Annotated in this window: 56 protein-coding genes (2 of these 56 cut by a window edge); 27 read left to right on the top strand and 29 right to left on the bottom strand. The window is 55.9% G+C overall.

Annotation, left to right across the window (positions count from 1 at the left end):
* The 3 genes from pgi to edd all read right to left on the bottom strand — a co-directional run.
* Positions 1–680 carry the start of a glucose-6-phosphate isomerase gene (gene pgi, locus IEW12_RS18065; protein ID WP_188567449.1) on the bottom strand. Its footprint begins 955 nt before the window's first position, so 680 of the gene's 1,635 nt are visible here — the first part of the coding sequence; the start codon lies at positions 678–680; its stop codon lies beyond the left edge, outside the window.
* Positions 681–710: 30 nt separating this feature from the next.
* Positions 711–1,358, bottom strand: a complete 648-nt coding sequence (eda, locus tag IEW12_RS18060) for a bifunctional 4-hydroxy-2-oxoglutarate aldolase/2-dehydro-3-deoxy-phosphogluconate aldolase (protein WP_188567448.1) — start codon at positions 1,356–1,358, stop codon at positions 711–713.
* Positions 1,359–1,467: 109 nt separating this feature from the next.
* On the bottom strand, positions 1,468–3,309 hold the full coding sequence (gene edd, locus IEW12_RS18055) for a phosphogluconate dehydratase (RefSeq protein WP_188567447.1): 1,842 nt from the start codon (positions 3,307–3,309) through the stop codon (positions 1,468–1,470).
* A 274-nt stretch (positions 3,310–3,583) separates the two neighbouring features.
* On the opposite strand from edd, the gene zwf reads away from it, so the two are divergent.
* Genes zwf through IEW12_RS18040 form a run of 3 tightly spaced genes read left to right on the top strand, consistent with a single transcriptional unit; the run spans position 3,584 to position 6,682 of the window.
* A complete protein-coding gene (gene zwf, locus IEW12_RS18050; RefSeq protein ID WP_188567446.1) occupies positions 3,584–5,044 on the top strand; it encodes a glucose-6-phosphate dehydrogenase in 1,461 nt (486 codons plus the stop codon).
* 4 nt (positions 5,045–5,048) lie between these two features.
* The gene (locus tag IEW12_RS18045) at positions 5,049–5,741 is read left to right on the top strand and encodes a 6-phosphogluconolactonase (protein ID WP_188567445.1); all 693 of its coding nucleotides are present in this window, start codon (positions 5,049–5,051) and stop codon (positions 5,739–5,741) included.
* Positions 5,738–6,682 carry an SIS domain-containing protein gene (locus IEW12_RS18040; RefSeq protein ID WP_188567444.1) on the top strand — a complete coding sequence of 315 codons (945 nt, stop codon included), beginning with the start codon at positions 5,738–5,740 and terminating at the stop codon, positions 6,680–6,682. The genes IEW12_RS18045 and IEW12_RS18040 overlap by 4 nt, the downstream gene beginning before the upstream one ends.
* A 91-nt stretch (positions 6,683–6,773) precedes the next feature.
* Here the strand turns inward: IEW12_RS18040 and IEW12_RS18035 are convergent, their stop codons facing one another.
* The 3 genes from IEW12_RS18035 to IEW12_RS18025 all read right to left on the bottom strand — a co-directional run bounded on the left by IEW12_RS18035 (position 6,774) and on the right by IEW12_RS18025 (position 10,363).
* Positions 6,774–7,916: a metallophosphoesterase gene (locus IEW12_RS18035; RefSeq protein ID WP_188567443.1), complete on the bottom strand. Its 1,143-nt coding sequence runs from the start codon at positions 7,914–7,916 to the stop codon at positions 6,774–6,776.
* Positions 7,917–8,158: 242 nt separating this feature from the next.
* Positions 8,159–9,316, bottom strand: a complete 1,158-nt coding sequence (locus tag IEW12_RS18030; protein WP_188567442.1) for a patatin-like phospholipase family protein — start codon at positions 9,314–9,316, stop codon at positions 8,159–8,161.
* Between the two features lie 105 nt (positions 9,317–9,421).
* Positions 9,422–10,363 carry a LysR family transcriptional regulator gene (locus IEW12_RS18025; protein WP_188567441.1) on the bottom strand — a complete coding sequence of 314 codons (942 nt, stop codon included), beginning with the start codon at positions 10,361–10,363 and terminating at the stop codon, positions 9,422–9,424.
* Between the two features lie 107 nt (positions 10,364–10,470).
* Here IEW12_RS18025 and IEW12_RS18020 point away from each other — a divergent pair, with 107 nt between their 5' ends.
* Positions 10,471–11,373, top strand: a complete 903-nt coding sequence (locus IEW12_RS18020) for a pirin family protein (protein ID WP_229751194.1) — start codon at positions 10,471–10,473, stop codon at positions 11,371–11,373.
* A 67-nt stretch (positions 11,374–11,440) separates the two neighbouring features.
* The gene (locus tag IEW12_RS18015; RefSeq protein WP_188567440.1) at positions 11,441–12,454 is read left to right on the top strand and encodes a DedA family protein/thiosulfate sulfurtransferase GlpE; all 1,014 of its coding nucleotides are present in this window, start codon (positions 11,441–11,443) and stop codon (positions 12,452–12,454) included.
* On the opposite strand, the gene ribA is transcribed toward IEW12_RS18015, so the two are convergent.
* The 12 genes from ribA to IEW12_RS17955 all read right to left on the bottom strand — a co-directional run bounded on the left by ribA (position 12,435) and on the right by IEW12_RS17955 (position 22,020).
* On the bottom strand, positions 12,435–13,121 hold the full coding sequence (gene ribA, locus IEW12_RS18010; RefSeq protein ID WP_188567439.1) for a GTP cyclohydrolase II: 687 nt from the start codon (positions 13,119–13,121) through the stop codon (positions 12,435–12,437). The genes IEW12_RS18015 and ribA overlap by 20 nt on opposite strands.
* 294 nt (positions 13,122–13,415) lie before the next feature.
* Positions 13,416–13,838: a VOC family protein gene (locus IEW12_RS18005; RefSeq protein ID WP_188567438.1), complete on the bottom strand. Its 423-nt coding sequence runs from the start codon at positions 13,836–13,838 to the stop codon at positions 13,416–13,418.
* Between the two features lie 44 nt (positions 13,839–13,882).
* Positions 13,883–14,674: a sulfite exporter TauE/SafE family protein gene (locus IEW12_RS18000; RefSeq protein WP_188567437.1), complete on the bottom strand. Its 792-nt coding sequence runs from the start codon at positions 14,672–14,674 to the stop codon at positions 13,883–13,885.
* 62 nt (positions 14,675–14,736) lie between these two features.
* Complete coding sequence (locus tag IEW12_RS17995) at positions 14,737–15,330, bottom strand: malonic semialdehyde reductase (RefSeq protein ID WP_188567436.1); 594 nt, start codon at positions 15,328–15,330, stop codon at positions 14,737–14,739.
* 54 nt (positions 15,331–15,384) lie between these two features.
* Entirely contained in the window at positions 15,385–15,783 is a 399-nt protein-coding gene (locus IEW12_RS17990) for a RidA family protein (protein WP_229751193.1), read from the bottom strand.
* A 13-nt stretch (positions 15,784–15,796) separates the two neighbouring features.
* Positions 15,797–16,711: a dihydrodipicolinate synthase family protein gene (locus tag IEW12_RS17985; protein WP_188567434.1), complete on the bottom strand. Its 915-nt coding sequence runs from the start codon at positions 16,709–16,711 to the stop codon at positions 15,797–15,799.
* 29 nt (positions 16,712–16,740) lie between these two features.
* On the bottom strand, positions 16,741–17,766 hold the full coding sequence (locus IEW12_RS17980) for an alpha/beta fold hydrolase (protein ID WP_188567433.1): 1,026 nt from the start codon (positions 17,764–17,766) through the stop codon (positions 16,741–16,743).
* Complete coding sequence (locus IEW12_RS17975; protein ID WP_371874556.1) at positions 17,766–18,566, bottom strand: ABC transporter ATP-binding protein; 801 nt, start codon at positions 18,564–18,566, stop codon at positions 17,766–17,768. Before IEW12_RS17975 ends, IEW12_RS17980 begins: the two co-directional genes overlap by 1 nt.
* Positions 18,567–18,642: 76 nt before the next feature.
* Positions 18,643–19,389 carry an ABC transporter permease gene (locus IEW12_RS17970; protein ID WP_229751191.1) on the bottom strand — a complete coding sequence of 249 codons (747 nt, stop codon included), beginning with the start codon at positions 19,387–19,389 and terminating at the stop codon, positions 18,643–18,645.
* 16 nt (positions 19,390–19,405) lie between these two features.
* Complete coding sequence (locus IEW12_RS17965; protein WP_188567431.1) at positions 19,406–19,948, bottom strand: VOC family protein; 543 nt, start codon at positions 19,946–19,948, stop codon at positions 19,406–19,408.
* A 19-nt stretch (positions 19,949–19,967) separates the two neighbouring features.
* The gene (locus IEW12_RS17960; protein WP_188567580.1) at positions 19,968–20,963 is read right to left on the bottom strand and encodes an ABC transporter substrate-binding protein; all 996 of its coding nucleotides are present in this window, start codon (positions 20,961–20,963) and stop codon (positions 19,968–19,970) included.
* Between the two features lie 118 nt (positions 20,964–21,081).
* Positions 21,082–22,020 (bottom strand): fumarylacetoacetate hydrolase family protein, encoded by a 939-nt coding sequence (locus IEW12_RS17955; protein WP_229751190.1) that lies wholly within the window; start codon positions 22,018–22,020, stop codon positions 21,082–21,084.
* A 138-nt stretch (positions 22,021–22,158) separates the two neighbouring features.
* On the opposite strand from IEW12_RS17955, the gene IEW12_RS17950 reads away from it, so the two are divergent.
* Positions 22,159–23,145, top strand: a complete 987-nt coding sequence (locus tag IEW12_RS17950) for a 2-hydroxyacid dehydrogenase (RefSeq protein WP_188567430.1) — start codon at positions 22,159–22,161, stop codon at positions 23,143–23,145.
* A gap of 93 nt (positions 23,146–23,238) precedes the next feature.
* Here IEW12_RS17950 and IEW12_RS17945 read toward each other — a convergent pair whose 3' ends face one another.
* On the bottom strand, positions 23,239–23,727 hold the full coding sequence (locus IEW12_RS17945; protein ID WP_188567429.1) for a VOC family protein: 489 nt from the start codon (positions 23,725–23,727) through the stop codon (positions 23,239–23,241).
* Positions 23,728–24,008: 281 nt separating this feature from the next.
* On the opposite strand from IEW12_RS17945, the gene IEW12_RS17940 reads away from it, so the two are divergent.
* From IEW12_RS17940 to IEW12_RS17885, 12 genes are all read left to right on the top strand, one after another.
* Entirely contained in the window at positions 24,009–24,662 is a 654-nt protein-coding gene (locus IEW12_RS17940; RefSeq protein ID WP_188567428.1) for a GntR family transcriptional regulator, read from the top strand.
* Positions 24,663–24,714: 52 nt separating this feature from the next.
* On the top strand, positions 24,715–25,677 hold the full coding sequence (locus IEW12_RS17935) for a LysR substrate-binding domain-containing protein (RefSeq protein WP_308789143.1): 963 nt from the start codon (positions 24,715–24,717) through the stop codon (positions 25,675–25,677).
* A 144-nt stretch (positions 25,678–25,821) separates the two neighbouring features.
* Complete coding sequence (locus IEW12_RS17930) at positions 25,822–27,291, top strand: 2-hydroxymuconic semialdehyde dehydrogenase (protein WP_188567427.1); 1,470 nt, start codon at positions 25,822–25,824, stop codon at positions 27,289–27,291.
* A gap of 10 nt (positions 27,292–27,301) precedes the next feature.
* Positions 27,302–27,724, top strand: coding sequence for a RidA family protein (locus IEW12_RS17925; protein WP_229751189.1), 423 nt, complete (start codon positions 27,302–27,304; stop codon positions 27,722–27,724).
* Between the two features lie 26 nt (positions 27,725–27,750).
* The gene (locus IEW12_RS17920; protein ID WP_188567426.1) at positions 27,751–28,536 is read left to right on the top strand and encodes a 2-keto-4-pentenoate hydratase; all 786 of its coding nucleotides are present in this window, start codon (positions 27,751–27,753) and stop codon (positions 28,534–28,536) included.
* A gap of 47 nt (positions 28,537–28,583) precedes the next feature.
* Positions 28,584–29,549, top strand: coding sequence for an acetaldehyde dehydrogenase (acetylating) (locus tag IEW12_RS17915; protein ID WP_188567425.1), 966 nt, complete (start codon positions 28,584–28,586; stop codon positions 29,547–29,549).
* A 16-nt stretch (positions 29,550–29,565) separates the two neighbouring features.
* A complete protein-coding gene (dmpG, locus tag IEW12_RS17910) occupies positions 29,566–30,621 on the top strand; it encodes a 4-hydroxy-2-oxovalerate aldolase (RefSeq protein WP_188567424.1) in 1,056 nt (351 codons plus the stop codon).
* Positions 30,618–31,436, top strand: a complete 819-nt coding sequence (locus tag IEW12_RS17905; protein ID WP_229751188.1) for a 2-keto-4-pentenoate hydratase — start codon at positions 30,618–30,620, stop codon at positions 31,434–31,436. The genes dmpG and IEW12_RS17905 overlap by 4 nt, the downstream gene beginning before the upstream one ends.
* On the top strand, positions 31,433–31,867 hold the full coding sequence (locus IEW12_RS17900) for a RidA family protein (protein WP_188567423.1): 435 nt from the start codon (positions 31,433–31,435) through the stop codon (positions 31,865–31,867). Before IEW12_RS17905 ends, IEW12_RS17900 begins: the two co-directional genes overlap by 4 nt.
* Before the next feature lie 10 nt (positions 31,868–31,877).
* Positions 31,878–32,444, top strand: a complete 567-nt coding sequence (locus IEW12_RS17895; RefSeq protein WP_188567422.1) for a 3-hydroxyanthranilate 3,4-dioxygenase — start codon at positions 31,878–31,880, stop codon at positions 32,442–32,444.
* Complete coding sequence (locus IEW12_RS17890; protein WP_229751187.1) at positions 32,444–33,451, top strand: amidohydrolase family protein; 1,008 nt, start codon at positions 32,444–32,446, stop codon at positions 33,449–33,451. Before IEW12_RS17895 ends, IEW12_RS17890 begins: the two co-directional genes overlap by 1 nt.
* 133 nt (positions 33,452–33,584) lie before the next feature.
* Positions 33,585–34,964 (top strand): amino acid permease, encoded by a 1,380-nt coding sequence (locus tag IEW12_RS17885; protein ID WP_188567421.1) that lies wholly within the window; start codon positions 33,585–33,587, stop codon positions 34,962–34,964.
* 155 nt (positions 34,965–35,119) lie between these two features.
* On the opposite strand, the gene IEW12_RS17880 is transcribed toward IEW12_RS17885, so the two are convergent.
* From IEW12_RS17880 to kynU, 4 genes are all read right to left on the bottom strand, one after another.
* Positions 35,120–35,464: a c-type cytochrome gene (locus tag IEW12_RS17880; protein ID WP_188567420.1), complete on the bottom strand. Its 345-nt coding sequence runs from the start codon at positions 35,462–35,464 to the stop codon at positions 35,120–35,122.
* A 204-nt stretch (positions 35,465–35,668) separates the two neighbouring features.
* On the bottom strand, positions 35,669–37,375 hold the full coding sequence (locus tag IEW12_RS17875; RefSeq protein WP_188567419.1) for an LVIVD repeat-containing protein: 1,707 nt from the start codon (positions 37,373–37,375) through the stop codon (positions 35,669–35,671).
* Between the two features lie 108 nt (positions 37,376–37,483).
* Entirely contained in the window at positions 37,484–38,518 is a 1,035-nt protein-coding gene (locus IEW12_RS17870) for a porin (RefSeq protein ID WP_188567418.1), read from the bottom strand.
* Between the two features lie 174 nt (positions 38,519–38,692).
* A complete protein-coding gene (gene kynU / locus IEW12_RS17865) occupies positions 38,693–39,931 on the bottom strand; it encodes a kynureninase (RefSeq protein WP_188567417.1) in 1,239 nt (412 codons plus the stop codon).
* A 415-nt stretch (positions 39,932–40,346) separates the two neighbouring features.
* On the opposite strand from kynU, the gene IEW12_RS17860 reads away from it, so the two are divergent.
* Positions 40,347–41,396: a porin gene (locus IEW12_RS17860; RefSeq protein ID WP_188567416.1), complete on the top strand. Its 1,050-nt coding sequence runs from the start codon at positions 40,347–40,349 to the stop codon at positions 41,394–41,396.
* Between the two features lie 129 nt (positions 41,397–41,525).
* Here IEW12_RS17860 and IEW12_RS17855 read toward each other — a convergent pair whose 3' ends face one another.
* Positions 41,526–42,527, bottom strand: coding sequence for a class 1 fructose-bisphosphatase (locus tag IEW12_RS17855; RefSeq protein ID WP_188567415.1), 1,002 nt, complete (start codon positions 42,525–42,527; stop codon positions 41,526–41,528).
* Positions 42,528–42,554: 27 nt separating this feature from the next.
* Positions 42,555–45,233 carry an aminopeptidase N gene (pepN, locus tag IEW12_RS17850; protein ID WP_188567414.1) on the bottom strand — a complete coding sequence of 893 codons (2,679 nt, stop codon included), beginning with the start codon at positions 45,231–45,233 and terminating at the stop codon, positions 42,555–42,557.
* 479 nt (positions 45,234–45,712) lie between these two features.
* Here pepN and IEW12_RS17845 point away from each other — a divergent pair, with 479 nt between their 5' ends.
* Complete coding sequence (locus IEW12_RS17845) at positions 45,713–46,357, top strand: DUF4136 domain-containing protein (RefSeq protein ID WP_188567413.1); 645 nt, start codon at positions 45,713–45,715, stop codon at positions 46,355–46,357.
* Between the two features lie 77 nt (positions 46,358–46,434).
* Here the strand turns inward: IEW12_RS17845 and IEW12_RS17840 are convergent, their stop codons facing one another.
* From IEW12_RS17840 to IEW12_RS17825, 4 genes are all read right to left on the bottom strand, one after another.
* Positions 46,435–48,615, bottom strand: a complete 2,181-nt coding sequence (locus IEW12_RS17840; RefSeq protein WP_188567412.1) for a DUF1631 family protein — start codon at positions 48,613–48,615, stop codon at positions 46,435–46,437.
* A gap of 241 nt (positions 48,616–48,856) precedes the next feature.
* On the bottom strand, positions 48,857–49,831 hold the full coding sequence (locus IEW12_RS17835) for a quinone oxidoreductase family protein (protein WP_188567574.1): 975 nt from the start codon (positions 49,829–49,831) through the stop codon (positions 48,857–48,859).
* A 68-nt stretch (positions 49,832–49,899) separates the two neighbouring features.
* A complete protein-coding gene (locus tag IEW12_RS17830; RefSeq protein ID WP_188567411.1) occupies positions 49,900–50,679 on the bottom strand; it encodes an SDR family oxidoreductase in 780 nt (259 codons plus the stop codon).
* A gap of 78 nt (positions 50,680–50,757) precedes the next feature.
* Entirely contained in the window at positions 50,758–51,672 is a 915-nt protein-coding gene (locus IEW12_RS17825) for a DMT family transporter (RefSeq protein WP_188567410.1), read from the bottom strand.
* Between the two features lie 272 nt (positions 51,673–51,944).
* Between IEW12_RS17825 and IEW12_RS17820 the strand changes: the two genes are divergently transcribed.
* The 7 genes from IEW12_RS17820 to IEW12_RS17790 all read left to right on the top strand — a co-directional run.
* The gene (locus tag IEW12_RS17820; RefSeq protein ID WP_188567409.1) at positions 51,945–52,673 is read left to right on the top strand and encodes a YebC/PmpR family DNA-binding transcriptional regulator; all 729 of its coding nucleotides are present in this window, start codon (positions 51,945–51,947) and stop codon (positions 52,671–52,673) included.
* A gap of 89 nt (positions 52,674–52,762) precedes the next feature.
* Positions 52,763–54,034 carry a phosphoribosylamine--glycine ligase gene (purD, locus tag IEW12_RS17815; protein ID WP_188567408.1) on the top strand — a complete coding sequence of 424 codons (1,272 nt, stop codon included), beginning with the start codon at positions 52,763–52,765 and terminating at the stop codon, positions 54,032–54,034.
* Positions 54,035–54,056: 22 nt separating this feature from the next.
* Positions 54,057–54,956, top strand: coding sequence for an oxygen-dependent coproporphyrinogen oxidase (hemF, locus tag IEW12_RS17810; protein WP_188567407.1), 900 nt, complete (start codon positions 54,057–54,059; stop codon positions 54,954–54,956).
* Positions 54,947–55,648 carry a nicotinate (nicotinamide) nucleotide adenylyltransferase gene (gene nadD / locus IEW12_RS17805; protein WP_188567406.1) on the top strand — a complete coding sequence of 234 codons (702 nt, stop codon included), beginning with the start codon at positions 54,947–54,949 and terminating at the stop codon, positions 55,646–55,648. Before hemF ends, nadD begins: the two co-directional genes overlap by 10 nt.
* On the top strand, positions 55,649–56,377 hold the full coding sequence (gene rsfS / locus IEW12_RS17800) for a ribosome silencing factor (RefSeq protein WP_188567405.1): 729 nt from the start codon (positions 55,649–55,651) through the stop codon (positions 56,375–56,377). It begins immediately after the preceding gene.
* 60 nt (positions 56,378–56,437) lie between these two features.
* The gene (rlmH, locus tag IEW12_RS17795; RefSeq protein ID WP_188567404.1) at positions 56,438–56,908 is read left to right on the top strand and encodes a 23S rRNA (pseudouridine(1915)-N(3))-methyltransferase RlmH; all 471 of its coding nucleotides are present in this window, start codon (positions 56,438–56,440) and stop codon (positions 56,906–56,908) included.
* A 191-nt stretch (positions 56,909–57,099) separates the two neighbouring features.
* Positions 57,100–57,131: the beginning of a Maf family protein gene (locus tag IEW12_RS17790; protein WP_188567403.1), read on the top strand. 589 nt of this gene lie beyond the right edge of the window; 32 of the gene's 621 nt are visible here — the first part of the coding sequence; the start codon lies at positions 57,100–57,102; its stop codon lies beyond the right edge, outside the window.

The raw sequence follows: 57,131 nt of genomic DNA, 5'->3' as shown, positions 1-57,131 counted from the left end.
CCGTGCGACAGCATCCATTCGCGCGCGGTCCTGGCATTGGTCAGGGTTTCCATTGTCGAGAAAGTCTTGGAGGCGACGACAAACAGGGTCGTCTCCGGATCCGCATTCTTCAGCGCATCGGCGACATGCCTGCCATCCACGTTCGACACAAAATGCAGCGACAGGTTTTTTTGCGACCACGGCGCCAGCGCGATGCAGGCCATTTGCGGCCCCAGGTCGGAGCCGCCTATGCCGATATTGACGATGGTACGGATTGCCTTGCCGGAATAACCCAGCCAGCGGCCCTCGCGTACCGCATCGCTGAAACTGCGCATCTGCGCCAGCACCTGGTGCACGCTGGCTGCAATATTCTCGCCTTTCAGGTTGAACGACTCTCCCTTGGGCAAGCGCAGCACGGTATGCAGTACCGCGCGGTTTTCAGTATGGTTGATTGCTTCGCCGGCCAGCATCGCATCTCGCCGCGCTTCCACCTGCTGCTGCCTAGCCAAGGCCAGCAGGTTCAGCTTGGCGGTGGTATCTATCCTCTGCTTGGAGTAATCCAGCAAGATGCCGCAGGCAGAGGCGGAAAAATGCGTAAAGCGCTGAGGATCTGCACGAAACAGTTCCTTCAAGCTCGGAGTATTGGTCGCGCGTTGCTGCAGCAACCCCCACAAGGGGCTGTGTGAAACAGAATTAGCCATGATAAGTCTGAGTGAATTCGCTAGAGGGAATTAATGCGCTGCTGCAGCGGCCTGCGCCGCCAGTTTGCCGATTGCCGCCCAGTCGTTGGCATTGATCAGCGATGCAGGGCACATCCAGGAGCCGCCTACGCACAGGATATTGCTCTGCTGCAGCAACTGCGGCGTCGCTTCAACGGTCACGCCACCGGTCAGGCAAAAGCGCACATCAGGGAAAGGCCCGCCCAGGGCCTTGGCCATCTTGGTCGCACCCAGTAAATCGGACGGAAACAGCTTGACCACATCAAATCCATGCTCCAGCGCCAGCATCAAATCGCTGGCACCACCTACACCCGGAAAATACGGCAGGCTGGACGCGGCCGCTGCGGCGGCCAGCACCGGCGTAATGCCGGGACTGATGCCGAAGGTTGCGCCCGCTTCCTGCACCGCGTCGAGTTGCGCAGGCGTCAGGATAGTGCCCGCACCAACCGTCACGCCCGGACAAGCCTTGACCACTTCACGCAAGACCGTCATTGCATCCGGCGTACGCAGCGTAATCTCTATCGCAGGCAAGCCATTCTCAGCCAGGGTATTGACGCAACGGATAGCCTGGTCCACATCATTGGTCACCAGGATGGGCAGTACGCGGAGTTGTTCCAGTTGCTTGATGATGTCTTGCTTGCTCAGTTTGATTGCGCTCATGATCGGTCTCGGTGTGTGATTTTGCTTATTTGGTAGTACTTATTTGGTGGTAGTTGCGCTTACTGCGTTTACTTATCAGGGCTACTAGCTTCCCCGCACTTGCTCGCTTCTAGTTGACGAACAGCGTAGAAGCACCCTGCTCCGGCGTAGTCACTACGCGGCGCTGGGCGACAAACAGGTCACGGCCATAACCGTGGCTCGAATCTTCCGTCACGCGGCGCAATGGACGTGCATCCCATTCCGCTTCGCTGACCAGCGCCCGCAGCTCGCCGGTATGCACATTCAGCTCAACGATATCGCCGTCCTGCACCTTGGCGATATGGCCGCCCTGCGCTGCCTCAGGGCTCACGTGCAATGCAGCCGGAACCTTGCCGGACGCGCCGGACATGCGGCCGTCCGTCACCAGTGCGACCTTGTAGCCGGCCGACATCAGGCTACCTAGAACCGGCGTGAAGTGATGCAGCTCCGGCATGCCGTTCGCTTGCGGCCCCTGGAAAATTACGACTGCAACAAAGTCCATATTCAATTGGCCTGCTTTGTAAGCACCGACCAGCGCATCCTGAGAGTCAAACACTTTGGCTGGCGCGCGTATGATCCACGCATCTTCCGGCACTGCAGAAGCCTTGACGATCGCGCGGCCTATATTGCCATCCAGCAGGCGCAAGCCGCCGGTGGGCGCGAAAGGTTCACTAACGTTGCGGACTACCTCGCGATTGGTGGAGATGTCCGGCAACGGCTGCCATTTCACTTTGTTTTCATCCGTCAGCACCGGTTGCGACACGTGCGAGGCCAGGCCTTCGGTTCCGTACACGGTTTTTACGTCGGCATGCATCAATCCTGCGGACAGCAGCTCGCGAATGACGAAAGTAGGACCGCCTGCGTCTTCGAATGCATTCACATCGGCGGTGCCATTAGGATAAACCCGGGTCAACAAAGGAATCACCGACGACAGCTCATCAAAGTCCTGCCAGTCGATCAGGATGCCTGCAGCGCGCGCCACTGATATCCAGTGGATGGTGTGATTGGTGGAACCGCCGGTCGCCAGCAGCGCGATGACCGCATTGACAATCGCTTTTTCATTGACGACATAACCGATAGGCGTGTAATTGCTACCTTGCTCGGTCAGTTGCAAGACGCGCTCTACTGCAGCATCCGTCAATACGGAACGCAGCGGATCGTTCGGGTGTACAAAAGCGGAACCCGGCAAATGCAGGCCCATTGCTTCAAGCAACATCTGGTTGCTGTTGGCAGTGCCGTAAAAGGTACAGGTGCCTGCGCTATGGTAGGCAGCGTTTTCAGCGGCCAGCAATTCATCCTTGGTCGCCTTGCCTTGCGCATAGCGTTCACGTACTGCAGCCTTGTCCTTGTTGGACAAGCCGGAACCCATGGGGCCAGCCGGAATGAAGATGGTCGGCAGATGGCCAAACGCCAGCGCGCCTATCAGCAGGCCCGGCACAATCTTGTCGCAAATACCGAGGCACAATGCAGCGTCGAAAGAATCATGAGACAGCGCTACCGCAGTTGCCTGTGCGATCACGTCGCGCGAAAACAGCGACAACTCCATGCCGGGACGGCCCTGGGTGACGCCATCGCACATTGCCGGCACGCCGCCGGCGACCTGGGCCGTGGCACCGAAGCGCATCGCCGTCTGGCGAATTTGCTCAGGATAAGATTCATAAGGCTGGTGTGCCGACAACATGTCATTATAGGCAGTGACTATGCCGATATTGGGCCGTTTGGCTTCGTTCAACCAGATCTTGGCGCCGGGTTGCGCGGCGGCATGAGCATGCGCCTGGTTGGCGCAAGACAGGTTGCTGCGGCGCGGGCCGCGGCTGCGCATTTGCTCCAGCCGGGCGAGATAGTCGCCACGCAAAGTCTTGCTGCGCTCGGCAATGCGTTTGGTTACACGGTCAATGACGGGATTAAGCTTGGGCTGTTCGGCGATGCTCATTTGGACTCACTTTCATGCGGTGGAAACCTCCGGTTCTGTGAAAGCGGCCGGGACAGTTCACTATTCAGATGATAGAAAGATAGCACATTATCAGAAATTTCTGTAACAAACTTTCAGTTAATACCATTTACGAGGAAAATTTACCAAAAACAACTACAAATATCGTAATGAAACTACATTTTTGAAGATATTCTGTCATAATCACAATAAGGCATTTTTTGACAAGCAGCCCTCTCAGGCTTTACGACCACAGACAATTACATTCGGAGTCAGCATGACCACATTCGTACTGTTCGGCGGCACTGGCGATCTCGCCAAACGCAAGATCATCCCTGCACTGTTTAGCGCATTCGTCAATGGTCGGCTGGACAAGAATTTCATGTTCATCGGTGCCGCGCGGGAAGCGCTGGCAGATGAAGATTTTCGTCAGCGTGTCTCTGCCAGTATAGAGAGCTATTGTGCCAAGGATTGCGGCAGCACACCGGAGCAGTTGCAAGCTTTCCTGGCGAAAACACATTATGCAAAGATAGACGCGCGTGAAGCGGCCGATTTCCAGGGCTTGAAAGAAAAGCTGCATACCTCGGAATCCAATGCCACGCTGTTTTACCTGGCCACCGGTCCGGACCTGTTTGAACCCATCGTGCAGCAATTGTCCGTACATGACCTGGTCAGCGGCAATGCGCGCGTCGTGGTGGAAAAGCCGCTGGGACGCGATGCACAGTCGGCACGCGACATCAATGCAGCCCTGCGTAAATACCTTAAAGAAAACCAGATCTACCGTATCGACCATTACCTGGGCAAGGAAATGGTGCAGAACCTGCTGGCGCTACGCTTTGCCAACTCCTTCCTGGAACCGTTGTGGAATCGCAAGTGGATACAGGATGTGCAGATCTCCATTTCCGAGCAAGTCGGCGTGGAATCGCGGGGCGACTTTTACGACCATACCGGCGCGCTGCGCGATATGGTGCAAAACCATCTGCTGCAATTGCTGTCCATCGTCGCGATGGAGCCGCCAGTCAATGCCGGCGCCGATTCCATCCGTGATGAAAAAGTGAAAGTCTTGCGCGCATTGCACAAGTTCACACCTGACGAAGTCAGCAAGAAAACCGTACGCGGCCAGTATCGCGCAGGCGCGGTTGACGGCAAGCCTGTGATTTCCTATCAGGCTGAACCGGGCGTGCCGACTGCATCGCGGACCGAGACCTTTGTCGCGATACGCGCTGAAATCGACAACTGGCGCTGGGCAGGTGTGCCTTTCTTCCTGCGTACCGGCAAGCGCATGGCAACACGCAGCGCTGAGATCACGATCAACTTCAAGCCTATCCCCTACTCCATCTTTGGCGCTTCACAACGCAACCTGCGCTCTAACCGTCTGGTTATTTCGCTGCAGCCGGAAGAGAGCGTGGAATTATTCCTGAAAGCCAAGGAGCCGGGTGAAGGCATACGCCTGTCCGATGTTGCACTCAATCTGGATTTTGCAGAAGCTTCCAGCTCGCGCCGCGTGGAATCCTATGAAAGGCTGTTGCTGGATGCGATGCATGGCGACCTGACCCTGTTCGTGCGTGATGACGAATTGACCGCCGCCTGGGATTGGATAGATCCCATCATGAGCGCCTGGCAATCCGATACCGAAGGCCTGAAATCCTATATCGCCGGCAGCTGGGGCCCTGCAGCGGCCAGCTATCTGCTGGCGCAGAGCGGCTCCAGCTGGGGCGAAGAATTTGTCGAGGGCTGACACTATGCTGCGTATGCATGAATATCCGGATTTCGCTACGCTCAGCGATGCACTGTCCGCGCAATGGATGGCGATCATCCAGGCAAAAGAAAACAGCAGCTTTGCGCTGGCAGGCGGCACCACGCCGGCCCCGGTGTATCGCCAACTCGACAGTTTGCTGTCAGCTTCTACCGCAGGCGGCAAGATCAAGCTGGTTGCCACCGATGAGCGCTGGGTTGCCGACGCCGATCCGCAAAGCAATGAGGGCCTGTTCAGGCAATGCCTGGAGAAATCCAACCATGTATCCAGCCAGGAAGCGCAACGCTGGCAACTGGTATCCTTGAAAACACCGGATGCGATGCCTGCCGATGCAATTCCAGCAGTGGGCAAACGGCTGGCCGAGCAATTGCCGGCAGCCTTTGACGCGATCCTGCTCGGCATGGGCGCTGATGGCCACGTTGCCTCGCTGTTTCCCGGCTCGCCGCATTTGCTGGTGAATAATCCGGATAGCCTGTGCGTGCCGGCGACGAACCCGCAATCCGGACAGACCCGTATTTCCCTGTCCCTGTCGCGCCTGGTCAATACCGAGCGCATCTGGCTGGTCATTACCGGCCGTGAAAAGCGCCTGGTTCTGGACAATGCAGGGGCTGACAGCCTGCCCATCAGCGCGCTGTTGCGCGAAGCGACTTGTCCCGTTGATGTCTTCTGGAGTCCATGATGAGACATAAAAGCCACCACGCCGGCCAGGAACATGGCATGCATGAACCCTTGTCTGGCCTGCCGCAAGGCAAAGTATCTCCGCCGGAAAAAGGCCTGCTGGCACGCATACGCACGGCCAGCACTGCGCTAAGCCGCGCGGAACGCCAGGTGGCGGAATATTTGCTGCAGAAACCGCACGACAGCCTGGAAATGTCGATACGCGTATTGGCGCAGGCTTGCGATGTCAGCGAACCTACGGTCGCCCGCTTCTCGCAATCCATGGGCTTTGACGGCTTCAAGAGTTTCAAGCTGGCCTTCGCAAAGAGCCTGGCAACCGGCATTCCCTACCTGCATCTGGACGTGAACCAGGCAGACCAGGTGCGCGATGTATTGCCGAAGGTGTTTGACCGTACCATCGCAGCGCTGATGGAAGCACGCAATTCGGCCAACACGGCCAGTTTTGAGGCTGCCGTCAGCCTGCTGTCACGCGCGCGCCGCATAGAATGCTACGGCCTAGGTTATTCCGGCGCACTGGCAATCGACGCACAACTTAAATTTTTCCGCTTCGGCATTCCGACCACAGTCTTCTGCGATGCCCATTTACAGGCACAATCGGCGACGCTGCTGAACAGCGATTGCGTGGTCGTCGCGTTCTCGCGTACCGGCCGCACGCGCGACATGATACGCAGCGTGCAACTGGCCAAAAATGCGGGAGCGAAGGTATTGGTACTCTGTGCTAGCGGCGGCCCGCTGGCGGAACTGGCCGACGTACATATCAGCGTGGATGTGGAGGAAGACCCGGACATCTATACACCGATGACCTCACGCCTGGCGCACCTTACTTATATCGATGCGCTGGCAGTGGCAGTAACGCTGATGCGCGGTCCTGCGGCAATCGACATGCTGGAAAGAGCCAAGGCCAGCATCAGCGAAAAACGCCTGGACAGCAAGGTCGAATAAAACTAGACACAAAACGGTACACATTCATCCGCCAAACTGCGGATGAATGTGGTCTACAAAAGCTGGCACTTCCCCGCAAACCCCATCACGGTCAAGCCCGGGACAGGCGTATCCGCGTAATCTCAGACGGCGCTCCCAGGCGCTTCGGCGGGCCCCAGTAACCAGTACCTCGGCTGGTATACACCCATAAATTCTTGATCTTGTGCAGGCCGGCAGTAAAAGGCTGCTGGAAACGGACGAAGAAGTTCCAGGGGAAGAACTGTCCCCCGTGGGTGTGACCCGACAACTGCAAATCGTAATCCTGCTCTGCCGCCTTGAATGAACTGCGCGGCTGATGCGCCAGCAATAATTTAAGCGGAGCATCTTGCGGCGCGCCACGCAATGCCGCCACAGGATCGCTGGCGTGCTCTGCATAAAAATGGCCTGCAGTATAGTCGGTTACACCGGCAATCACGACGGTATGGCCTTCATGCTGCAATGTCACGTGCTCATTCAGCAATACCGTCAATCCCAGGCGCCGCAACTCGGCGATCCACGGCAAGGCGCCGGAATAGTATTCATGGTTGCCGGTGACAAAGTAGGTACCGTGCCGCGAATGCAGGCGCTTCAAAGGTGAGGTATGGGATTTCAATTCCGCCACCCGGCCATCCACGAGGTCGCCGGTTACGGCAATGATGTCGGGGTTCAGGCTATTTACTTTGTCAACGATTGCCGACAGATAGCGGCGCTTGATGGTGGCACCGACATGGATGTCGCTGATCTGTGCAATGGTAAAACCGACCAGCTCGGCAGGCAGGTCGGTAATCGGCACAGTCACATCAACGACGGCAGCGCGGCGACGCGCATTGAACCAGCCAACAATCGTAAATAACAGGGCTCCAGCCAGTACCGCCAGCGCTGATCCTTCATTCATATCCTGGTAATAGTGAGCCGGAACTATAAATGAAAGCGGCAATAGCAGCAGATCGCGCAACAGCGTCAGCACAAAAACTGAAGAGAACAGGCCCATCACGATCAAGCCAGCCCAGGCCAGCCGGTCCGAGACTGCCTTATTCTTCATCATCGGCGCCAATAAGCCCATGGGCAGCAGCGCAGTAGACAATAGCAGCACCAGCCATGCGCCCAGCAAGGCCAATCCCTCAAGGTTCAGTGCAGAAAACAGGCTGAAACCGAGGAAGGCATGGGCTGCCGCAATAATGGCAAACAAGGTAAAGAGCTTGGAGCGTGAAGGCATGTGTTCCTAATAAAATGGCAAGAAACTCCGGCTGATGCCGCAAGTATGAGGGCGCATGATGGACTGAATGCACAGGCGCGCCGGTGTATCACCTCCAGATCGCAAGCGCTTCTGCTGCTTCGACAATCCATATATGCCGCTGAGGGTAAAAATTTCAAGCGGTGCCCTGTCTCTGTAAATGCTACAGAAAAATTGCCATTAAGTATGCAAATGAGAAACTTTCTTACAATTAGCTTTCCCTATCATGCCTGGATTTCATGAATCATCACTCCCTCTATAGGATCGACTTCCGCAGTCCATGGGCGGGATGCAATCATGCTGCGCGTTTCGTCCAGCCCTGCCTGCCGGCGCGTGCGTATGCCGCGGGAGGTAAAGTCTAGGTCCTTGGTATGGTCCTCGCCATCCAGTACCGGGGCGTTCAGTTTGATGACGTGCATGGTCGTGCCGCAACCCCAGGCCGACAATTCCCTGCATTCGGGATCATCCCTGAGTTCTGGGGGCAGCTTCAGCGTCAGCTCCCGGATCACATGGCGCAAACGGTGGATCTGCCGTTGCCGCTCTATATGGCCGGATCTGCTGGCGTACTGGATATCTTTCAGCTTGCCCATCACCTGCGTCAGAGTACTTGCTTCCGGCCCGCGCGGATTCCAGACCTGTACTGAAAAAATCACGCTGTCGCGGCGCGGCTTGTCGTCCAGCACCGCCTCTATCGGCGTATTCGAATACAGGCCGCCGTCCCAGTAAGGCTCGCCATCCACGCGTACCGCAGGAAAGGCAGGCGGCAAGGCACCGGAAGCCATTATGTGCTCAACATTTATCTTCTCATCACGGCTATCGAAATAACGCATTTCACCGCTCAGCGCGCTGACGGCACCGACCGTCAGGCGGGTATGCCTTTCGTTGATATAGTCGAAATCGACCAGCGCCTCCAGGGTTTTCCTGAGCGGCGCGGTCGAGTAATACGCCGCCTGCTCTATACCTGTATTGCCATTCAGGCCGAACCAGGACGAGGGGTTCGGCGAAAAAAAGCCCGGTATCCCTTGTGCCATCGTCAACATATTGATCAGCGCATTGCTACCGCCGGGAAAATGACGGCTATGATGCTGCGTTGTTTGCCAGAATTCGTTCAGGCGCAGCAGCCGCTGCTCCGGCGGATTGCCGGCAATGATTGCGCCATTGATTGCCCCTATTGACGTGCCTATCACCCAGTCCGGCTCTATGCCGGCCTCATGCAGGGCTTCGTAGACTCCCAACTGATAGGCTCCCAATGCACCTCCGCCCTGCAAGACCAGTACTGTCTGGCCAGGCAAAGCGATCCCGGCAGAGGTGCCGGCAGAGGCCGCGGCTGATGCAGGCTTGCGCTGCCGCTGATCGGCGGTATTCTTGGTGCCTGCGGCCATAAGCCCTCCATTCTTGTTGCGATTTGTACCCGGATACACAGTAAGCGACGTCATCATCCTACACCAAGCCCGCCATGCCCCGCATCCCCCGATGCAGGGCATGATTCAAGACGCCATCGCTGCACCAGGAATCCGCAGGCACTCGCTGGCAACTGTCTCGCGGATGATCTGTGCCAGCCGCTGCGCTGCCGGGCCGGCATAGTCGGGATCGGCCAAGATCAGATACAAGGTACCGAAGCGCTGCCCGCCATCAGCCAAAGGCAAAACCTTTAAACGCCCCGTTGCCAGTTCATCCCGGATTTTTTCCTCGGGAAACCAGGCGAAACCGTAGCCCCTGCAAATTGCATCTATCGCGGTCGCGCTATGGCTGACTGTCCAGCGCTGGCTGGCATCCAGGCTGAGTATGCTGCTGGCGCGGCGGCTGTCGGTTTCGCGTATCACCAGTTGCCTGTAATCACGCAAATCCTGCAAATTCAATTCTCGTCCCAACCTGTGCAACGGATGATCCGGGCTGGCGACCGGCATTGCCCTGAACTGCATCAGCGGAGCGCCCAGGAATCCCGGTGGTATCTGTGCAGAAATCGCCAGGTCGGCCTGCCCCTGCAATAGCGCTTCACTGGTGCCGGCCAATACCGATTCGATCAATTCTATCCGCGTATGCGGGCTCTCCAAACCGAACTGCTGCAGGCAATCCAGCAATAGCCAGGTAGGAAAAATCATTTCTGCAGAGATCCGTATCTCTGCCTCCCAGCCGGCGGACAGGCGCCGCGCTGCGCGTTCCAGCGCACCGGCCTCGTCCAGCAGGTTCTTGGCACGCCGGTAGAGCAATTGCCCAGTGCTGGTCAGCATCGCCTTGCGGCCTTGAATTTCAAAGGCCCGAACATCAAGTAGCGATTCCAGCTTCTGTACCGCGTAAGTAACGGAGGATTGACTTTTGTGCAAGAGCTCGGCCGCCTGCGCATAACCGCCGGTCTCCACGACCGCTGTCAGCGCGCGCCATTGCTCCAAAGTGATGTGAGGGTGAAGTGAGGAAGATTCGTCCGACATAGGCATCAATATATCGATTAATTAGATAAATATGATCTGAATATTGATCTTTTTTATCGAACAAGTAAATGTTTTAATGTCTCCATCATTAGCCAAAGGAGCAGCAAGTGAACACATCAATCGAAACAGGTACAGAGACAACAACAGAAACACGCACTCGCGAACTGCAAAGGATCATCGCGTCGGTGAGCACCTCGGACGGCGCCGGTGTGAAGCTGGCTCGCAGCCTGGGCAATGCACAAGGTGCGCGGCTGGACCCTTTCCTGATGTTGGATGAATTTTCGTCCGACAATCCGGATGACTACAATGCAGGCTTCCCGAACCACCCTCATCGCGGCTTTGAAACGGTGACCTATATTCTTGACGGCCATATGCGTCATGAAGACCATCTGGGCAACCAGGGAGACTTGCAAAGCGGCGGCGTACAGTGGATGACGGCCGGCCGCGGCATCATCCATTCGGAAATGCCGCAGCAGTTGCAGGGCCGCATGCGTGGATTCCAGTTATGGATCAACCTGCCTGCAGCAGAAAAAATGAAGCCTGCGGGCTACCGCGACATCCCCGCAGCAGAAATTCCCGTGGCAGAGCTGGCTGGCGGCGGCAGGGTCAAGGTGATTGCAGGTAAACTGGACATGGACCAGCTGTCCTTGGAGGGCGCCATCACCGGGCTGACCACAGATCCGCTGTATCTGGATGTTATTTTGCCTGCCGGCATGGTTTTTTCGCATATAGTCAAGCGCGACTACCACGCTTTTGTGTATCCTTATGAAGGTAAGCTGAAGATAGGCAGTGCAGATGCGCCACGCCACCTGAAAACCCATCAGGCAGGGATTTTGTCCGACGGCGAACGCATTACTGTGACGGCAGACGGCGAAGAAGCCCGCTTCCTGGTATTGGCAGGTCGCCCATTGCGCGAACCTATCGTCCAGTACGGTCCATTTGTGATGAACACGCGGGAAGAAATTGAACAAGCCATTCACGATTATCAACATGGCGTTCTGACTGCATAAACCTGGGTACGCTGCCGGATGTCCTGTCCGGCAGCGTACCCTTTAGACATAGACAGGAAATTTATCCATGATGCACACGCTGATTCATTGGGCAATCGAATACGGTTTGTTGATCGTATTCTTCAATGTCCTGCTGATGCAGCTTGGATTGCCCCTGCCCACCGTTCCTACGCTCATCGTATCGGGCACACTGGCCGCGGACGGCCATTTTTCCGTTGTTGCACTGTTCTGCGTCACTATCCTGGCCAGCCTGATAGGCGATGTAGTCTGGTATGGCATAGGGCGTTTTTACGGCTTGCGCGTGATGCGCCTGCTGTGCCGCTTATCCTTGTCACCGGATTCCTGCGTACGGCAGACTGAGCTGCGCTTTGAACGCTGGGGCCTGTCTACGCTGGTGATCGCCAAGTTTGTGCCCGGCCTGTCGCTGATCGTCGCCCCGATGTCCGGTGCGCTGCGCCTCAGCCTGCCGGCATTCGTGATGTTCGACACCATAGGCATAGGCCTGTGGGCCACTGCGGCAATCGGCACCGGCCTGCTTTTCCATCCGGATATAGAACTGCTCAGTGCTCAATTGGTGGACATGGGCAATACGGCGATCATGGTTGCAGTAACACTGCTGGCCGCCTACCTGCTGCTGAAATGGATGAAACGCCGCCGCTTCAATAGTGCGATGCGCATGGAACGCATAGATATCAGTGAATTGCAAACCCTGATCAAGGATGGCAGACCGCCGGTGATTGTCGATGTGCGCGGTGCCAGCGTCCGTGCCATTGAGGCGCAGACAATTCCGGGAGCATTAGCCGTGGCGATAGAGGACTGGCAGCACCTGATTCCGCATCTGCACGTAGACAGGGAAATCGTCGTGTATTGCTCCTGCCCAAATGAGGCATCCGCCGCTGTGCTGGCCAAACGACTGGTAGACAAGGGATATCATCGCGCACGCCCGCTACTGGGCGGTATTGATGCATGGGTAGAGGCTGGGCATCCAACCAGCCTGATGGGCCCGGAATCGGTAATCCTGCCGGGCAGCAGCTCTCAATCCGTCAATGTCAGCCCGGCGATTATAATTCGGGCTGAATAAGGTGGCCTAGCTTGGTCGCCTTGGTGCTCAGGTAGCGTTCGTTGTAGGGATTGCGCTTGATGATCAGCGGCACATGTTCTGTGATCGTCACATTGATTTTACCCATCGCATCGATCTTGCGCGGATTATTGGTCATCAGCTTCAGCGCAGTGACGCCTAGGTGCTTCAGCATAGGCTCGCACATCGTGTAGCTGCGCAAGTCCGCCGCAAAACCCAGCCTTTGATTGGCTTCCACCGTATCGGCACCGCCGTCTTGCAGGTGGTAGGCGCGTATCTTGTTCAGCAAGCCTATGCCCCGCCCTTCCTGGCGCAGATACATCAGCAAGCCCCTTCCTTCCTTGGCGATCTTTTGCAGCGCCAGTTCCAGCTGTGGTCCGCAATCGCAACGCTGGCTACCCAGTGCGTCGCCGGTCAGGCATTCGGAGTGGATGCGAGCCAGCACAGGCTCGCCATTCCCCACATCGCCCAGTGTCAGCGCCAGATGTTCCTTGCCGGTAGACGGCTCAAAAAAAGCGTGTAGTTGGAAAGTCGCCCAGTTGGTCGGCAATTTGCAGGAATCAACGTATTCCAGCGGAGAATTCGCCGAGGCTGCTAGTGCTGCTTGTGCTATTTGTGGGGCGGCTAATGCGCCATCTTGGGCTGAGCCGTGATTTTCGATGCTGGACATGGTAGTTCTCGCGGATTCTTATGGAGGCAAATTCAATGCGAATTTTTCTTCTTGTACTTATTGCACGCATCCGTTTTGCCGGATGTTCGTTTCATAGATACAGAGGAGTATAAACGAGAGCCAGCTTTCCTACCTGCGGGAAGCAGAAAAGCCGGCAAGTACCAGATTTGAGGGCTAGCCCCTGAAAAACAAGAAAAAAGTGAAAAATCCCGTGAAAACAGTAATTTTCATGGGATTTTCTACGTAAAACGGTATTTTTTAGATCTTTTACTCGAAATCCGAGCGGTTGAACACCTACTTGGCGAACACCTTGTTAATCTCCGCAAAACCCTTGAATTCCAGCGCATTTCCAGACGGGTCGCAAAAGAACATCGTGGATTGCTCGCCCGGCTCGCCTTTGAAACGTACATGCGGCTGGACGATAAAAGGAATATTTGCCGCACTTACGCGGTCCGCCAGCGCCTGCCAGGAAGACATGTCCAGGATCACGCCATAATGCGGAATGGGCACATTGTCGCCATCCACCATGCCGGCCTGGGCTGCCACTTGCAGATCGGCTTTCAGATGCATGGATAACTGATGTCCCAGGCAATCAAAGTCAACCCAGCGCTCGGTACTGCGCCCCTCGGTGAAACCGAGGATGCCGCCGTAAAATTTCCTGGCTTCATCCAGATCCCGCACAAAGAAGGCCAGATGGAAGGGATGTAAAGCTTGCATACAATTCCTTTAACTTGAATTTAAACTCGAATTTAGTAAGAGCCTCAGAATAGCGAGGCTAACATTTTGCTGCCGACCACGATCAGCATCAACGCAAATATTTTTTTCAGTCTTGAAACCGGCAAGGCATGTGCCATGTTCGCGCCTATAGGTGCGGTCACTACGCTGGCGATTGCTATCCCGGCCAAAGCCGGCAGATAGACAAATCCCAGGCTATTCGCCGGCAAGCCGGACACATGCAAGCCGTTGGCGATAAAGCCGATAGCGCCGGTAAAGGCAATCGGAAAACCCAAAGCCGCCGAGGTGCCGATTACCGTATGCAGGGGCATATTGCACCAGGTCATGAATGGCACGGATAATGTCCCTCCGCCTATGCCGACAAAACTGGAGAATATGCCTATCGCACCGCCGGAAGCCAGCATGCCGGGCCCGGCCGGCAATTGCCTGCTGGGCTTGGGTTTGATATTCATCAGCATTTGCACCGCGACAAAGTAAGCAAAGGCAATGAAGATCATCTTCAACAGCCGCGTGGACATCATTGAGGTCAACCACACGCCGACCAAGGTGCCGATGACGATGCCCGGCGTGATCTGCCTGACCACGGCCCAGTTCACAGCGCCGCGCCTATGATGCGAGCGCAGGCTCGCCAGGGAAGTGAACAGGATGGAAGCCATCGAGGTACCCAGCGCAAAATGCAGCACATATTCCGGCGGAAAATGCTGGGCCGCGAAGATAAAGGTCAGCACCGGCACGATGACGGTGCCGCCGCCAACTCCGAGCAGGCCTGCCAATATCCCGGCAAAGGCGCCGAGAGCCAGGTAGTAAATGATTTCCATGATGTATCCGTGGGTGAGTAATTAGTGATGCTTTGTTGCGTTGATGCCTGCGCGCAGCCTATCTATAACAGGCTGCAAGCCTGTTCGAAACTCAGACGCGGACTGCGCGGGAAAATCTTGCCGTAGTCGCCAAAGCCGACATTGCACAGAAAATTTACTTTCAGCTTTCCATCGGGGAAAAACTCGCGATTGACCGCAGCCCCATCAAAGCCGGAAATTGGCCCGCAATCCAGTCCCAGTGCGCGCGCTGCCAGCATGAAGTATGCCCCCTGCAAACTGCCGTTGCGAAACGCTGTCGACTCCGCCAGATCCGGATTGGCGACGAACAGGGATGCAATGCCGGGATTATGCGGAAACAATTGCGGCAGGCTGTCGTGAAAGCCCAGGTCATAGGCAATGATCGCCACCACCGGCGCGCTCATCACCTTGTCTATATTGCCAGCGCTAATTGCCGGCCGTAGCCGTCGTTTGGCCTCTTCACTACGCAGGAAGACGAAGCGGGCCGGCGAAGAGTTGACGCTGGTAGGTCCCATTTTCATCAAGTCATAAACCTGGGCCAGCAAGTCGTCGCCGACGGGCCGCTCCAGCCAGCCGTTGTGCGAACGGGCGCGGCGAAACAGCAGGTCCAGTCCATCTTCAGTCAGTGTTTTCAACATATGCTTCATTCATCAAACAATATCGGATAGCCACGCGGGCCTTCATGCAAAATTTCATACAGGCTTATAAGCTGTAGCCGTCAGTTCCACTACCATGTGCGCATGCGGCAACTGCTGTACGCCGACGGTCGTGCGGGTGGCTCTCCCATCAAAAAATTCCGAATACACGGCGTTGTAGGCATCAAACTGCTGCATGTCGGTCAGGTAGCTGGTGATGGCGACGCAATCGCCCAGGCTGGCGCCGACCTGTTGCAAGGCAGCCTGTATTTTTTGTATCACGACGCGGGTCTGGACCTGCATGTCGCACGCTACGCTGCCATCCGGCAAGCGAGTAACGCCGGCAATACTTCCGTCAGCCTGGCGCGCACTCATGCCTGAGAGGTAGATGAAATCACCCGCACGGCAAAAGCTGGGATATTTACCCAGCGGCTGAATAGTCTGAACAGCTTGCATGTCAGTCTCCATCTCAGGCCTCCAGCAAGCTGGGCATGCTGAAACCGGCGGCGTCCAGTTCAGTGATCAGCGCCGATTTTTTATCCGCGCCCAGCGCACTCAATGGTGGCCGTATAATCTGCCAGCCTGGCCTGTCGCCGTAATAGCTGATGGCAAACTTGAGCGCCGCGATCATCGGATAGGTCTGGAATATCTTGCGCACCACGTCCAGTTTTTGTTGCTGGACCAACGCATCTTCCGCCTGCCAGTTCGCGCACAAGCGGCTGATTGCAGCCGGATTCACATTGATGGTCGCAGAGATGCAGCCTGACGCGCCCAGCGGCATCGCGCGCGTGAGGAAGCTTTCAGAGGCAGGGAAGATAGAAAAATCAGGGAAATTTTTCAGCATGTCTTCCATATTTTGCCAATCCCCGGAACTATCCTTGATGCCGACTACTTGCTGCGGATAGCGCTTGATCAGCCTTTCTATCAATCCCAGGCTGACAGGCACGCCCGAGAATGCGGGGATGTGATACAGGTAGACGCGCAGATCCTGCAAAGCGACCCGCTCTATCACTTCCGAGTAATAACTGAACAAACCGTCTTCGGTGATCCCCTTGTAGTAAAAAGGAGGGACCATCAATACGCCTGCGCAGCCATGCACGGTCGCATGCCGGCTCAGCTCCACCGTATCCTGGATAGTGCAGCAACCCGTTCCCGGCAGCATGCGGCCGGCGTCTATGCCGTGCTGCGCCAACTGGTCTAGCAAACCCATGCGCTCTGTCAAAGTCAGCGAATTGGCTTCGCTATTGGTCCCGAACACCGCCAGTCCTGCGCCTTGCTGCAATAGCCACTGGCAATGCCGCAGGTATAGCCCAAAATTGGGGCTGAGGTCTGCATTGAAAGGGGTCACTACGGGCGCAAAAACGCCTGTCAATTTATTCGACATAATTTTCCTCCGCTTCAGGATGGTTGGGGTCAGCTAGGGGCGAGTGGCCTGGTGCTGGTGACAAAGTCGATCAATGCGGGTCCGAGGCTCTGGTCCGCGGTGTCCAGGTGCGCAACAATGGAAGTGTGGTTGTGCCGGGGTATCTGCAAAAAACGATGGCTGAATTTCACCGCACCCGGCGCATTGGCCGCATCGACGATACGATGAAAAAATTCGGCGCCATAGGCATCCAGATAAGGATTTTCAAATTCCGCAATCACGACCATGGCCGGGGTATTCATCCTCGCGGCATGGGTCACTGGGGACATCTGCTCGTAAAGAGAACTGTCTTCACCCCAGTAAGCCCGCACGCCCGCTGCATTAGGGTTTCCTGGCAACACATCAGCACGCAGCCTGGCGCTGATCAGTATCAGGCCGGAGATGCCTGAACTAGCTGCCGCTTCGGCCTTTCCAGCGCCGCTTTCATGCGGCACCGGATTAAGTACCGGATCAAGCACGTAAGCCGCCGCGTGCGCGCCGCCTGCGGAATGGCCCACCAACACAATGTGAGCCGGATTGCCGCCATAGGCAGCGATGTGCTGGCGTATCCATGCGACTGCATCCGCCACATCCTGGGCGCCGCCAGGATAGGCCGCCTCCGGCGCCAACCGGTATTCCAGGTTGATCGCAACAAAACCATGACGCGCAAAATAACGCGGTACATTGCCGTAGATTTCCGCATTGCTATTCATATTGCCGCGCAAGAATGCGCCGCCATGTACGAACACCACGACCGGCAGGCTCGCGCTAACACTGGCCCTGGCATCGATTGCCGCAGCCGGTTGATAAATATCCAGCCTGTTGCGTGCATGCGGACCATAGCTGAGATCGGATGTAATCCGGATGGCGGCCCTGCTCGCCGCTGCCAGTACCGGTGTGTAGATATCAACCACTGCCTGCCGGTTGGCGTTGATGTCTGCCGCCCAGCGCGGCCCCATTTCCGCCAGCAGCACTTTATCCCTGGCCGGCAGACCGGCGAAGGCCTGGCCTGGTTCAGACCCGGTAGCATGCCTCATCAGTACACTCCCATGATCTGGCTGATCTGCGCGATATATTCGCCGTAGCGCGGATTGCCCTTGATGCTTTCGGGCCGGCGTGGGCGAGGCAAGTCGATCGCAATATCATGCGTGATCCGGCCAGGACGGGCCGACATCACCAGTACCCGGTCCGACAAAAACACCGCTTCCTGTATGCTGTGCGTGACCAGCAAGACAGTTTGCATGCGCTCTTGCCAGATGCGCAGCAACTCCACATTCAGCAAGTCGCGTGTCAGCGCATCCAGTGCGCCGAAGGGCTCGTCCATCAGCAGTATGCTGGGATCCAGTGCCAGTATCTGGCCTATTGATGCACGTTGCCGCATGCCGCCTGACAGTTGATGCGGATGATTATTTTCAAAACCCGACAAGCCCAGCATGCGTGTCAGTTCCCTGACCTTGGGCGCGATGCATTCCTTGGGTATCTTGCGCAACTGCGCGCCCAGCATCATATTCTGCTCTACCGTGAGCCACGGCAGCATATTGCTGGTCTGGAAGACCACGCCAATCTCCGGAATCGGCCGAGTGATCGCCTTGTTATTGACCTGCACCACCCCTTCGCTATGCGGAACCAGGCCGGCAACGATACGCAGCAAGGTGCTTTTCCCGCAGCCGCTGGGGCCGAGTATGGATACAAATTCACGTTCGCGAATAGACAGCGAAACATCCTCCAACGCATTCACCGCATGCTTGCCGGGGAAACGCTTGACCACATCGGCCACGCGTATCACCTCCTTCAAAGGCGACTCTTTCGCTGCATTGGCGGCAGTGGCCATCACCATCGCTGCCGCCGCTTGCTGATTGACCATCATCTTCACATTCATGCTGCACTCCATACACTCTGTAACATCAGCATCTTCATACAGATTTCCCTCTCCACCATACTGCGCGCGACAAGACCTCGACTATCCAGTACAGGATACTGGCCAGGAAGGTGATCACCAGGATGGCCGCAAACATCAGGTCGGTCTGCGCGTTGGCGGTGGCCAGCGTCATCAGGTGGCCCAGGCCGTTTTCCGAACCGATGAATTCACCGACGATCGCACCAATGACAGCGAGCGGCATTGCGATCTTGATTCCATCCACAAAGCTGGGCAATGCGGACGGCAATTGCAAACGGATGAAGGTATCCCAGCGCGACGCGCCCAAGGCACGGAAGTGCTCATCCAGATTAGCCGCGATCCCGGACAAGCCGCCCAGCGATGCAATCACCAGTGGAAAGAAGGCGAACAGGAAAGTGGAAGCAATCTTGGATGCAAAACCGTAGCCGAACCAGACTATCATCAGCGGTGCCAGTGCAATCTTGGGCATACTCTGCAAAGCAGTGATGAAAGGGTACAGCGTACGCTTGGCAAAATCACTAAAGTGGATTGCCACCCCCAGCACCACACCGCCCAGTACCGCAGCAGTAAACCCGACCAGTACTTCCAGCAGCGTCACCCAGGTCTCGCTAAGTATAAGCTCGCGCTCCTGCCATCCTGCGCTGATCACCTTGCTCAGCGGCGGCATCAGATAACTGCGTATGCCCAACAGCGCCACGCCGTATTCCCATAGCAGCGCAAACAGGCCCCAAAATACAATTGCTTCTATCCAGCGTCTCATCATGTCGCTCCGGCAGCCATCAGCTCTTCTTGGTTTTTGCATCAATAACCGCCTGCGGAGGCGGTACCACGAAATGCTTGAAGCGGTACTGGTCGAAGGAGTCGATATTTCTTTCCCACACCTTGGCTTCATGCGGCGCGCCTTCAGGAATCTGCGTCATTTCGCAATACACTTCGACGTTATTGCCATCGGGATCCTTGAAGACCAGGAACAGGTTTTCCCCCGGCCCGTGCTTGCCTATGCCACGCACAATTTCCACCCCGTGCGATTTCAATACTTCTACCGTGCGTTCTATCTCCGCCCTATCCTCCACCAGATAAGAGAAATGCTCTACACCCGGACGGCTATAGCGCGGCAAATCATTGATGTCGGGTGAGTCCTTGGGGATCTGCGATAGCGCCAGATCATGATGATCCGCACCGGAGCGCAGGAATACCATCTGGTCATCGATCCAGTCGGATACCTGCAAACCCATGACTTCGGTATAAAATTTGACGGATTTCTGGATGTCGCGCACGACCAGAACCAGATGCCCCAGCTTCTTGGGCCTTAACTTTTCCATGCCTGTCTCCCAGCAATTTTTATTCAACAAAACGATTGGTATAGATGTCCGTCGCTTTTACGCTGTCGGTCACATTGAATGCTTTTTTCACGAAGCCGACCGTGTATTGCATGCGGTCCACCCGCATCCAGCCGGTCTTCTTGCCCGTCGACTCAGGGTCCACCATCAACTGGCTGGTTTCCTGTATCTGTTGCAGCAATACTTTCTTGTCTATCAGTTTTTGCTGCTTTGCGACCAGTTCCACCGCTTCCTGCGGATTTTTGCTCTGGAACTCATAGCCGCGATAAGTCGCCTGCACAAAACGCTTTACCAGATCGGGATTGGAGGCAATCAGCTTCTCGGTTGTAACGATGCCGTTGCCGTACAGATTGAGGTTGTAGTCGCGGTAGCGCAGAGCGCCGATTTTCATGCCGTTTTTTTGTGCCAGTTGCTCCAGCACCGGCTTGTTCGCCCCCTCCCAGCACTCGGCAAGATCGATGCCACCATCCAGGAAAGTGGTATTGATGACGGCCGGGTCCAGCCGCAATAATTTGACATGGTCAACCGGCAGCTTGTTGACCTGCAACCACGCCGGTACCAGGTTCTGCAACGGAGAAGAGGCGCCGCCGCCTATCGACAAGCCCTTCAGGTCCGTGATGCTTTTGATCGTCCGGCCCGGCTTCTCCAGAAAGCAGAGGGCAGCCGGCCAGCGGGTGTTGATCGCGCCCACCATCACGGTCTTGCCGCCCTGCGCGCGATTCAGCATGATGCTGATCGGGTCGCCGTAGCCGAATTCGAACAGGCCCTGGTCAATTTCATTGACGGTGCGCTGACCGCCATAACCGCGGGTAGTGCTGACATCCAGCCCGGCTTCGCTGTAGTAACCCTTGGCCATCGCGACCAGCACGCCGCTGGTGCTGCCCTGCGGCAGCCATGCCAGGTTGAAACGCACCTTGTCGGCAGCAGATGCCGAGAAACTGCCCATCATCAAGGACAGTGCGAATACGCCCGCACACAGTTTTTTACCGCTACGCATACTCTTCAATTTGTCTCTCTCCAAAACTCGTCACTCAAGGTTTGCTGGTATCTGGATAAAACGGGCAGCCTGTTATTGTTTGCTTTTTTGCCAGCCGCCCCGGCTGCGCCGTTCATGCTTACGCGGCGACCACCCAATTCCTGATACTGCCTATTTTTTCTATCGTCGCCGTCATCTGGTCGCCGTGTTTCAGGTAAACCCCACGCCCCATGCCTACCCCGGTAGGCGTACCGGTGGCGATCAGGTCGCCTGGTCGCAGCGTCAGAATGCCGGACAGGTAGGCGATCTGCTCGGCGATATTGAATATCATCCCCTCTGCCGTGTCATCCTGCATCATCTCGCCATTGACTTCCAGCTGCATGCGCAAAGCTTGCGGATGGGAGATACAGTCGCGCGGCACCAGCCAGGGTCCCATAGGGCCAAACGTGTCATGGCTTTTGCCGCGGAACCAGTCGTGCTTGAAAGGATAATCGCTACGGCGGTTCAGATCCCTGGCGCTGATATCGTTGAATACAGTGTATCCGGCGATGTAGGCGTAAGCATCTTCCACCGAAACATTGCGGCAGGCCTTGCCTATCACCACGCCCAGCTCAACCTCCCAATCCAGCTTCTCGGTGTCGCGCGGCATCACTACACTGGTATCGGTGGCGGTGACACTGGTTTCTGCTTTCATGAAGCAATAAGGCGCACTTTCTTCCCTCGGAGCCAGTTCAGTCCCCATCTCCCGAGCATGCTCATAATAATTGGAAGCGGCGCCAAAAATCCGTCCCGGCACATAAGGCACGCACAGGCGATAGTTTGCAGGATCCAGCGCGTCTATTTCTCCCTTTACCAGCAGCGCGGGCACTGCCTCTGCCAGCTTCTTAAAGCCGGCGGCACTACGTTCCCACTGCTGTATTGCCGTTGCCAGGCCGCTTTCCAGCTCCAAACCTGTGGCCAAATCTGGTCTAGCCTGTAGTAAAGCGTGCAAATCATACATGGCATCGCCAACAGCCAAGGCCGTTTTTTCACCGGGCGTGCCCTGTTTATTTTCGTAAGTTGCAATTGCGTGCCACATTGAAGCTGTCTCCTCTTTCATGAACTTTCATACATTTAAATCATTAATGAATACAATAAATCTTATATGTATACATTGCAAGCGAATTGTGCAAAAATTTTCTTCATCCAATGCACAGAAATAGTAAGGAATATTCTTATGACAAACGCCCTCCCCCCCGGTAATTCCAGCGGAACACCCAGCCCGCTCATCCTGTTACTGATCAGCATGCAGCAGCCATTTATCGCAGATCTGCAACAGCACTACTCTCTGAAAATGACGTTGCCAGCGGAGTTGAGCCACTTGCCGGCTAGTGAGTTGCCGCAGATACAGGCCGTGGTGACGAATGGAAGTACCGGCCTGACGGCGGAGCAAATGGAAATACTGCCCGGCTTGAAGCTGGTATGCAGCTATGGCGCCGGATATGAAAATATTGATGTGGCAGCAGCCACGCAACGCGGCATCGCAGTTACCCACGCACCGGGGGTCAATAACGCAAGCGTCGCCGACCATGCACTCGCGCTGACGCTGGCGATCTCGCGCGGCCTGCCACAATTGGATCGCGCACTGAAGGCCGGCGGCTGGCTACAAAACCGGCAGCCGCGCCCTACCGTTAATGGCAAGCGGCTGGGCTTGCTGGGAATGGGAAATATAGGGGAGTTGATCGCCAAGCGTGCCGCAGGTTTTGATATGCAGATTGCCTACCATACCCGCCGCCCCAGGCCGGAGTTGGTATATCGCTACGTGCCCAGCGTCAATGAACTGGCCGCCGACAGCGATTACCTGATCCTCGCCTGCCCCGGCGGCGCGGCGACCCGCCATCTGATCAACCACGAGGCGCTGGAACACCTGGGCCCGCAAGGCTTCCTGGTCAATGTCGCCCGTGGCAGCGTGGTTGATACCTGCGCGCTGATGGAGGCCTTGCGAGCAAAGCGCATTGCCGGCGCGGCGCTGGACGTCATAGAAGATGAGCCGGAACTACCGCCTGGAGTGGAACAACTGGATAACCTGATACTGACGCCGCATGTTTCCGGCCGCTCGCCGGAGGCGCAACTGGCACAGCATACGGCGCTGCTGAAAAACCTGGCTGCCTGCTTTGCCGGCCAGCCGCTGCATGACCAGCTACTGCCAGCATTGAAGGCTTGAGCGGAGCCAAAGTAGCGAAGGGGGTGCTGCGCCAGCAATCTTACCGGCAAGTACTCACTGACACAGCAAGGCGAACCTATACCCCTTAGCCCCTTACTTGATGCCGCTGCGGTCGGCGACCAGATCAGGATTGCGGAACGCGGGTCCATCCGCAGCAGCAACGACATTCTTTGCCGCCCCGCCCCATCCATGATCGGTCAGGTCAATGATGACACCGTCGGGATCGCGATATTTGACTTCATAGAAGATATTGCCTTTGACCGGCACTTCCCCCATGTAATAGGTGCCGCCGGCTGCCTCGGCATCGGCGCGGGCCGCAACAATATCGTCCACCCATACGCCGATGTGATGCAGGCCGACAAAGTCCTTGCCACGATCCTCACCCGCCGCCTGGTCGCTTTTATAGTTCAGCAACGCGATCGACATGACGCCATCGCTCAGGTAGACGCCGCGAGCCAGCGAAGAATCGGTCTCGCCGACCTTTTTGAAGCCGAAAGCCTTCTGATAAAACTCGGCGCTCTTCCAGGGATCAGGCACCGATATCGCGATATGACGCAGCTTGTTGCCAGATTTGTTATCCATGTCCTTGCTCATGTTATCTACTCCATTCCAGGTTGATCAATCCACAGTCAAAAACCATTCTACTGAAGCTGAAATTATATGTATACATTTAATTTTATTTAAATACTTAAATTTAAATTAGAATTTATATATAGCCATAATATTGCTGGCATCCTTTATATGCGCATTGTCTGCAGGTAAAATGCTTGGCAATAAAAAGACGGACAGAGGTACCTAGGGAAGCCTCTTGATAGAAGTAAATAAACCAGACAAACCAAACAAAAAAAGAAAAGAGTAAGTCGATGGAAACAATTTCGATGAAGATTTATCGCATCCTGGCGGATGAGATCATCAACGGCACGCTGGCCCCCGGCCAGAGCCTGGAGGAAATCGCGCTGTCAGAGCGCTTCCAGGTATCGCGTACGCCCATACGCCAATCGCTGCGCGAACTGGCAGCCCGCGGCCTGATCGAATTACGCCCCAGGAAAGGGGGCATCGTCATCAGCATCAGCCTGGATGAACTGGCGGATATGTTGGAAGCGATGTGCGAACTGGAAGCATTGTGCTGCCGCATCTGCGCCGAGCGCATGAGTGCAGTACAGAAGAAGCAATTGGAGCTCATCCATGTACAAAGCCAGGAGTGCATAGAAAAAGGCGACGAGGAAGGCTACCTGGAATTGAACAAGAAATTTCATCATCTGATCAGCGTGGGTGCTCACAACAAGTGCCTGACCGATACGATGGACAATCTGCGCAAGCGCCTGACACAATTCCGCGCAGCGCAAGCCGGCGTCGAGAGACGGCTGACGGTATCGCATGACGAACATGATGCGATCATGGCAGCCATCCTGGCATCGGATGCGGAAAAGTCCTATATCGCGATGCGTAATCACGCGACCCGCCTGAGCATCCACGTGCTGGAAGTCATCAAGGAACGCCAGGCAGTTACAGAATAAATTCTGGGCTTGTTCTGAGCTTATTCTGAACTTACCTACACAGGAGCAGGTTTTGGATCCACAACGCAGCAATATCCCACTGGTCGACGTGATGCTACGCCGGCTCAAACTGAAGCCGCTGCTGATCTTTGACCGTGTGCTGGCATCCAGCTCCATCGCGCGCGCGGCCAAGGAACTGAATCTGACCCAGCCCGCGGTAACCAAGGCCATACAGGAACTGGAGACAGACCTGGGCGTGGAGCTGTTTGAGCGCACCAACCGCGGCGTCACACCGACTTGCTATGGCACGCTACTGGGCGGGCACGTCAAATCCGTCATTGCCGAATTGCGCCACCTGACTGATGAACTGAACTCCTTTCGCTCCGGTGAATCCGGCCATGTCATCGTCGGCACGCTGATTTCAGCATCGGCCAGGCTGCTGCCGCGGGCAATCGCCAAGCTGAAGCAGGATCGGCCCGGCGTGCTGGTCACCGTGCGCGAGGGGCCCACCGATAGGCTGTTTCCGGCGCTGGCCACCGGTGAGCTGGACCTGGTCGTCGGCCGGCTGCCGGAGGCGGATCTGCCGCTGGCTCGCATGTTCAGCTTTGAACACACCTACCTGTATGAAGAAGCGCTATGCGCTGTGGTATGGAACCAGCATCCCTTGACCTTGCAAAAAAAAATCCCGCTGCGGGATTTGCTGGACTGGCCGTGGATATTGCCGCTGATGGAGTCGCCCGCGCGCCTGACCGCAGAAAAACTGTTTCTCGATTCCGGCCTGGGCATGCCGGCCAACATCGTGGAATCGCTGTCCCTGCTGACTAATATAGGACTGCTGCAGTCCATGCAGGCCATCACGCTGATGCCGCGCACGGTAGCGCAGCATTTTGCGCAGATGAATTTGCTGAGCGTGCTGGAATTGGGGGATATCGGCCAGTTCGGCAAGATAGGTTACTCGGTACGCGCAGAAAAGGCGACCACGCCGGCAGCGGCGCACTTCATACAGTGCCTGAAACTGGCGGCGGCAGAGCTCTGATTCCAAATTTCGCCTGACACTCCCGATATAAATAACCGGAATACCAAAGACCTGGTTTTTCATTATATTTTATTTCAAGTCTTTCCTATACTCGCTTAAAAGCTATTCGCCGCAATAGCACAGCGAGATAACAGGAGACTTGATTTGAAATCCGATACACCGGTGCTGCTGCGCCATTTCATCAATGGCGAGTTCGTTTCCAGCGCCTCCACTTTCGACAATATCTGCCCGGTTGACGGCAGCCTGATCGCCAAGGTATGCGAGGCGGATCAGGCGACTGTCGATGCCGCCGTCACGGCTGCGCGCAAGGCCCTGGACGGCCCATGGGGCCAAATGAGCGTACCGCAGCGCGCGCAGTTATTGCACAAGGTGGCTGACGGCATACAGGCGCGCTTTGAAGAATTCGTCGCCGCTGAGGTTGCCGACACCGGCCGCCCTGTGCATCAGGCACGCAGCCTGGATATCGCCCGCGGCATTGCCAACTTTCGCAGCTTTGCTGACCTGGCATCCACCGCCAATACCGACGCCTATGAGATGCCCACGGCCGACGGCCTGGGGGCATTGAATTACACGGTGCGCAAACCCGTAGGCGTGGTCGGCATCATTTCGCCGTGGAACCTGCCGCTGTTGCTGTTCACGTGGAAGGTTGCGCCGGCCCTGGCCTGTGGCAATACCGTCATCGCCAAGCCATCGGAAGAATCGCCTTCCTCGGCAAGCTTGCTGGCCGAGGTAATGCGCGACGCCGGTGTGCCGCCTGGCGTCTTCAACCTGATTCACGGCCACGGCGTTAATTCGGCAGGAGAATTCCTGACCAGGCATGCCGGCATCGACGCGCTGACCTTCACCGGCGAATCCCGTACCGGCAGCGCGATCATGAAGGCCGTTGCCGATGGCGTAAAAGAAGTATCGTTCGAACTGGGCGGCAAGAATGCTGCAGTTGTGTTTGAAGATGCCGATTTCGACGCCGCCGTTGCCGGCGTGATGCGCTCTTCTTTTACCAATTCCGGCCAGGTCTGCCTGTGCTCTGAACGGGTATATGTGCACAGGTCGCTGTTCGACAAATTTGTCGCGGCGATCAAACAGAAAACCGAAGCGCTGAAAATAGATTTCCCCGATGCCGAAGGCGTAGACATGGGGCCGTTGATCTCGCACGGCCACCGTGACAAGGTCTTGTCCTATTACCGCCTGGCGTTAGAAGAAGGTGCGACAGTGGTAAGCGGCGGAGGCGTTCCGCATTTTGGCGACGCCCGCGATCAGGGTGCCTATGTGCAGCCTACGGTATGGACGGGTTTGAGCGACGACGCACGCTGCACTACGGAAGAAATCTTTGGACCGGTTTGCCATATCGCGCCGTTTGACGATGAAGAAGAAATCATAAGGCGCGTGAATGACAGCAAGTATGGCCTGGCCTGCGCACTGTGGACTACCAATCTGTCGCGCGCGCACCGCGTAGCGCGCCGCATCCATGTGGGTCTGGTATGGGTCAATACCTGGTACCTGCGCGATCTGCGCACGCCTTTTGGCGGCGTCAAGCTATCGGGCCTGGGGCGTGAGGGTGGCCGCTATTCGCTGGATTTTTATTCCGACGTTGCCAACATCTGCGTCAAATTGTAGGAGGATTGCGATGAGCACATCTACCGAGTCCTCCATCCGCACAGCGATGCAATCGCCGCACATTCCCGCGCCGCGCTTTCGTTACAGTCCCTGCGTGCGCATCGGTTTCAACTACCAGGTCTCCGGCATGGTCGCGTTGGACCCCGCCAGCGGAAAGCTGGAAACCGGGGGCCCGGGTGCCGAAACTACCCGCATCCTGTCCAACCTGCAACTGGCGCTGCCCGACTACGGCCTCAGTCTGGATGAACTGCTGATCGCGCGCATCTATACCACCCGCATGGATGCCTTTTCCGAGATCAATGCCGCATGGGAAACCATATTCAACGACGGGCTCGTGCCGCCGGCACGCACGTCGGTCGGTGTCAGCGCATTGCCGCTGGGAGCCAGCGTTGAAATCGAATTTTCCTTTGTCAAATCTTCGGTATCTGTTTAGCAACAGTTTTTTAAGGATTCCAGCACATGAGTACAAAGATAGAACAAGCAGCAGAACTGCTATGGAATGCCCACCAACATCGTGAAGCCTGCCAACCGGTACGTGAACTGATAGGTATCAGAGATATCGCCGCCGCTTATGAAGTACAAAAAATCAACACGGCACGCTGGCTGGCGCAAGGCCGCCGCCTGGTAGGCCGCAAGATAGGATTGACTTCCAAGGTAGTGCAGAAACAGCTGGGCGTAGATCAACCGGATTTCGGCATGCTGTTTGCCGATATGTGCATCGCCGACGGCGAAGAAATCGCAGTGGGCAGTGTCATGCAAGCCAAGGTGGAAGCGGAGATAGCGCTGGTCATAGAAAAACCCCTCACCCACGGCAAGCACACGGTGGCCGACATCATCAACGCCACCGCCTACGCACTGCCGGCAATAGAAATCGTCGGCAGCCGCATTGCCAACTGGGACATACGCCTGACAGACACCATTGCCGACAATGCCTCCAGCGGCCTGTTCGTCCTCGGCTCGCGCCCGGTGAAACTGGATGCCTTTGATGTCATAGGTTGCGGCATGCTAATGGAACGCCGTGGCGACCAGGTGTCTATCGGTGCCGGAGCGGCCTGCCTGGGCAATCCCTTGCACGCAGCCGTCTGGCTGGCCGACATGATGGCGAAAGTAGGCAGTCCCTTGCAGCCGGGCGACATCGTCATGACAGGCGCACTGGGGCCTATGGTCGTTGCCGCTGCCGGCGACGTGTTTGAAGCCCGCATCGAGGGGCTGGGCAGCGTACGGGCAGCATTCTCGCCCAGCTAGCAGGCAGAAAAACGCTAGCGGTCAAATTTACCTCTTCTGGAGTTTCAATGAATCACAAGGATCAGCATCATCCCGTCGCCGGTGAGCAATGGCAGGTGGCCATCATAGGCTCAGGCAATATAGGTACCGATCTGATGATCAAAGTCTTACGCAATGGCAGACATCTGAAGATGGGGGCCATGGTAGGCATAGACGCGCAGTCGGATGGCCTGGCCCGTGCGGCCAGGCTAGGCGTGGCAACCACGCACGAAGGAATACAGGGCCTGGTGGCCTTGCCCAACTTCGGCGATATCAAACTGGTCTTTGATGCCACGTCCGCCGGTGCGCATGCCGAACACAATCGCGTACTGCAACAGCACGGCATACAAGTCATCGACCTGACGCCGGCTGCGATTGGCCCGTATGTCATACCGGTGGTGAACCTGGAGCAGCATCTGGGCAGCCCGAATATCAATATGGTGACGTGCGGCGGCCAGGCCACCATACCCATAGTGTGCGCCGTGTCCATGGTGAGCAAGGTGCTGTATGCAGAAATCGTTGCGTCGATTTCCAGTAAATCCGCCGGCCCCGGCACACGCGCCAATATTGATGAATTCACCGAGACAACCTCGCAGGCCATCATCAGCGTAGGCGGCGCCGCGCAAGGCAAGGCGATCATTGTACTCAATCCGGCCGAGCCGCCGCTGATGATGCGCGACACTGTCTTTTGCCTGGCCGACTCCAGTGCCAGCGAAGACGAAGTGCACGCCTCCATCCTGGCGATGGTAGAACGGGTCAAGGCCTATGTGCCGGGGTATCGCCTGAAACAGGATGTGCAGTTTGACCGCATCCCGGCGGACCAGCCTATCAACATACCCGGCCTGGGCAAGGTATCCGGCCTCAAGGTATCGGTATTCCTGGAAGTGGAAGGCGCTGCGCACTATCTGCCTTCCTACGCCGGCAACCTCGACATCATGACTTCTGCGGCGCTGGCAACGGCAGAACAGATTGCCGCCAGCAAGCTGGCAGCCTAAGGAAATTGGAAACACTATGACGAATAAGCAGATACTTCCACATCAGGACAAGAAAATCTATGTGTCCGATGTGACCTTGCGCGACGGCATGCATGCGATCCGCCATCAATATTCGCTGGAGCAGGCGGTCGCCATCGCCAAAGCACTGGATGCTGCGAAAGTGGACAGCATAGAAGTCGCACATGGCGACGGCTTGCGCGGCTCCAGCTTCAACTATGGTTTCGGAGCGCACACCGACCTGGAGTGGATAGAGGCTGTCGCCGATGTCCTGCAGCACGCGCGCATCGCCACCCTGCTGCTGCCCGGCATAGGAACAGTGCATGACCTGGATGCCGCCTACAAGGCCGGTGCGCGTACCGTACGTATTGCCACCCACTGCACCGAGGCCGATATCTCAAAACAGCACATCGAGCATGCGCGCAAATTGGGCATGGATACAGTCGGCTTCCTGATGATGTCGCATATGACGACGCCGCAGCATCTGGCTCAGCAGGCCAAGCTGATGGAGAACTACGGCGCAGAATGTGTCTATGTGGTTGACTCTGGCGGTGCACTATCGATGAATGATGTGCAACAGCGCTTCCAGGCATTCAAGGATGTGCTGAAGCCGGAAACCCAGACCGGCATGCACGCACATCATAATCTGTCGCTCGGCGTTGCCAACTCCATTGTCGCGCTGGAAAACGGCTGTGACCGCGTGGACGCGTCGCTCGCGGGCATGGGGGCAGGTGCAGGCAACGCGCCGCTGGAAGTATTTATCGCCGCGGTCGACAGGCTGGGGTGGAAACATGGCACTGACCTGTTCACCCTGATGAATGCGGCCGACGATCTGGTGCGCCCTTTGCAAGACAGGCCGGTACGTGTGGACAGGGAGACTCTGGCACTGGGCTATGCCGGCGTGTATTCCAGCTTCCTGCGCCATGCGGAAGCTGCAGCAAAAAGGTACAACATCGCGGCAGTGGACATTCTGGTGGAATTGGGCCGCAGGCGCATGGTGGGCGGCCAGGAAGACATGATCGTCGACGTCGCCCTGGACCTGGTCAAGCAAAGAACGACTACGGAGGCCGCATGAGCAAGAGTGAAGCGACAAGTGTGGAAGTCTCAAGAATGCTAGTGTTTAACATTGCAGCACTGGCCAGGACCCTGGACGACGCTGCCGCCAGCCATACAGAAATAGATCCGCTGACGCCGCAATATGCCTTCAATCTGGCGCAGGCCTATGATATCCAGCGGGCCTCTGTAGCACTACGCCATGAACGCGGTGAAAAGCCCGTGGGCCTGAAACTGGGCTTTACCAGCCGTGCCAAGATGGTGCAAATGGGCGTCGATAGCCTGATCTGGGGTTTATTGACCGATGCCATGCTGTATGAAGAAGCGGCAGTTATCAGCCTGGATGACTTTATCCATCCGCGTGTCGAACCGGAAGTCTGCTTCCTGACCGGACGTGACATCGACCGCCCGCTGACTTTGCTGGAAGCAGCAAAGTTCCTGGAAGGCGCAGCGCCGGCGATGGAGATTATCGACTCCCGCTACCGCAACTTTAAGTTCACGCTGGAAGATGTGGTGGCAGATAATTGCTCTTCTGCCGGCGTCATCGTCGGCGCTTTCAGCAAGGATGTATGCGAGCTTGCCAACCGCGGCGTTGTCGTTCGTTTTAACGGCAGGCCGGTGTTGATGGGCAGTACAGGGGCCATACTCGGCAATCCCCTGCGCAGCGTGGTCCAGGCTTCGCAGCTTGCGCACCAGGCGGGCATGGTGATCCCCGCCGGTTCGCTGATCATGGCGGGAGCTGCTACTGCCGCAGAAGCCCTGATACCAGGCGCGCATATCAGCACAGAAATCGGCGGCCTGGGCAGGGTGGAATTTTCAACGGGAGCGAGAGCATGAATGCAACGGCAACTACCCAGGCGCATCTGGTTGAAGGCAAGGCTCAGCCCCGCGGCAAATTTCCGCACCTGAAGCGTGCAGGCGACTTCCTGTTTGTGTCCGGAACCAGCTCGCGCCGCCCGGACAATAGCCTGGCAGGCGTAGAAGTGGACAACATGGGTACGACCAGGCTCGACATACGCGAGCAAACCACCGCCGTCATTGAAAATCTACGCGATATCCTGCAAAGCGCGGGCGCCGATCTGGGCGATATTGTGGAAATCAGCAGTTTTCTGGTTAACATGAATGATTTCGGCGGCTATAACGAAGTGTACGGCAGCTATTTTGATTACGATGGACCTACCCGCACCACGGTAGCCGTGCATCAACTGCCACACCCGCATCTGTTAATTGAGATCAAGGCCATCGCCTACAAACCTAGAAAAGAGTGAGGTAGACATCATGTTCATATTTGGCATGCCCTTTAATTTCCAGCGCTGGCTGGATGAGCACGCGCACCTGTTGCAGCCGCCGGTCGGCAACCAGCAGATCTGGCAGGATGCCGATTTCATCGTTACCGTCGTAGGCGGGCCTAATCTGCGTACGGACTACCACGACGATCCCTTTGAAGAATTCTTCTACCAGTTCAAAGGCAATGCGCATCTGAATGTGATGAACGACGGCAAAGTCGAACGGGTCGAATTGAAGGAGGGTGACATTTTCCTGTTGCCGCCGCATGTACGCCACTCGCCGCAACGCCCGGAGGCAGGCAGCATGTGCCTGGTCATAGAACGCCAGCGCCCCGCAGGGACGATGGATGGCTTCGAATGGTATTGCCTGAACTGCCATCACCTGGTGCACAGGGTGGATATCCAGCTGAAGAGCATAGTCAGCGATCTTCCGCCCTTGTTCGAGCGCTTCTACGGCAACCCTGCGCTGCGCGTCTGCCCGCAGTGCAAAACCGTACATCCTGGCAAGCACGCGCATGGCGCGGCTACCGAGCTCAACCACAATAAGGAAAATCCATAGTGAGCGCACAGAATACCTCCGTAGTCGATATCCATTCGCATTTTTTCCCGCCGATTACGCAACAGGAAGCAGCGGCTCTGGATGCCAGCGCCGCACCCTGGCTGCACATCCAGGACAATGAGCACGGCATGATCATGACAGGCGACAAGCCCTTCCGCCCGGTTTATTCGGCGCTGTGGGACTCATCCCGCCGTATCGAAGAAATGGACAAGTCCGGCGTGGATATCCAGTTAATGTGTGCAACCCCGGTCATGTTCGGTTACCGCTACGCGATAGAGCAGGCGCTGCCGTGGGCGGCCCGCATGAACGACTATGCGGTAGAACTTTGTTCGCACAATCCGCGGCGCCTGAAGGCCCTGGCCCAGGTCCCCCTGCAAGACATTGATGCGGCCTGCCGCGAAGCCAGCCGCGCCAAGTCGATAGGACACGTCGGCGTGCAGATAGGTAATCACCTGGGCGACCGCGACCTGGACGATGAAGGATTACTCAGCTTTCTGACGCATTGCGCCCATGAAGGAATCCCCATCCTGGTTCATCCATGGGACATGATGGGTGGCGACAGCAGGATGAAAAAATGGATGTTGCCATGGCTGGTGGCGATGCCGGCGGAAACCCAGTTAGGCATACTTTCCCTGATCATGTCCGGCGCATTCGAGCGTTTGCCCAAATCGCTGAAGATCTGCTTTGCGCATGGTGGCGGCAGCTTCGCCTTCCTGCTTGGCAGGGTAGACAATGCATGGCATCAGCGTGATATCGTCCGCGAAAATTGCCCGCACCCGCCCTCCTCTTATGTCAACCGCTTCTATGTCGACTCTGCCGTCTTCGATCACCGCGCATTGTCCTTACTGGTGGATGTGATGGGCGAAGAACGGGTCATGCTGGGCTCAGACTATCCTTACCCTCTCGGTGAACAGCAGGTAGGTGATCTGGTGCGTTCCTCCAGCCTGCCGGATACCAGTCGCCAGCGCTTATTGGGTGGCAACGCAAAAGAATTCTTCCAGCTGTAATTCACGGCAATTCCCAAGACCCAAAATCTAACGGCAACGATGCCTGGCATCGTTGCTCTATTCCTTCACATCCGGACAAAGATCCGGATCAGCAGTTTAGATCAAAGCAAGTACATAAAAATCAGGAGACGACATGAGCAATGGCAGCACACAGTTTGACGACATCGTAGCAAGGGAACAGGGCTTGCAGCGCGGGCTCAGCAGCCGGCAAATGTCCATGATCGCGATAGGCGGCGCAATAGGAACAGGCTTGTTCCTTGGTAGCGGCTTCGCGATAGGCTTCGCCGGCCCCAGCGTGCTGATCAGCTACGCGATCGGCGCAGCAATCGCATTATTGCTGATGGGCTGCCTGGCGGAGATGACCGTTGCCCATCCGACCTCAGGTTCTTTCGGTGCCTATGCCGAATACTACGTCAGCCCATGGGCAGGCTTCATGGTGCGCTACGCGTACTGGGCTTCCATCGTGCTGGCAATCGGTACCGAGGTCACCGCCGTGGCACTGTACATGCAATACTGGTTTCCAGGCTCGCCCGCCTGGCTGTGGATAGTACTGTTCGCCGGCTGCCTGATCCTGGTCAATGCGCTGAGCGTGAATATCTTCGGCATGGTCGAATACTGGTTTTCCACGATCAAGATCGTCGCCATAGTCGGCTTCATCCTGCTGGGTGCCTATATGATATATGCAGCTCCGGCAAGCAGCCCCATAGGCTTCAAGAATTATCTGATCCACGGCGGATTCTTTCCGAACGGCGGCAAAGGGATGTGGATCGCAGTTATTGTCTCCATCTTCAGCTATCTCAGCATAGAAATGATCGCAGTCGCCGCCGGCGAGGCTAAAAATCCTGAGCAGGCAATCACCGGTGCGTTCCGTGCGGCCATGCTGCGCCTGGTTGTGTTTTATATGCTGACACTGGCGCTGATGCTGGCCATCGTCCCCTGGTCTGCGGCCGGCAGCGACAAGAGTCCTTTCGTCAAAGTAATGGAAGCACTGGCGATTCCCGGCGCGGCCGGCGTGATCAACTTTGTGATCCTGATTGCAGCGCTTTCGGCCATGAACAGCCAGTTGTACATCACGACCCGCATGATGTTCAGCCTGTCGCGCGCAGGCTATGCGGCCCCACGCTTCGGCAAACTGAGCCGGCGCGGCGTCCCCATCGACGCCCTGATCCTGTCATGCGTGGGAATTGCTGTTGCGACCGCGCTGAGCGTGCTGTATCCGCAAGAATCCTTTACGCTGATGATGGCAGTATCGATGTTTGGCGCAATGTTCACATGGATGATGATCTTCGTTACCCACTATTTCTTCCGCCGCCATTGGACAGCGCAAGGCAATAAACCAGTCGCATTCCGCATGTGGGGCTTTCCATGGCTAACCTTGCTTGGTGCGGGACTGATGCTGGCGATCATGATCACCACCGCTTACACCAGGGAATTCCAGATGACGCTGATCAGCGGCCTGCCCTTTGTGGCGGTGCTCAGCATCATTTACTTTGTCTGGTACCGCAAACCTTAGAAGACTTTAGCTCACCTGGTCTGCCTGCATCAGGTAGACAAGCTCAGGCAGGCAAATCAAAAAAGGGCTGCATCTTCGTTGATGCAGCCTTTTTTTCGAAATCGCTCGCAACCGATACTATTTCCCCTTGAAGGCATGGCTGGCAACAGACGCCATTACCGCTTCCCTTCTTTGGTCGCCTCTTTTCCTGCTGCAGGTGATGCGTTATTGAGGCTCATGATCCAGTGCGAGAATTGTTCGGCCTCGGCAGCGCTGAGGCCCGCATTCGCGGGCATGGGAACACTGCCCCACTTCCCGGAACTTCCTTCCAGCATGCTCTTCTTCAAGTGGGTAATTGCGTCGCTGTCATTTTTGTAGGCAGCCGCTATCTCCTTAAATGGCGGCCCTACCAGCTTGGTATCCATCGTATGGCAAGCCCTGCAGGTTTGTTCGCTGGTGGATGCGGCAAAGCCCTGTGTGGCAATCGCCAGCAAGCAGGCGGCAAGCATAAGTTTGTTCATCGTAGACTCCTATCGTGTCAGGTTCGGGAAAGAGGCACGCAAAGGCACGCTTTAAATTCCCGCAAAGAAAAAAGGCTGTATCAGGCGATGCCTTTGCTTCAGGACATACGCGCAATACAGCCTTGTCAAAATCAATGTTGAATCAGTTGAAACTCAGTTCTGATACTGATACTGCTCGGTTACTTCCTTACTATCCAGTCCTGCTTATTTCTTCGCCTGCGGCATACCAAACACCGGCTCACCCAGCAAAGGGCTGGATAGCGTGTAGATACCGTGGTTGGAGAATACCCAGATCAGATTGCGGTCCCATTCAACAAAGATGCTGTGCACAGGATTAGGCAAGGCACGGATGGACAGGGTCTGGCCGTCGGTAGTCTTGCGGCTTGCATCTATCATCTTAGGCACGAAATACGCTGCGATGGTCGGATTCAAAGGATCTTTCACATCAAACATCTGCATGCCGGCATTGTAGTAAGAGTAAGGCATGTAGCGTGGGCTAGGTGTGCCCGGCTGTATCTGTGCATAGCCGCTGCGTTTCGGACCGAAGCTGCCGCGGCGCTGGCAGAAGTCGGTGAAAGGTGCATCTTTTGGCGGTGTAGGCGTAGGCAAGGTATTCACGATCTTCGGATGCAAGGGGTCTCTAACGTCGATGGAATAAATCGCTTTCAGCGGTTCATAGCAATCTTCGGTCATCGGGTAGCCGCTGTAGTAGACCATGCCAGTGGATTCCACTTTGGACACGTCGATATTATCGCCTTCCGTTCCTGTCACGCTGACCGGCATATCGATATGTGCAACGGCCTTCATGTTCTTGGGATCGGAGATATCGACCACGTAGAAACCGAAACCGCCCATCGCTGCATAACCATACTTGCCGCCCTGCTCCACCGGTTTAGGAATGAACAGCGGCATGCGCGAACCCATCCAGGAAGTCTTGTTTCCTGCGCGTGGATTCTTTTTGTATTCATCTTCTTCACCCAGACGTGAACCTGGCGCCCACCACATGGAAAGGCGTTTAGGATTGCTAGGGTCGGATACGTCAAAGGCCATCTGGCCGCCGGCATACAGGTAAGTCTTGTATTCGGTATTGGCAAAGCTATTGTCAGGCGCGCCTGCCACGAACAGGTATTGGTCGCCGTTATAGACCGGCACGTCCTGGCAGCCTGAGCCTTCTTGCGGCTGATCCTTGGATGAGTGGTAAGGATCTAGCGATGTCTCGGACAAGACTTTCCAGTCTGTCCACAACGGGCTGGTCACTTCATAGATACGGAAGCCGCGCAGCATTTTCTTGTCGCGTACTTTTTTCACCTGGTCTGCATACAGGTATTTATTCCACAGCAAACCATAGCGTGAAATTTCATAGCACTGTACGGCAATCATCTTGTTCAGTTTTTTGTTGAACTTGACATTGAAGGGGCCGAACTGGTGTTCGCCCGCTTGCGTGTTGATCTGCTTTTGCTGCACTACTTTGACATTGTGCGGATCGGTAATGTCAAAGACGTTGTACATCCAGGTTTCATAGTCATACAGATAGCGATGGCCGTCCATGTCGAAACTGGCTTGCCAGCTATGGCCTGCACCGGCGACGTAAGGCTGGAAGCCTTCTACCTTGACGTTCTTGATGTACTGGTTTTGGTCCAGATAAGTCATGCTGCCCGGAACAGGGTGCGCGCCATAGGCGTCGGGCGCCATGTCGGGACTCTTGAATTTGCCGGTCTTGGCATCATAGCCCCAGCTGCCTGGCGCTGGATGTGCCGGTTCGCCGGGCAATAGTTCCGAGGTCTTGGTGGATGGCGGCGGAGCATCCGGCGCATTTAAATTGGCGCCGCTGCGAGGCTGCTGCGCATAGGCGCTGCTGATCAGGCCCACGCACAAGCTCATCGCGATAGTCTGGATAATTCTATTTTTCATTGCTGTCTCTTTCATCTGAAAACCTGCAAGCCCTGGCGAGCCTGCAGATCCATGCTCTGGATAGAGCGCAGCCGCATCTTATGGAAGAAGCGGCAGCGCGACGCATACTTAAAAGGCGTGCCTGATGCCGAACTGCACACCTTTGTCAGGAGCGGCACCGCTGCTGTTGAACGTCAACGGATACGACACTGCAACCTTGTTCTTAATGTCGATACGGCCATAATTGACATAGACATTGGTGCGTTTGGAGAATCTGTAACCGTATCCAACCAGCAAGCCGTCTGCATCGCTGAGCTTGACATTGTTATTGTCCTTTTTGTGCACAAAGCTGGCATATACATTATTGATCGCATCAATATTCCAGCGCGCACCGACCTGCACATCCCAGCCCTTGGTCTGGAAGCCGACATACGGGGGATACGCATAGTAACCATTATAGGTGTGGTAAATCAGCGTAGGTTCTATGCTGCCAAAGCGATAAGTCAGCGAGAAATAATTATCCCGCGCCGATTCAATATTGCTGGAGTTGATGTTTTTAATGTACTTCTGATCGCTGACCAGGCCTGCATACAAGGGGCCGTTACGGTATTCCACGCCGGTGCTGACGACACGGCCATTCTTGGTGCCGTCTTCCTGGCCCGCCGTCGCCATGAAGCGGCCTTTAAAACCACCGACAGTCGGCGTCACATACAGGATGGAATTGTTTTCGCGGTAAGGCGCATAGAAGAATTGCATATTGCTGACCAGGCTGTAGTCAGCCGACCAGCTTGGATCCGCATACGCTGCAATCCAGTAGGAAGGGGTATTTTGGCGGCCAAGGGTCAGGGCGCCCCAGCCGCCGCGCAGGCCGACATAGGTTTCGCGCGGCGTAGGGCCGACGCCGGTATCGGCAGAGAACTGCATCTGGTGCACGAAGATGGCCTGGTTGCCATCGCCCAGGTCTTCGGTCCCGCTAAACTCCAGACGCGACGCGTTCAAGCCGCCGCTGGAAATACGGCTGGCCGAGCTTTGCGGCGTCGACAGTCTTTCCATGTTCAAATCGATAAACCCTGATATTTTTACTCCGTCCTCCGCCATTGCGCTTGCTGTCATGCCCGCGCCGGCAGTCAGTAGTGCTGATGCAACTATCTCCCTGAACTTCATTTTGCCTCCTCCGTTAAAGATTCCGTTTAATCCTGCTCTTCCCTTTATTGATTTTTTTAAAACACATCAATTTCTTTTTTTATGAACTGTCCGCCACTCTTATAGGCGAGTTTTGGCAGGCAATTCACAGGTCATGCACGGCACAGGAATGCCAGCCTGGGCTGGCAGCAATGGCTAGGTTACAGCCTTCCTGGTCAGGAATTTATCCTGGTTCCATTCCTGGTTTTTCATGATTTCTGCAATCGCTTCGACCGTGTCATAGATATCCACAAACCTGACGTACAAAGGCGCAAAACCAAAGCGCAAAATGTCGGGCATGCGGAAGTCGCCGGTAATGCCGCGCGCGATGAGGGCCTGCACTATCGCATATCCCTGCGCATGTGTCAGCGCCACGTGGCTGCCGCGCAATTCCTTGTCGCGGGGCGAGGCAATGCCAAACGAGAAGTCAGCCAGTTTCTCATCCACCAGCCGGATGAAGAGATCGCCCAAGGCCTGGCTCTTGGCGCGCAGTTGCGGCATATCCAGCCCGTCAAACACGTCCAGTGCGGCATCCAGGGCAAGCATAGACAGCAAGGGCGGCGTGCCGCATTGCATGCGGCTGATGCCGGCTGCAGGCTGGTATCGCTGCACAAATTCAAAGGGACGCGCGTGGCCGTGCCAACCCGACAAAGGCTGGCGCACATCTTCTATATGCCGGTTGGCGACAAAAACAAAGGCCGGTGCACCTGGGCCGCCGTTTAAATATTTATAGCCGCAGCCCACCGCCATGTCGGCCTTGGCTGCATTCAGGTCCACATGCACCGCGCCTGCGCTATGGGCCAGATCCCAGATGCACAATGCACCTGCGGCGTGCGCCAGGGCTGTTATCTTTTTCATGTCGTAGATGCGGCCACTGCGGTAGTTCACGTGGGTCAGCATCAGTACCGCAACATCTTCATCCAGCGCCGCAAGCACCGCTGCTTCGTCAGAGTCAACGTAGCGGATTTCGGCGTCAAATAGTTCGGCAATACCCTGCGCTATATAAAGATCGGTAGGAAAATTGCCGCGCTCGGTCAGGATGACTTTACGCCCCTGGTTCAGCCGCAACGCAGATGCGAGCGCCTTGAACAGGTTGACCGAGGTTGAATCACCCACCATGACTTCATCAGCATCGGCGCCGATCAGGCGCGCCACCTTGGCCGCGACCCTTTGCGGCAAATCTATCCACCCCGCATCGTTCCACGAGCGGATCAGACCTTGCCCCCATTCGCCGGCAATCGCCTGCTGCATGCGTGCTGGCAGATGGGCGGGCATAGCGCCGAGAGAGTTGCCGTCCAGATAGATTTCAGATTCCGGCAGGCTGAATTTTTCGCGGTAGGCCGCGAGCTGGTCCTGTGCATCCAACACGATGCAGTCTTGCCTGTTCAATTTCATTTTCTTTCATCCTAATAGTTGCAGCGGCGGCAGCGCCTATCCATTTACCTGTTTGCCTGCACGCCTTTATTTTCAAAGCGCCACAGCTAAAACGGTGCATTTTCCAGCGATTTCTGCGCCTGTTCCCATGCTTGGTGATTTGAGTATGCATTGCTGCTGAGATAAGTGAAAATGAATAATTCAATGCTAGATATTCCAATTTTTTATATCAATATGTCTTTTCCGCATCGTCCATCCGCTTTTACATAAATTTATATGTATTTTAATTAAATTATACGTATACATATACTTTTTAAAGAACTAATATTTGCACACAATAATGATCATGACAAGGAGATTCAAGGTGCAGAAATTAGTAAAGTCAGCCAATTGGCCACGCCTGCTCGGCTGTGTATTTTCCTTTATAGCAACATCAATGCCTGCCAGCGCACATGCCGGCACAATGCCGGAAAGCAGCAATATCACTATCTACGGCTTCCTGAAAGTGGATGCAGAAAGCGTCAGCGCGGGACCAACGAGCACAGCGCGCGTATCGAATAATCTGTCTGTACTGGGCTTTCGCGGCAAGGAAGACCTCGGTGACGGCATGGAAGCTTTCTTCCAGCTGGAATCCAATGTGTTTGTCGATACCGGCGCCGGCGGCGAGTTCACTCGCAATACCGGTGTCGGCCTGCGTGGAAAATATGGACAGGTGCTGGCGGGAATATGGGAATCGCCATACCGCTTTGTCTCCGTCTATGCGATCGACCCTTTTACCGCAGGCATCTTCGCCTCCAATTCGCTGCTGGGAAATGGTTTTACAACAGCAGCCAATGGGGTAGCGCCCGCCTCCTTCGACCGCCGCCAGAAAAATCTGTTGCAATACTTTGCGCCGGGATATCTGGGATGGAACGCGCGCATCGCGGTCAGCGCCAGGGAAGAAAAAACTGCCGCCAGCAATCCGGGCCTGGTATCCGGACTGCTTACCTATGAGCAGGGACCGTTGTACCTGGCCTACGGCTACGAAAGACATACCGATTATTTTGCGGCAGGCACGACCGATGAAGGGCATAAGCTGGGTGCAGCCTACAGCATAGGCGGCACCCGCCTGCGCTTCGCCTGGGAAAAGTTGCGTTACGAACCGACAGTGAAGACGCATCTGGGACGCAATGCGTGGCAGCTTGGAGCAACGCATGAAATAGGCCTGCATATTTTCCGCGCCTCTTATGTGCGTGCATTGAATGCAAGCGGCAATGCCAGCGCGGGTATAGGAGGAACCGGCAAACCGGGTGGAGAATCGGGCGCGCGCCAGTATGCATTGGGATATGGCTACAACCTCTCCAGGAGGACAGAGCTATGGGCTGCCTATACCAGGATCAACAACGACAAATACGCGATGTATAACTTGTCAGGCAACCCTGTAGCAGGCCTGGCGGCTGGCCAGGACCCTTACGGTTTCGGGCTGGGCATCACGCACAAGTTCTAACCCTCATCACTATTGCATCATCGCAGAACATAAAAAAGCGCCTGGCTCATTGGACTGAGACAGGCGCTTTATTTATTCAGCCATCATTTACCGAATCACGACATATTGAACCGGTAGTGACATCCCTTATTATTCCTGGTGGTAAGAGGTCACCAGATCCACTTCATTTTTAGATCCCAGGAATACCGGCACACGCTGGTGCAGCTTGTTTGGCTGTATATCCAGTATGCGCTGCTTGCCGTCGGTCGCTGCGCCGCCGGCCTGCTCCACGATCATCGCCATAGGATTGGCTTCGTACATCAGGCGCAGCTTGCCTGGTTTGTCCGGTTCACGCGCATCGGCGGGGTACATGAAGACACCGCCGCGGTTCAGGATGCGGTGCACGTCGGCCACCATGGAGGCGATCCAGCGCATATTGAAATCCTTGCCGCGCGGACCTGTCGTACCTGCCAGCATTTCATTCACATAGCGGGTCACCGGCGGGTGCCAGTGACGGGTGTTGGACGCATTGATCGCAAATTCCTTCGTATCTGCCGGAATCTGCATATTGCGCTGGGTCAGTACCCAGGAGCCCATTTCGCGGTCCAGCGTGAAGCAGTTGACGCCGTTGCCAGTGGTCAGCACCAGCACTGTTTGCGGGCCGTACACGGCATAACCGGCGGCGACCTGCTTGCTGCCGGCCTGCATGAAATCTTTCTCTGTCGGCGTGGACATGCCGTCCGGCGCTTTCAATACCGAGAAGATGGTGCCGATGGAGACATTGACGTCGATATTGCTGGAACCGTCCAGTGGATCGAACAGCAGCATGTATTCGCCCTTCGGATAGCGGTGAGGAATAGGATGGATGGATTCCATTTCTTCCGACGCCATCGCCGCCAGATGGCCGCCCCATTCATTGGCTTCCAGCAGAATTTCATTGGACAGGATATCCAGTTTCTTTTGCACTTCACCCTGAATATTTTCACTGCCGGCCGTGCCTAGCACTTCGCCCAGTGCACCCTTGCCTACGGCATGGCTGATGGTCTTGCAGGCGCGCGCAACTACTTCGATCAACAGGCGCAACTCCGCCGGAATCGAATTATTCAAGCGCTGTTCTTCTACCAGATACTGCGTCAGGCTTACACGTTTCATGTTATTTCACTTTATAGGTTTGACAGCTTAAGACGCGAGCGCTTTAGTGACTACTTCCAGCACATCCTTGGAAAGCTTGCTGGTATCCGCCACGCGTTGCAACGCTGCTTTCATCTGTACTTGCAAAGCCTTTGGGTATTTGCGCCAGCGATCCAGGCTGCGCGCCAGGCGAGCGGCAACTTGCGGGTTCAGCTTGTTCAGCGCTACCACCAGATCGGCCCACAATGCGTAGCCGCTGCCGTCCGCCGCGTGGAAGCGCGAAGGATTGGCATTGCAGAAGCTGAACGCCAGACTGCGTGCGCGGTTGGGATTACTCAAGGTGAAAGCCGGGTGCTTCATCAGCTCGCGGACCTTGGCGGCATCGGTAGTGCGTGCCGTGCCTTGCAGCATGAACCACTTGTCGATGACCAGCGCTTCCTTCTTGAAGTCGCGGAAGAATTTCTGCAGCGCCTGCGCCGATACCTTGGCGTTTTTGGCAGAGCCGGAGAAATTGGTCAGTGCAGTCAGCGCAGCCAGACGGTCGGTCATGTTTTGCGCTTCGTCGAACTGGGTCTTCGCCAGCGCAAACGTCGCGTCTTCCGGCCATTCCAGCAGATAGGACAAAGCCAGGTTCTTCAGGCCTCGTTTTGCTGCAGATACTGCATCCGGGCTGTATTTGCCTGGAGTCAGGTTTTCTTCGTAGGCGGTCAGCAGATCGGCACGCAATTGCTGGGTCAGGCTGCTACGCATAAACTGGCGCGCCTGATGGATCGCTTGCGGATTCACTTCCTTGAATTCTTCAGCCACCATCGCTTCCGAAGGCAAGGTCAGCACCAGCTCGCGGAAAGACGGATCCAGTGTGCGGTCATTCAAGGTAGAGCGCAGCGCTTCGACAAACATGCTGTCCAGTTCCAGCGCTTCGCCTTGCAATACGGACTTGGTCAGCTTGACCAGACGGCGCATGGCCAGGCGCTGGCCGGCTTCCCAGCGGTTGAATGCGTCACTGTCATGCGCCAGCAGGTGGCCCAGTTCTTCGTCAGTGTATTCATATTCCAGCACTACCGGCGCCGAGAAATTGCGTAGTATCGAAGGCACAGGCTTTTTAGCCACGCCGGTGAAGCGGAAAGTCTGCTTGGCGGACGTCAGCTCCAGCACAACCGTGGTTGCTTTTGACGGTGTAGCCTGGCCTTCCAGGTTCAGTACCAGATCTTTGCCGTTGGAGTTCAGCAGGCCGACTGCTACCGGAATATGGAAAGGCAGCTTCTTGCTCTGGCCTGGCGTTGCCGGGCAGGACTGGCTCAAGGTCAGCTCATAGGTCTTGCTCGCCTTGTCGTAGCTGCTTTCCACCTTGACCCTTGGCGTACCGGCCTGGCTATACCAGCGCTCAAATTGTTTCAGGTTGCGGCCGCTGGAATCGGCCATCGCCGCGCGGAAATCATCGCACTCCACTGCCTGGCCGTCATGCCGCTGGAAGTACAGGTCCATGCCCTTGCGGAAGCCATCATGGCCCAGCAGCGTGTAATACATGCGCACCACTTCCGACCCTTTTTCATAGATCGTCACGGTGTAGAAGTTATTGATCTCGACAAAGGAATCAGGACGCACCGGATGGGCCATAGGGCCTGCGTCTTCGGAAAACTGCACCTGGCGCAGCAGGCGTACGTCTTCAATGCGCTTGACTGCGCGGCCGGTGGCTGTGCCGACCAGATCGGCGGAAAATTCCTGGTCGCGGAAAACGGTCAGGCCTTCTTTCAGCGACAGTTGGAACCAGTCGCGGCATGTCACGCGATTGCCGGTCCAGTTGTGGAAGTATTCGTGTCCGACCACAGATTCGATGCCGGCATAGTCAACGTCGGTGGCGATGCTGGGGTTGGCCAGCACATACTTGGTGTTGAAAATGTTCAGACCCTTGTTTTCCATCGCGCCCATGTTGAAGTCGCTGACGGCAACGATCATGAAGCGATCCAGGTCCAGCTCCAGGCCGAAGCGCTCCTCATCCCAGCGTATGCTGTTCTTCAGCGAGTCCATCGCGTGCTGGGTCTTGTCCAGGTTGCCGTCTTCCACCCATACCTGCAGCAAGACCTTGCGGCCAGACTTCAGCTTGTATTTTTCTTGCTGGCATACCAGCTTGCCGGCTACCAGCGCGAACAGATAGGACGGCTTTTTGAACGGGTCTTCCCACTTGGCGAAATGGCGGCCGCCCGGCAAATCGCCCTCGGCGATCAGGTTGCCGTTGGATAGCAGCACTGGATATTTTTTCTTGTCGCCGCGCAGCATGACGGTATATTTCGCCATCACATCCGGACGATCTGGGAAAAAGGTGATCTTGCGGAAACCTTCGGCTTCGCACTGAGTGAAGAAATTGTTGTTCGACACATACAGACCGGACAAGGACGTATTCTTTGCAGGCTGTATCAGTGTTTCGATGTCCAGCGTCAGCTCGTCCGGGGCATTGCGGATGCGCAGGATGCCGTTTTCGATACTGTAGGAGGATTTCTTGACGCTGACGCCATTGATGCGCAACTGCAGCAATTTCAGCGATTCGCCGAACAGCACGATATCCTTTTCGCTGCTTTCCGGATTGCGGCGCATCGTCATGCGGGTCGCCACGTGGGTCGCAATCGGGTCCAGGTCAAAACCCATCTCTACGGTATCCACCCAGAAGCCAGGCGCAATGTAATCCTTGCGATAGATGGTCAGGGGGGTGCTTGGAGTATCTGTGCGCATGCGTCTGTGTCTCTTAAATTAGTTCGGAAGAATGCAGCGAAATCACCGGCATGGCCGGTAAAATCCAACATCGTATTGGCGGTTTGCACTTCAAAAGGCCAGGCCTGCGAAGCAAGAGCGGGCGCCAAAATTCTGCAAAGACTCTCATTTTACCAACCTGAGCGGCTCAAATCACGGTAAACACGGCGTATCAAGAGAAAATTCGGCTTTTTCCCATAAAGCTGGCAGGATTATCGGCGGCGGCGCACGCGCGCCGCCTCATAGCAAATTTTAGCCTCCCTCCGTCCAGCACAGCATCATTCACAGTGTAGTACGCGCTGATCTGCGTCAAAGTGCGTTAAAACTGCCAGCATAATGCTTGCTTTGGGTTACAAACCGTAACAGCATTTATCGCTAAAAGAACCATACTTCAAGAGCCGAAACTGGTTTACGCTTATCATCAAAGCTTATATTGGATTTGGATAGGCAAGGAGTTCGCCATGAAAAATACGCTGCGTTCCACACTTTTTTATTTTCTCGCGCTACCGCTCAGCCTACTTGCGGGCTGCAGTACCGTGACCAGCCAGGTGACGGTTTTCCATGAGTGGCCGGCTGACGTTAAAGAGAAAACCTATGTATTCGACAAGCAAGCTGTCCAACAAAACAATCTCGAATATAACAGCTATGAAAACCTGGTCAGGAACAAGCTGAACCAGTCCGGCTTTACCGAAGCCAATAGCGGTAATCCGGTATTCAAGGTGGCGTTGAATTACCACACCGAACCCAGCGACGTGCAGATCAGCCTGCCGTCGTACTATGGATGGAATGACCCGTTCTGGCGCTTCCACCGGTTTGGCCCCTATTACCGGCCCTATTTTTACCCTTATGGTTTCTACGGACCTTATGGCCCCTACGGCCCCGGCTTGCCTATGGATCTGGAGGTAAGGCGCTGGTACAAGCATGAACTGGATATGCTGATTTCTGACGCCGGCACCGGCAAACAGCTCTTCGATATCCGCAGCAGCACCGAGAGCATGAACCAGACCCTGAATACTCAGATGGTCAACCTGGTCGAGAGCGCGTTCAAGGAATTTCCAGGAAGTAGCGGCGTAACGAAAAAAGTGGAAACACCGATTTCGAAATAAGCGGGGGAAATAAGGCAGTGATTACCCGGCTTCGCCAGGTAGTCGCTGTAGACGTCAGCTATAGCCTGGCTTGCGGCTTATTCAGTAGGGTCTTGCAGCGCGGCTTCCAGTGCCCTGTCAACCACGGTTTCGGCTACAACCTGCACCGCCGCTCCCTCACGGAATTTGGCCACCAGTTGATCACCGGAAATTGAAAAGGCATCGTGCCCTTGCCGGTTGGTGAAGATATACCGGGTGCGCTTGGGGCTGACCCAAGCCAGCTTGAAGCGTGTAGTGGTGCCATTGGAGCGGGCAAAATCCACCCAGACGCCGCGCTCCAGGGTTTCCACCAGTTCCATCCATTCATCGGACGGCTTATCCAACTGGCCCTGCGCATGTCTGCTTAGCCGGCGCTCACTGGCGCGCTGCGCAATATTGACGGCAATTTCCAATTGGCGCCGCGGCGAGAATTCCAGCGGCGCGCGCGCGATCGCGGCATGCCTTTCCGCCAGCTTGGAAAAAAATAGCACCCGTTCCGGCTCGTCCCATTTGATCGCATTCAGCCAGGCGTTCAGCAGCGTCAGCATGGAAGGCAGCTTGCTGACCAATTCCTTACGTTCTTCCGCACTATTTTTGGGTTTCAGGCTCCAGATAAGATCGTCCATGGTCTTCAGCGCATTTTCCAATGCATGCGGCTTCTGATCCTTGACGCTATGGGCTATCGTCAGTATGCGTATCCACTGGTTCAGCAGGAAGCTTTCCAGAAAGCCTGCCACTTCGCCGGTTTCCACCCGCAAAGCCACATCGTTTTCTGCAAACTCACGGGCCAGGCGCATTTTCTCTTGCTGCAAAGCCTCGGCGACGGGCTTGCTGATGGCTTCCTCGGACTTTTGCTCCTCCTCTTTCAGGAAGGCTTCCAGGTCCGTCACCACATCGGAAAACAGGTCTATCTGCTGATCAAACTCTTGCTGCACCCGTTCAACGATGCCCTCTATAACCTGATACAAAGGATCTTCGCCGCCGGCATCCGCACTGAGCAAGATGCTGGACTTGGCCAGCGTATCGATCAGCACCCTTGCAGGATGGGATTCCTTGAAAAAGAAATCCTTGTCCATCAGGGCGACTTTCAAGGTTGGTATTTGCAGTTGTGAAATCAGGCCCTTGATATCGCCCGGTATAGCCGGATCATTGAAGACAAAGTCGAAGATCCTGGCCAGCAGCTCTATCGTATTCTGGTCTATGTGGGTCAGGCCATCCGACGGTGCTTGCGCCTTCAACTGGCGTAAAGGCGCGGTATCGAAGCTGCCGGGAACAAACTGGACGGGCGCGGCCCTTTGTATCGTGGTCAGGTAGTCAAAGAACTGCCGGTCTATCGTTATCGTGTCCTGCCTGCCCTGCATATTGCCTGCAGCTCCGGGAGTTCCGCCCTCCGTCCACTGCAGATCGCCGCGCTGATTATTTCCGTGGCCACCCTGGGCCAGCGGAGAATTTCCGGCAGCAGAAGGGGAGAACATGTTCTTTAACTTGTTATGCAGATGGGGATTCTTATCGGCGATGTCGTCCGAGCGCACAGGCCCTTTCTTACGCTGATTGTCTCGATAAGCCTCGGTAAGGTCGGGCAAGATTCCTCGTTCTACCATTGCATTATTCAATTCCTGAAGTATCGGTGTCAGTTGTAAAAATATTTCGGGCTGCAACAAACGCAAAACCAGCAAATGGGTCTCCGGCATCGCGTCGAACTCCATCCAGGCATGATATACCGCCTGGATAAAGACTTCGGGCCGGAAAGGATTTTGCGCGACGCTGATCGGAGTGCGCCTCAGCACATGTCCGATACGGGTATTCAAGGCGACCAATTGTTCCGCATTACTAACTTCCAGCGCCTGGCTCAGATTGCCCAGCAATACCTTGTTTTCCATTTCCTCGAAAGTCACCAGGGAAAAATCCTGCTTCTCCCCTGGTTTGGCTTTCTTGCGGATATTGACAGTGCTCACTTCCTTGGCCAGTGCGGCATTCACCTGCCCCGCCACCAGCCTGTAAAAGGTCGTGCTATTCCTCTTCAACATCTGATAAGCCTGGAAGCTGTGCGATGCCTCTTCCGGCCTCAGGGTCTGATCTGCCAGCTTGAACAAAGCCTCGGTCAAACGGCCGGAAAATGCTTCCAGTTGGGATGACACAAGATTGGTCGCAATAGGGACCAACCCTTGCAAAATCAACAAACGGCTGGAATTGGAAAACTCGCTCTTTTTGGAGGCGTTTTGAATCGGATTTGTATCCATTGCTTAATACAGTCAACCTATAGTCAAACGTGGCACCGGCAGCTCCGCCGCCCTTGGAGGCAGAAGCACGCCCTTTTTTATGAGTAGTAAGCTTCGGTTGCGAACGTCAACAACACCATCAGCAACACTGCCAGAATCAATACAATGAGCAAACGGCCAAACTTGGGGCTTCCGTCTCCCGTTGGAGCCTGCTCTTCAGGATGTTGCATAGGATTATTCATTATTAAGCAAAACAGTTGATTTAAGGAATCAAAATACTTGAGCCTGTTGTTTTTCTGGCTTCAAGTTCGCGATGGGCCTGCACCACGTCCTTCAGCGCATAGCGCTGGCGAATATCGATTTTGACCTTGCCGCTTTCCACCATGCTGAACAGATGCGCCGCCATGGTCTCCAGATCTTCCCTCTTTGCAGTGTAGTCCATCAGCGAGGGCCGGGTAAGGAACAGAGAACCGCGCGACGCCAGCTCTCCCATGCCGAATGGCGGAACCGGGCCCGAAGCGCTCCCGAAACTGACCATCATCCCCAATGGCGCCAAGCAATCCAGCGAACCGGTGAAGGTATCCTTGCCGATGGAATCATACACAACCGGCACCCCTTTTCCTGCGGTAATTTCGCGCACCCGCTCAACAAAATTTTCCTTGTTGTAGTTGATCACATGGGTACAGCCATGTGCTTTTGCCAACTCACCCTTTTCATCCGAGCCTACCGTGCCTATCATCGTCACGCCTATCGCGCGTGCCCACTGGCTGGCAATCAGGCCAACCCCACCTGCGGCAGCATGAAACAGGATGGTCTCGCCGCCCCTCAGATGGAAAGTGCGGTTGAACAGGTATTCCACCGTCAGGCCCTGCAACATCATCGCTGCTGCGGTTTCAAACGCTATCGCATCAGGCAGGCGCACCAGTATCTTGGCCGGCAGGATGCGGGCTTCAGCATAGGCGCCGTTGGGCCTGCCAGCGTAAGCCACGCGATCGCCAGGTTTCACATGGGTCACGTCAGGGCCGACCGCCTCCACGACACCCGCGCCCTCCATGCCCAATCCGGCCGGAAGGGCTTGCTGATACAGCCCCGAGCGGAAGTAAACATCGATGTAGTTCAGGCCGCAGGCGGCATGCCGCACCAGCGCTTCGCCCGCGCCGGGCTGCCCCAGATCGACATCCACATACTCCATTACTTCAGGGCCGCCGGCTTCCTTCATTCTGATTACTTTAGTCATCATGGTCTCGCTTTAGCAAAAGGGGGGTACAAAGTTGGGTAGCTAGGTCTTTCTGATCTTGCCGTCACTTAAAAAGTGCCAGGATAGGCTCCGCCATCGAGCAGTACATTCTGGCCCGTCATGAAAGCGGCGTGGCGGCTGCACAGGAAAGCGCACGTCGCACCGAATTCTTCCGCCGTGCCAAAGCGGCCTGCCGGATTCTGGGCCATGCGCTCGGACCTGACTTGCGCCAGCGCCTTGCCGCTGGCGCTTGCACCGGCTTGCAGGGTTGCATTCAGGCGGTCGGTATCAAATGGGCCAGGCAATAAATTATTGATCGTGACATTGTGTGCCACGGTCTTGCGCGCCAGGCCGGCGACAAAGCCTGTCAGGCCGGAACGCGCACCGTTGGATAAACCCAGGATGTCGATCGGAGACTTGACCGCGCTGGAAGTGATATTGACGATGCGGCCAAATCCACGCGCCATCATGCCATCCACGGTGGAACGGATCAGCGCGATCGGGGTCAGCATATTGGCGTCCAGAGCCTTGATCCAGTCGTCACGCTCCCAGTTGCGAAAATCCCCGGGAGGCGGGCCGCCAGCATTATTGATCAGGATGTCCGGCGACGGACAGGCTTGCAGCGCACTGGCTCGCCCCTCTTCCGTGGTAATGTCGGCCGCCACAGCGATGACCTGGACGGGGTAGCGTTGCCGCAGCTCGGCCGCAGTCTGCTCCAGCAAGCCGGCATTGCGCGCCACGATCACTACATTGACGCCTTCGGCAGCCAGGGCTTCGGCGCATCCACGCCCCAGCCCTTTGCTGGCGCCGCAAACAAGTGCTGTCTTGCCCTTGATTCCCAGATCCATATACTCTCCTGAACATGGTTTAAGCGCCTGCCGCGCGTGTACGTTTGTAGTTTGTACTTAGCGCGTTCAGGCAGAATGTCACGTATTTTTCTTCATCGACAGCAAATACATGCCGCCGACCACCAGCACCGTCCCTGCCAGTTGCCAGCCCGTGATAGGCTCGCCCAGGAATATCGCCCCCAGAAACAGCGTGGAAACCGGGCCTATCATACCCGCCTGGGAAGCCGTCGCAGCGCCTATGCGCTGCACCGCTATCATCGTCATAAATACCGGCAATACTGTACACAATATGGCATTGACCAGCGACAGCCAATATACCGCACCCGGCTGTATCAGCATCGAAGTCGGACGCAATACAAAGAACTGCCCTATGCAGGCGGCGCTGGATACGCACATGGCGTATGACACCAGGCGCATGGAGCCCAGCCGTGTCACCAGTTGGCCGGACTGCAGCAGGTACAGCGCGTAGGAGATGGCCGCCCCCAGCACCATCGTCGAACCCAGCATCACGTCGCTGCCGCCGAATTTAAGATCGTGCAAAAACACCAATACAATGCCCATGTACGACACCAGCAAGGCCGACCACTCCAGACCACTGATCCTGCGTTTCAGGAAGGTGGCGGAAATCAGCAGCACAAAGGATGGCGTGAGGAACAGGATCAGTCGTTCCAGCCCTGCCGTAATATATTGCAAACCCAGAAAATCCAGGAAGCTGGACAGGTAGTAGCCCATCAGCCCCAGCACCACCAGGCGCCCGCGGTCGGCCCATGACAGGGGAAAACCCTGGCGCGCCTGCCAGAATGCAATTGCTGCGAAAATCGGTAGCGAAAACAGCATGCGGAAGGCGATCAGGGTTACCGCATCGACGTGATAGCGATAAATTAATTTTGCGACAATGGCTTTGGTAGAAAACAAGATAGCGCCGGATATGGCGATAGTCAGGCCGACCAGATAGTCTTTACGGTGCAATGCAGAGCTGAGAGAGGAAGTCATTTGCGAATTGTAAAGGCTTACGCCACTTCGCGTCGGCGGCCCAAATCCTTGAATCGGAACCAAGTCCTTCCATTTGTGCTCGTTTTGGCAGATTTAACGCTATTTTTCTGCCCGAAAGCGCAAAGAAAGGACAAACTGAGCGGCTTTAAGGAATTTGGATAAAGTCAATATGTTAAAATAGCGGTCTTCACTAAAAATTCAAAGCTAGGCGAATTCGGCATAGGCAGGACAAACGTTCCCGGCTGACCGCGCCGCTCCAAGGAAAGACGATCATGGCAGGACATAGTAAATGGGCCAATATCAAGCATAAAAAAGCAGCGACAGATGCCAAGCGCGGCAAAATCTGGACCCGGCTGATCAAGGAAATTACTGTGGCGGCCCGTATGGGTGGCGATGACGTCAACGCCAATCCGCGTTTGCGCCTGGCAGTTGACAAGGCGGCCGATGCGAATATGCCCAAGGATAACGTCACCCGCGCAATACAGCGCGGCAGCGGCACGCTGGAAGGAGCGAATTACGAAGAAATCCGCTATGAAGGTTACGGTATAGGCGGTGCAGCCATCGTGGTTGATTGCATGACGGATAACCGCGTACGTACCGTCGCCGAAGTGCGACATGCTTTCTCCAAGTTTGGCGGCAATATGGGAACCGAAGGTTCCGTTGCCTTTTTGTTCAAGCATTGCGGCCAGATGTTTTTTGCCCCGGGCACCAACGAAGACGCACTGATGGAAGCGGCGCTGGAAGCCGGCGCCGATGACGTGATCACCGACGAAGAAGGCGGCATAGAAGTATTGTGCCCACCGCATGATCTGTCGGCGATCAAGCAGGCACTGGAAACCGCGGGATTCAAGCCGGAAGTGGCCGAAGTGACAATGAAGCCTTCGACCGAAACGGTATTCACCGGTGACGACGCAGTAAAAATGCAAAAACTGCTGGATGCGCTGGAAAACCTGGACGATGTACAGGAAGTGTTTACCAATGCCATTATCGAGCTGGAATAACGAATAACGGATCAAAAAAGGATGGCAAAGTGCTTGCGCTGCTGTCTTCGAGCAAACCCTACGATTTACTCTGCTGAGTCTCAATACTTATGAAAATTCTGGTAGTCGGCTCTGGTGGCCGTGAACATGCCCTGGCCTGGAAATTGGCGCAATCCGAACGTGTGCAGATGGTCTATGTTGCGCCGGGCAATGGCGGCACGGCGGCAGATACACGCCTGAAAAACGTGAATATCAGCGACCCGCTCGCATTGGCAGAGTTCGTGAAGCAGGAACAGATAGGCCTGACTGTGGTCGGCCCGGAAACACCTCTGGCTGCAGGTATCGTGAACATCTTCCGCGAGCACGGCCTGAAGATTTTTGGCCCTAGCAAGGAAGCAGCACAACTGGAAAGCTCCAAGGATTTCGCTAAATCCTTCATGCAGCGCCATGCGATTCCGACTGCGGAGTACCAGACTTTTTCAGATGTGGCAGCCGCACATGACTATATTGCGCAAAAAGGTGCACCTATTGTAATCAAGGCCGATGGCCTGGCCGCCGGCAAGGGTGTCGTGGTAGCGATGTCGCTGGAAGAGGCGCATGCCGCAGTCGACATGATGCTGTCTGATAACAAGCTGGGTGATGCAGGTGCCCGCGTGGTCATCGAAGAATTTCTGGCAGGCGAAGAAGCCAGCTTCATCGTCATGGTGGACGGCAAGAATATCCTGCCACTGGCTACCAGCCAGGATCACAAGCGTTTGCTGGACAACGACCAGGGTCCGAATACCGGCGGCATGGGTGCCTATTCCCCAGCCCCTATCGTCACGCCGCAATTGCATGCACGCGTGATGCGCGAGATCATCGATCCTACCGTACAGGGCATGGCCAAGGACGGTATCGTGTTTACCGGCTTCCTGTATGCCGGCCTGATGATAGACGATCACGGCAACCCGAAGACGCTGGAATTCAACTGCCGCATGGGTGATCCGGAAACGCAACCCATCATGGCCAGGCTGAAAACCGATCTGGTCACCGTGATGGAACATGCTGTCAACGGCACGCTAGATACCATAGAACTGGAATGGGACAGGCGCACCGCGATGGGTGTGGTCATGGCTGCAGCCGGTTATCCGGATGCGCCGCGCAAGGGTGATGTGATTACCGGCATACCGGCTGAAACTGCCGATTGCGTAACCTTCCATGCCGGCACCGCGCAAGATGCACAATTGAAAGTGACCGGCGGACGCGTACTGTGCGTGGTAGGCCTGGGCGACACGGTCAAAGTAGCGCAGAAGCATGCATATGACACTGTGGAGAAAATCCACTTTGACGGTGCGCAGTATCGCCGCGACATAGGCTGGCGCGCCTTGAACAAGAAACACTGAAACGCTGGAGCACGGCAAAAGAATGACAGATTCCGTTAGCGTCAAAAATTACCTCATCGGCCTGCAGGCGCGCATTATTGCAGCGTTGGAGGAGGTCGATGGCAAGCATTTCATTACCGATAGCTGGGACAGGCCGGACGGCGGCGGTGGCATCTCGCGGGTATTGGAAGACGGCAATGTGTTTGAGCGTGGCGGCGTCAACTTTTCGCATGTAATGGGTGACAAGCTGCCGCCATCGGCTGCGGCAAGCCGTCCGGAACTGGCGGGACGTAAATGGGAAGCGATGGGCGTGTCGCTGGTGCTGCATCCGCGTAACCCCTATGCGCCGACGGTACACATGAATGTACGTTTTTTTACGACCAGTGCAGAAGGCCAGGAGCCGGTGTGGTGGTTCGGCGGCGGCATGGATCTGACGCCGTACTATGGCTTTGAAGAAGACGCGGTCCACTTCCATCAGACATGCAAGGATGTGCTCGCGCCGTTTGGCGACAATTTGCATCCGCGTTTCAAGAAATGGTGTGATGAGTATTTCTATCTGAAGCACCGCAAGGAAGCGCGTGGCGTCGGTGGCATTTTCTTCGACGATTTCAATGAACTGGATTTCGCATCCAGCTTTGCAATGATGCAAAGCGTGGGCGATGCCTTCATCCCGGCTTATCGGCCTGTGCTTGAAAAGCGCAAGGATATGTCCTATGGTGAACGCGAGCGCGATTTCCAGGCTTACCGCCGTGGCCGCTATGTCGAGTTCAATCTGGTGTTCGACCGCGGCACGCTGTTCGGTCTGCAGTCGGGAGGCAGGATAGAATCGATACTGATGTCGATGCCTCCCATCGTCAAATGGCGCTACGACTGGAAACCGGAGGCAGGCAGCGCGGAAGCCAGGTTGGCCAGCGATTTCCTGGTGCATAAGGAATGGGTGTAAGGCCATCCGCCGGCCCCGCAGCTAAAGAATGCGTACTGGTGCTGGGCGGCAGTTTTGATCCGGTGCACCAGGGGCATGTCGCTTTGGCAAGCATGTTCGCTGGTCTGTTGCGGCCACAGCAGTTGCGCATCATACCGACCGGCAATCCCTGGCAAAAAGCCGGGCTGGCCGCCAGTGCCGAGCAGCGCACAGCAATGCTGCAACTGGCCTTCCAGGATTTGGAAAATGAAGTAAGCTTGTCCGTGCTGATTGACAAACAAGAAATAGAACGCGCGGCCAGGCAACAACCTACCTATACGATAGAAACCTTGCGCGCATTGCGTGCCGAGCTCGGTGAGCAGGCTTCCATCGTTTTTTTAATCGGTGCCGATCAATTGCAGAATTTGCATACGTGGCACCAATGGCAACAATTATTTGAACTTGCCCATATATGCGCGGCGTCCCGTCCGGGGTTCAGGCTGGATACGACACAACTACCGCACACCGTCGCACAAGAATTTGTCCGCCGGGCTGGAACACCTGAGCAAATCCGCACGACTGCGTACGGCCTGACTTGCCTGGCATCCGATCTGGATGTGGACATTTCCGCCACACAAATCCGTGCAGAACTAAAACAAGGTGGTCCAACCACATTGCTAGTACCTGCCAAGGTGCTAGACTACATTCAACAACAACATATATATACAAACTAAATGGATATCAAAAAACTGCAAACCCTGGTGGTTGACGCTCTGGAAGACGTCAAAGCACAAGAAATCAAGGTCTACGACACTACCCACCTGACCAGCCTGTTCGACCGCATTGCGATTGCATCCGGTACCTCGAATCGCCAGACCAAGGCTCTGGCCGCATCGGTGCGCGACAAGGTCAAGGAAAACGGCGGTAACATCATCAGCGTTGAGGGTGAAGTGACCGGCGAATGGGTACTGGTCGATCTGGGCGACATGATTGTGCACATCATGCAACCGGCAATCCGCGCCTACTACCGCCTCGAAGAACTCTGGGGTGAGAAGGAAGTCAAATTCGGCGCCGCCAAACGTGTGTCCAAACGTACCGCGTCAGAGCCGGAAGAGGAAGAGAAGCCAAAACGCGCAACTCGTGCAGGCAGCAAGGCGCCAGTAGAAGTGACGCACACCATGCAGTCTACCCAGACCACACTGGACGACGAACCGAAGAAAACTCGCAAACCGCGTGCAACAACTGCTAAAGCGGTTGCCGACGCAGTAGCAAAACCTGCCCGCAAACCTGCCGTCAGGAAAACTGCCACTACAGCAGAAGGCGCGCCCGCGCCAAGGAAAACTGCGACCAAAGCACCAGCTGGTGCCCGCGTCAAAGTTGCAGCAACCAAGACCGCTACTGCATCCGCAAAACAGGCAGCAACCAAGCGTGCGGCCACGGCCAAGCGCAAAACAGCAGAGTAATATGCCACGACGCCTTCTCCCGGTTTCGGGGGAAGGTATCCCACCCGATTTCAGAACATTATGCAGCTCATCATCGCAGCAGTCGGCCACAAGATGCCTGCATGGATAGAATCCGGCTTCACCGAATACAGCAAGCGCATGCCTGCCGAATGCCGCATCCATCTCAAGGAAATCAAACCCGTCGAACGTTCCGGCAGCAAGACTGCTGAGACCGTCATGGCTTTGGAACGGACCAAGATAGAAGCGGCCATTCCTAAAAATTCCCGCATTATCGCGCTGGACGAGCGCGGCAAGGACCTGACCTCGGTCGCGCTGTCGCAGCATCTGGTGCAATGGCAGCAGGACGGCCGCGACGTCAGCTTCATCATCGGCGGTGCGGATGGCCTGGATGCCCAGTTCAAAGCCAGTGCCGACATGCTGATACGCATCTCCAGCCTGACCCTGCCGCACGGCATGGTCAGGGTATTGCTGGCCGAGCAGCTATACCGCGCCTGGTCCATTACGCAGAATCACCCTTATCACAGGGTATAACCCGAAGCCGGAAGTGCATTCCGGCCCTCTTCCCTTTTATTGCGTTACCCCCGCCAGAGCCGGCTTGCCAGACAAGGGCCAGCTTCGCCTCGGCACGGCGCGACCTCCGCCAAATGCAAAATTCCGTCACAGCCTATTGCCCAGCGAATTGCTAAGCACTACACTAGGTCAGCACTTAACGGGAACCCACTATGGCTATTAACGATAATAAGATCTATCTCGC

Origin of the sequence: Parundibacterium terreum (assembly GCF_014636315.1) — a bacterium.
Taxonomy (GTDB): Bacteria; Pseudomonadota; Gammaproteobacteria; order Burkholderiales; family Burkholderiaceae_D; genus Undibacterium; species Undibacterium terreum.
The sequence above is the reverse complement of the archived record's forward strand: the minus strand, read 5'-3'. Positions and strand labels throughout refer to the sequence as shown.

Excerpts from the sequence above, each read along its gene's own strand:
- eda (WP_188567448.1), bottom strand. The coding sequence starts at position 1,358 with ATGAGCGCAATCAAACTGAGCAAGCAAGACATCATCAAGCAACTGGAA.
- edd (WP_188567447.1), bottom strand. The coding sequence starts at position 3,309 with ATGAGCATCGCCGAACAGCCCAAGCTTAATCCCGTCATTGACCGTGTA.
- zwf (WP_188567446.1), top strand. The coding sequence starts at position 3,584 with ATGACCACATTCGTACTGTTCGGCGGCACTGGCGATCTCGCCAAACGC.
- IEW12_RS18045 (WP_188567445.1), top strand. The coding sequence starts at position 5,049 with ATGCTGCGTATGCATGAATATCCGGATTTCGCTACGCTCAGCGATGCA.
- IEW12_RS18040 (WP_188567444.1), top strand. The coding sequence starts at position 5,738 with ATGATGAGACATAAAAGCCACCACGCCGGCCAGGAACATGGCATGCAT.
- IEW12_RS18035 (WP_188567443.1), bottom strand. The coding sequence starts at position 7,916 with ATGCCTTCACGCTCCAAGCTCTTTACCTTGTTTGCCATTATTGCGGCA.
- IEW12_RS18030 (WP_188567442.1), bottom strand. The coding sequence starts at position 9,316 with ATGGCCGCAGGCACCAAGAATACCGCCGATCAGCGGCAGCGCAAGCCT.
- IEW12_RS18025 (WP_188567441.1), bottom strand. The coding sequence starts at position 10,363 with ATGTCGGACGAATCTTCCTCACTTCACCCTCACATCACTTTGGAGCAA.
- IEW12_RS18015 (WP_188567440.1), top strand. The coding sequence starts at position 11,441 with ATGATGCACACGCTGATTCATTGGGCAATCGAATACGGTTTGTTGATC.
- ribA (WP_188567439.1), bottom strand. The coding sequence starts at position 13,121 with ATGTCCAGCATCGAAAATCACGGCTCAGCCCAAGATGGCGCATTAGCC.
- IEW12_RS18005 (WP_188567438.1), bottom strand. The coding sequence starts at position 13,838 with ATGCAAGCTTTACATCCCTTCCATCTGGCCTTCTTTGTGCGGGATCTG.
- IEW12_RS18000 (WP_188567437.1), bottom strand. The coding sequence starts at position 14,674 with ATGGAAATCATTTACTACCTGGCTCTCGGCGCCTTTGCCGGGATATTG.
- IEW12_RS17995 (WP_188567436.1), bottom strand. The coding sequence starts at position 15,330 with ATGTTGAAAACACTGACTGAAGATGGACTGGACCTGCTGTTTCGCCGC.
- IEW12_RS17990 (WP_229751193.1), bottom strand. The coding sequence starts at position 15,783 with ATGCAAGCTGTTCAGACTATTCAGCCGCTGGGTAAATATCCCAGCTTT.
- IEW12_RS17985 (WP_188567434.1), bottom strand. The coding sequence starts at position 16,711 with ATGTCGAATAAATTGACAGGCGTTTTTGCGCCCGTAGTGACCCCTTTC.
- IEW12_RS17980 (WP_188567433.1), bottom strand. The coding sequence starts at position 17,766 with ATGAGGCATGCTACCGGGTCTGAACCAGGCCAGGCCTTCGCCGGTCTG.
- IEW12_RS17975 (WP_371874556.1), bottom strand. The coding sequence starts at position 18,566 with ATGGTGATGGCCACTGCCGCCAATGCAGCGAAAGAGTCGCCTTTGAAG.
- IEW12_RS17970 (WP_229751191.1), bottom strand. The coding sequence starts at position 19,389 with ATGATGAGACGCTGGATAGAAGCAATTGTATTTTGGGGCCTGTTTGCG.
- IEW12_RS17965 (WP_188567431.1), bottom strand. The coding sequence starts at position 19,948 with ATGGAAAAGTTAAGGCCCAAGAAGCTGGGGCATCTGGTTCTGGTCGTG.
- IEW12_RS17960 (WP_188567580.1), bottom strand. The coding sequence starts at position 20,963 with ATGCGTAGCGGTAAAAAACTGTGTGCGGGCGTATTCGCACTGTCCTTG.
- IEW12_RS17955 (WP_229751190.1), bottom strand. The coding sequence starts at position 22,020 with ATGTGGCACGCAATTGCAACTTACGAAAATAAACAGGGCACGCCCGGT.
- IEW12_RS17950 (WP_188567430.1), top strand. The coding sequence starts at position 22,159 with ATGACAAACGCCCTCCCCCCCGGTAATTCCAGCGGAACACCCAGCCCG.
- IEW12_RS17945 (WP_188567429.1), bottom strand. The coding sequence starts at position 23,727 with ATGGATAACAAATCTGGCAACAAGCTGCGTCATATCGCGATATCGGTG.
- IEW12_RS17940 (WP_188567428.1), top strand. The coding sequence starts at position 24,009 with ATGGAAACAATTTCGATGAAGATTTATCGCATCCTGGCGGATGAGATC.
- IEW12_RS17925 (WP_229751189.1), top strand. The coding sequence starts at position 27,302 with ATGAGCACATCTACCGAGTCCTCCATCCGCACAGCGATGCAATCGCCG.
- IEW12_RS17920 (WP_188567426.1), top strand. The coding sequence starts at position 27,751 with ATGAGTACAAAGATAGAACAAGCAGCAGAACTGCTATGGAATGCCCAC.
- IEW12_RS17915 (WP_188567425.1), top strand. The coding sequence starts at position 28,584 with ATGAATCACAAGGATCAGCATCATCCCGTCGCCGGTGAGCAATGGCAG.
- dmpG (WP_188567424.1), top strand. The coding sequence starts at position 29,566 with ATGACGAATAAGCAGATACTTCCACATCAGGACAAGAAAATCTATGTG.
- IEW12_RS17905 (WP_229751188.1), top strand. The coding sequence starts at position 30,618 with ATGAGCAAGAGTGAAGCGACAAGTGTGGAAGTCTCAAGAATGCTAGTG.
- IEW12_RS17900 (WP_188567423.1), top strand. The coding sequence starts at position 31,433 with ATGAATGCAACGGCAACTACCCAGGCGCATCTGGTTGAAGGCAAGGCT.
- IEW12_RS17895 (WP_188567422.1), top strand. The coding sequence starts at position 31,878 with ATGTTCATATTTGGCATGCCCTTTAATTTCCAGCGCTGGCTGGATGAG.
- IEW12_RS17885 (WP_188567421.1), top strand. The coding sequence starts at position 33,585 with ATGAGCAATGGCAGCACACAGTTTGACGACATCGTAGCAAGGGAACAG.
- IEW12_RS17880 (WP_188567420.1), bottom strand. The coding sequence starts at position 35,464 with ATGAACAAACTTATGCTTGCCGCCTGCTTGCTGGCGATTGCCACACAG.
- IEW12_RS17875 (WP_188567419.1), bottom strand. The coding sequence starts at position 37,375 with ATGAAAAATAGAATTATCCAGACTATCGCGATGAGCTTGTGCGTGGGC.
- IEW12_RS17870 (WP_188567418.1), bottom strand. The coding sequence starts at position 38,518 with ATGAAGTTCAGGGAGATAGTTGCATCAGCACTACTGACTGCCGGCGCG.
- kynU (WP_188567417.1), bottom strand. The coding sequence starts at position 39,931 with ATGAAATTGAACAGGCAAGACTGCATCGTGTTGGATGCACAGGACCAG.
- IEW12_RS17860 (WP_188567416.1), top strand. The coding sequence starts at position 40,347 with ATGCCTGCCAGCGCACATGCCGGCACAATGCCGGAAAGCAGCAATATC.
- IEW12_RS17855 (WP_188567415.1), bottom strand. The coding sequence starts at position 42,527 with ATGAAACGTGTAAGCCTGACGCAGTATCTGGTAGAAGAACAGCGCTTG.
- pepN (WP_188567414.1), bottom strand. The coding sequence starts at position 45,233 with ATGCGCACAGATACTCCAAGCACCCCCCTGACCATCTATCGCAAGGAT.
- IEW12_RS17845 (WP_188567413.1), top strand. The coding sequence starts at position 45,713 with ATGAAAAATACGCTGCGTTCCACACTTTTTTATTTTCTCGCGCTACCG.
- IEW12_RS17840 (WP_188567412.1), bottom strand. The coding sequence starts at position 48,615 with ATGGATACAAATCCGATTCAAAACGCCTCCAAAAAGAGCGAGTTTTCC.
- IEW12_RS17835 (WP_188567574.1), bottom strand. The coding sequence starts at position 49,831 with ATGACTAAAGTAATCAGAATGAAGGAAGCCGGCGGCCCTGAAGTAATG.
- IEW12_RS17830 (WP_188567411.1), bottom strand. The coding sequence starts at position 50,679 with ATGGATCTGGGAATCAAGGGCAAGACAGCACTTGTTTGCGGCGCCAGC.
- IEW12_RS17825 (WP_188567410.1), bottom strand. The coding sequence starts at position 51,672 with ATGACTTCCTCTCTCAGCTCTGCATTGCACCGTAAAGACTATCTGGTC.
- IEW12_RS17820 (WP_188567409.1), top strand. The coding sequence starts at position 51,945 with ATGGCAGGACATAGTAAATGGGCCAATATCAAGCATAAAAAAGCAGCG.
- purD (WP_188567408.1), top strand. The coding sequence starts at position 52,763 with ATGAAAATTCTGGTAGTCGGCTCTGGTGGCCGTGAACATGCCCTGGCC.
- hemF (WP_188567407.1), top strand. The coding sequence starts at position 54,057 with ATGACAGATTCCGTTAGCGTCAAAAATTACCTCATCGGCCTGCAGGCG.
- nadD (WP_188567406.1), top strand. The coding sequence starts at position 54,947 with ATGGGTGTAAGGCCATCCGCCGGCCCCGCAGCTAAAGAATGCGTACTG.
- rsfS (WP_188567405.1), top strand. The coding sequence starts at position 55,649 with ATGGATATCAAAAAACTGCAAACCCTGGTGGTTGACGCTCTGGAAGAC.
- rlmH (WP_188567404.1), top strand. The coding sequence starts at position 56,438 with ATGCAGCTCATCATCGCAGCAGTCGGCCACAAGATGCCTGCATGGATA.